Here is a 57,671-nt window from a genome sequence, read left to right on the forward strand (position 1 = left end):
CAAAACCTGGGCGGATTCCATCCGTGTCAGGGAAACCTTGTCTTCTGCTTTCGGCGCTGTCTGCCGCATGGTGACCTATATCGACCTTTAATTGCAGGATTTACGCAGGGTAGAGCCGCGCCAAAGGCGTGACAAGACCGCATGCTTTGTGGCCGGAAAGGCGGCATGTGCCGACAATTTCAGGAGCATTTTCCGGGTTTCAATTCCGACGCAATTTTCGTAGTCCGCGTCGGGATTTCATCATACGGAAATTATGCTACGTGGCAGTATGGTGTGACGCGTTTCTCGGCGACTGGAAATTGGTGGAGGTATCATGGATTTTGTGACGGAACCGGCCCGTCGGGTCGACGTCGTGCATCGAACGGATGTGCTGGTGGTGGGGTCCGGACCGGGTGGGCTGGCGGCGGCGCTGGCGGCGGCACGCAGCGGCGTCGACGTTTGCCTTGTCGAACGGTTCGGCTGCTTCGGCGGCAACATCACCGTGGTCGGGGTCGAAGGTTTCGCATGGTACCGCCATGAACAGACGATTGAGGCGGGCGGCGTCGGCCGCGAATTCGAGGATCGGGCGAAGGCCATGGGCGCGGCGGTACCGGAAAGCCAGTCGCTGTCCTATGAAATCGACAGCGAGGGGTTCAAGCTGGTGGCCGACCACCTGGTTCAGGAGGCGGGCCTGCACCCGATGCTGCATCGCCAGTTCGTCGCACCGGTTATGGATGGCGACCGGATTACCGGCATCATTGTGGAATCGAAGGCGGGGCGGGAGGCGATCCTGGCCAAGGTCGTGATCGATGCGACCGGCGATGCCGATGTCGCCCATCGCGCCGGGGCCGCGACGCGCAAGACGCCGCCGGAAGAAATGCAGGCCGCCAGCGTCATGTTTCATCTGGCCGGGGTCGATAAGCAGGCCTTCATGCGCGACGTGCAGGAAAACCCGCAGACCTATAAGGATTGGTCGTCGGGCGAATGGTCGGTGGAAACGGACGGCAAGGAAGACGACATGTTTTCCCCCTTCCTGCGCAAACCGTTCGAAAAGGCGATTGCCGATGGGCTGATCCCCGCGCAGTTGAACACAATCGCCGGAACGTGGGGCGCGCTGCATGAAACGGGTGAACTGACCTATATGAACCTTGTCCATCTGGCGGCGGTGGACGGCACCGATCCGGACAGCATGACACGCGGGGAGATCGAAGGGCGCCGTCAGGCCATGCTGGCGATTGAGGCGCTGCGCCGTTACATGCCGGGCTGCAAGAATGTGCGGCTTCGGAATTTCGGCATGACCATCGGTATCCGCGACACGCGCAAGATCGACGCCGCCTACAACATGACCGAAACCGATGTGCGTCAGCAGGCGCGGTTCGACGATTCCATCGGCATCTATCCGGAATTCATCGACGGCTACGGCGTGCTCATCATCCCGACGACGGGGCGGTATATGCATATCCCCTATCGCTGCATGCTGCCCAAGGGGGTGAAGGGGATGCTGGTCACCGGCCGGGCCATCGGCGGGGACAAGATCGCTCATGCGGCGACCCGGAACATGGCGTGCTGCGCCGTCGCGGGCCAGGGCGCGGGCGTCGCCGCCGCGCTGGCCGTGCGGGATGGCAAGGAATTGGATGCCGTGGATATCGCGGCGGTTCAGGCGGAATTGAAACGCCAGGACGTGCGCATTCACTGACACCTATGTTGATGGCAACAAATCTCGTGACTTTACACGGGGGAAGGGCAGCGTAAAATACACGGATCAAGTGTGCGCAACCTCAAATAAGGCAGGATAGATAGTGGGCGGATTAAAAGAGTTATGTCAGGAGGATCGCGACGAGTTGATTTCCGCCGTTTATGGCAGGCGTTACTTCTTTTGGATTGGATCAGGGTTTTCGTCGAACTTCGGATATCCATCCTGGGGGGCGGTGCTTAAAAACACCAAGAAGAACATCGGATATGATGGCCAACTTCCGGACAACTATCTATATGCTGCCGAAATCTTGCATTCTTATTTCGAAAGTACTGAGCAAGGAGACGAAATTGCCTTCAACCAAGCCATCATCAACGCGCTAGACGAATCTTATGAAGAGGAAGTAGATCCAAAATGGGTTCACTTGTTCAAAAAGTTCGCATCGGGAACGGTGGTTACGACGAACTGGGATGACGTTCTCGAGAAGGTATTTGACTTCCTGACTTCAGTCGTCGTTCGTGGTGACAAAAAACTAAAAATATCTGACGATAAGAATATTTTAAAAATTCATGGGGACCGAAAAAAGCCGGAAAGTATTGTTGTGACACAGAGTCAGTATACGAAATTTCAAAGGGAGGACACATATCTAAAAAGTAAAATATTTACAATGTTTGCCGAAAAAGTTCCTATATTTCTTGGGTACAGCTTGGCTGATCCAAATGTTTATTACATTTATGATGAGGTTGTTTCCCATATGGGTAATGACCGACCGCCAGCATTTATGGTGGTCCATCCTGATAAAGACCCCGAAAAAGACAAAGAAAAGTTCGAACAATTTCAGCACTTGTTTGCGAAGAAAAATATTTGTTTGATTAAAGCAGATATAGGAACCTTTCTCAAAGAACTCGATAGTTATCGTGAGAAATTTGCCAATCGTGTGGAAGCATACGATGAAGACTATGCCAGCGTTATGGATCGCCTAAATCCGTTAATTGAACAAGCCGTCGCCGGCGACCTTGCAAAGAAAACGGATATTTTGGAATTCGCTAGCGACGAAGCTAGAAGGATTGCCATCAAGGCATTGGTCAGGCTTATCGATAATCCGGAAATATTTAAGAAAAAAGGTGGAACTCTAAACAATCCTGGCGGAACGATATCCGATAAGCAGGCGCATAGTCTTTTTCAATCTATAATAAAAATTGGGAATAAAATTGAGGGCGAATCTGTTGATTCTAAAGATAGAAAAATTATAGGACGTGTTATATACGATACTTGCGTGAACAATCCTTTCCTCTGGGATTTTAATAGAGCGGAAATACCTTTTACAGACTTGATGTCATTTCATATTCATGAAACGGATGAGTACTATGAAAAGCGTTTGGACTTGATAAAAGAACTTCTCGATTTTGGTGGCAAGAAGCCAATTCTAGGTAAGTGTTGGGCTATCTACGACGAATTTAGCAAACGAATTGATTGGCTTAGACCAAACGAAGTATCAGGTTTAATAGATAGAGTTGAAGCCGATTTCGATGATGGTGACGGCTACATCGAGAGTAGTAAGTGGTGGCTCAAGAAGTTGATGGGTTCCGGGACGCTAACTAAGTTACAGAGCGGAAAGGTTAAGAAAATTCTTAGTTAGAACTAGTTTTGCAGAGAAATTGTAATTTAAAAATATTGCTATTTTCTAGCTTGTAGAGTCTGAGGCGAATTTCGTACAAGAGACGCCTTCAGGAGAAAAAAGGGCGCCGGAAATCAGCGCCCTTTTTCGGTGCGCTTTGCGGATCAGGAATGTTCCCGGCGATCCACGCGAACGGGTTTCAATTCGTGACGGCGGTCGACTTCCTTGGTGGAATTGCGGACCACTTTGGTCACCGTGGTTTTAAGCCCTTCGACCTGACCGGACACGGAAACCGAAATTTCCCGCACCTTGTTCGACAGGTCGCCGACATTGTCTGCCTCGCGGGCGACATCCACCACGCGGGTCGTGACCTCCCGGGAACCGGCTGCGGATTCCTGAACGTTACGGGCGATTTCGTTGGTGGCGGCGTTCTGTTCTTCCACGGCTGCGGCGATGGATTGGCTGCCGTCGTTCATTTCCTGAATGATGCCGATGATGCGGTTGATGGCTTCCACCGATTGACTGGTGCTGCTCTGGATTTCGCCGATCTGGTCGCTGATCTGGTTGGTTGCCTGGGCTGTCTGGCTGGCCAGGGATTTCACCTCGTTGGCGACGACGGCAAAGCCCTTCCCGGCCTCGCCCGCCCGTGCGGCCTCAATCGTGGCGTTGAGCGCCAACAGGTTGGTTTGGCCCGCGATGTCGGAAATCAGATCCACGACCTGCCCTATCTTGCCTGCCGCTTCCGACAGGCCGTTCACGACTGCGCGGGTGGAATTCGCTTCGGTCGAGGCCTGTTCCGCCGTTTTCGTCGCGCTGGTTACCTGATTGGCGATTTCGCTGATCGATGCGGACAGTTCTTCCGCCGCACCGGCGACGGCTTCGGCATTGGCCAGGGCTTCTTCTGCCGCCGCGGACACGGCGGAGGAGTCGGACTGCATGCGCCGCACCGCATCCTGCATATTGTCCGCCATGGCCTTCAACTCGTCGGCGCTGCGCGCCACGTTGTCAACGGCATTGGTGGCTTCTTTCTCCACTGTGTCGGCCATGCTGCGCAGGGATTTTTCCTGCTGCCGGCGCGCGGCTTCTTCCTTGTCCTTGATCTGTGCCTGAAGTTCGGCGTTTTCATTGGCGCGCTGTTTGAAGATCGTCATGGCCTGGGCCATGTCGCCGATTTCGTCGTTGCGGCTTTCGTGATGTACCTCGGCATCCAGATGACCCTCGGCCAGCTCTCGCATGCCGCCCGACAATTCGACCAACGGCCTAGAAATTTGGCGGCCCAGGACAATTCCGACGATTAGGAAAACCGCACTAACAATTACCGTCGCAATGATCAGGACGTGGAAGGTTTGGTTAAGCCCCGCATCCGCTTCGGCTTCATCCAAAATGGCGACAAGGGCATAATCGACGCCCAGCAGCGGCAAGGGTTGGTAGGCTTCGATCTTGTCTCCAACCGTCTCTACACCGGTTTCTCCGGCCAAAGCCGCGGTCACACCATGATTGTCGATGGTGCGTTTCAGAATTTCACCTTCGGTAAAACGGGTGTCGTTGCGCGCGAGTTTATCGCCGCCGACGAGGATCGCCTCGCCCGTTTTACCAAGTCCGGCGGGGTGGCTCATAATGTCGTTGAACCGGTCAATCGGCATTTGCATCGCAACGACGCCGATTGTCTTGCCGTTTTCTACGATAGGCGCCGAAACGAAGCTGGCGGGCGCATCATTGGACGGTGCGTAGGGGCGGAAGTCGAAGTAAGATACCTGTGTCGGATCGGATGACGAGATTGCCGCCCTGAATGCGTTGCCCAGATCGGTATCTTTCCACTGACCTGTTTGCAGGTTGGTGGCGTAGTCCAACTCCTTAAATACGGTGTAGACGAGGTTCCCTTTCGGATCGAACAGGAAGATGTCGTAGTAGCCACCTTCGATCAGGAAACTGCGGAAGGTCCGGTGGAAATTGGCATGTGCTACTGAATAGGAAGACCCGTCATCGGCGTCATATAGTTTGTCCTTTTCGCCGATCGCATTTGGATTGTCCGTAATATAAAGCGACTGCAATTTTTTGGTGGGGTCGTCGCCCAGTTCGCCCCATGCGGCGGAAAACGCCTTAAAGGCCCGCGTTGTTTCCGGTGCGCTTGCCAGGAATCTCAGGTCGCTCTGAATCCCCGCCATATATCCTTCGATCTGGGACCCGCGAGAGTCCAGAACGGCGGCCAATTCATGGTGGACGGCTTTGTTTAAAGCGTTTGTTGTCGTCACCAGACTGGAAACACCCAGTGCGACGGCAGCAACCACGGAGGGCAGCACGATGAACAGCGGAATTTTCAGGGAGAGACGCATATCGGTTCCTTATGAACAGCACATTCTGCATCGGTGCGCACGACCGTTGCGGAAACTCCGCTATCCCCACCCGTAAGGGGAGAATAAGGTTTGTTCCGGTAGTGCACAAAGCGATTTATGACAGAAGGGCTTTTAAGAAACGTTAATGTGCGGCCCTATCCCCAAAAGCGGGTAATTTTATCGTGAATGCAGACGGCCCGCCTGATGGGCAGGCGGGCCGTTCGTAAAGAAGATTGCCGTTCCGCGTTATGCTGTCTTCCCGCCATGAGCCGCGGCGGTGCGGGCCTTCAGGTCGCGCAGGACCGTCAGTTCTTCTTCCGTCGGCGGCGGCGTCTCGGCCACGCTGTCCGCATATTTGATTTCCCAGCCCACGGTCTCCGCCATCTGCGCGCGGGTCACGCCGGGATGAAGGGAAGTCACGGTGAATTCCTTGGTCACCGGATCCGGTTCCCAGATCGCCAGATCGGTCATCAGGCGGCTGGGGCCCTTCGTCTTGATGCCCATGCGTTCTCGTTCGTCGCCGCCCTTGCCGAAGCCGAAGGAGGTGACGAAATCGATCTTGTCGACCATGCCGCGCGGCGTCTGTTTCAGGGTGATGAAGATTTCACCGCAGGAAACCGCGATTTCCGGCGCGCCGCCGCCGCCCGGCAGGCGGACCTTGGGCGAGTCGTAATCGCCGACGATGGTCGTGTTGATATTGCCGAACTTGTCCAACTGCGCGGCGCCCAGGAAACCGATGGTGATCCGCCCGCCTTGCAGCCAGTAACGGAACATCTCCGGCACCGAAACGGTGGTCAGGGCGGTTTCGCACAATTCCCCATCGCCGATGGACAGCGGCAGGACATTGGGCTTCGTATTGATCGTGCCGCTTTCGTAGATCAGCGTGATATCCGGCGCATGGGTCAGCCGCGCCAGATTGCAGGCCGCCGACGGCGCGCCGATGCCGACGAAGCAGACATCGGAGTTCTTGAGCGCACGGGCCGCCGCGACGGTCATCATTTCATCGGGTTTATAATCCATCTTACAGACCCTCCACGCGGGACGCGAAAATCTCCGGCCCGACCTTCAGGACGTTTTCTTCCATCCAGGCAAGGAAGGCATCGCGGTCCGCCGCGATCGGGTCCCAGTCGATATAGTATTTGTTGTCGCGCGGATAATAACCCTGGGCATAGCTGGGATGCGCTCCGCCTGTTACCTGGGCGATGCTGGTCACCGTCCAATGCGGCAGGACGCAGGCATTGGGATGCGGGTTCAGGTCGTCGACGATTTCCTCCACCGTCACGATGGACCGCTTGCTGGCCAGGATGCATTCCTTCTGCACACCGACGATGCCTTCGATCAGAACGTTGCCCTGACGGTCCGCCTTTTGCGCGTGGATGACGCCGACATCCGGATTCATGGCCGGGACCGCCGCCAGTTCCTCGCCCGTGAAGGGGCAGGTGACGGATTTGATGTTCGGGTTCACCCGTTTCAGCTCCGCGCCCAGATAACCTCGGAAGATGGCGCAGGGCAGTCCCGCCGCCCCGGCCTCATAGGCATTGGCCATGGCGGCGTGGGAATGTTCCTCGATCTCGATCTTGTGCGGCCAGCCGTTTTCCACGGAATCGCGCAGACGGCGCAGCAATCCCACGCCCGGATTTCCGGCGAAGGAGAAGATCAGTTTCCGCGCGCAGCCCATGCCGATCAACTGGTCGTAGATCAGGTCGGGCGTCATGCGGACAAGCGTCAGGTCGCGGCGTTTCTGCCGGATCGTTTCATGCGCCGCCGCATGCGGGATCAGATGCGTGAAGCCTTCATAGGCCACGGTGTCGCCGTCGCGGATATTCTCCGCAACGGCGTCGTGAAGGGATTGGAACTTGGCCATGTTACCTCAAACGTCGAAAAACACGGTTTCCTTGTCGCCCTGCATGCGGATATCGAACCGATAGACCGTGCCGGACGGGGTTTCTTCCCGTTGAGCGATCAGCGTATCCCGGCGGTCGGCCGGAACGGCGCTCAGGACCGGGTCCTTCGCATTCGCGTCGCGTTCATCGGAAAAATACAAACGGGTATAGGCGTGTAGCAGCATCCCGCGCATGAAGACCAGGACCGCGATATGCGGCGCGTGGCCGTCTTCCACCGCACCCGGCTTGATCGTGTCGAACCGGAACCGGTTCATCGGATCCGGGCCGGTGCCGCAACGGCCGAAACCCTGGAACGGGCTGTTGCTGCCGCGCGGATCGGACGGATGGGCGTATCGGCCTTCCGCGTCCGCCTGCCAGATTTCGATCATGGCATCGTCGACGGGCTTGCCGGCGCCGTCCAGGACCTGACCGATGACGGTGATGCGTTCGCCCGGCGTGTCTTCTTCCGGCGTTGCCGGGGCGACAAGACTGTCCAATTGGGAATAGCCATATTGGGTCGGTGTCAGCCCATAGGCGAAATACGGACCGACGGTTTGCGACGGGGTCTGTTTCAGCATGTTGTTTCCGGCCATGGATCAGTCCTCCATCGGCGTGGCATTGGGGCCGCGCAGCACGATATCGAATACATAACCCAGGGCGTATCCTTCCTCGGTCACGTCCAGGGAGAATTTGGAAATCAGGCGTTCCAGCGGTTCGCCCGGCGTCGCCTGCGCGATCGGGTCCAACGGAATCAGCGGATCGCCCGGGAAATACATCTGGGTGACCAGACGGCTGGCAATCCCCGCGCCGAACAGCGAGAAATGGATGTGATTGGGACGCCACGCATTGAAGTGATTGCCCCAGGGATAGGCGCCGGGCTTGATCGTCTTGAAGCGATAAACGCCGTTTTCATCCGTCGCACAGCGGCCCGCGCCATAGAAATTCGGGTCCAGCGGGGCATCGTGCTGGTCGACCTTATGGACATAGCGGCCGGTGGAATTCGCCTGCCAGACTTCGACCAGACTGTTGCGGACCGGGCGGCCCATTTCGTCCAGCACGCGGCCGGTCACGATAATGCGTTCGCCCAGCGGTTCGCCGTTGACCCGACCGTTGCGCGTCAGATCCGCGTCCAGATCGGTCGCGCGCGCCGGGGTGAAGACCGGCCCGGTGACTTCGGTCAGGGTCGTCGGAATTTTCACCAGCGGCTGCGTCGGCCCGCGCAGGGTCGTCGATTTGTATCCGCTGTCGATATAGTTGGGCTGGCTGTCCCAGTCCCGCGACGTGAATGGGGTGATGTCGTTCATTTGCTTTCCTCCTGTTTCGCCCCGGTACTCTCCACGCCATCCGTGCCCGCTTCCGCCATTTCGGCGAGGACGGTCTTCGCCGTCTTCAGGGCTGAATTCGCCGCCGGAACCCCGGCGTACACCGCGACATGCATCAAGGCCTCGCGGATATCGGACGGGGTCGCGCCGGTATTGCGCGTCGCCCGGATATGCATTGCCAATTCCTCGTCATGGCCCAGCGCCGCCAACAGCGCGATCGTAATCATGCTGCGTTCACGGTGGGTCAGGTCGGGCCGGGACCAGACGGAGCCCCAGGCCCCTTCGGTGATGAAGGTCTGGAAGGGCTGGTCGAATTCCGTCGCGGCGGCGCTGGCCCGGTCGACATGGGCATTGCCCAGGACCTTGCGGCGCACCATCATGCCGTCGGTATAGCGGGGGGAGGGCGATCTAGCATCCATGGCCGATCTCCTTCAGAAAAGATGTGAGTTCGGATACCGTCCGATCCGGTGCCTCGACGCAGGGCAGATGCGCGACGCCGTCGATTTCGACGAAGCGCGCATTGGCGATCAGGTCGGCCATTTCGCGAACCAGCGGCGGCGGGGTCGATCCGTCGCGCGATCCGGCGATGCACAGGGTCGGCAGCGTCAGTGTCGACGTCGTGGCGGTCATATCCTCCATCTTGATCGCGCGGCAGACGGCGGCATAGCCGACCGCATCGGTGCGGGTCAGCATGGCACGCCATCCGGCGAGATCGACGGGACGGGATTTGCGGAATTCTTCGGACAGCCAGCGTTCCATCACGGCATCGGCGATCGGTTCGATACCGCCGTTCAGCACGGCGTCGATCCGCGCCTGCCAGACATCGTCGGTGCCGATCTTGTGACCGGTATTGCTCAGCACCAGACCTTTCACCAGATCGGGGCGCTGGGCCGCGAGTTTTTGGGCAATCATGCCGCCGACTGAAAGACCGGCGAATACCGCATTTTTAATCCCCAGCGCATCCATCAGGCCCGCAGCGTCGTCCGCCAGGTCGCCGATGGTCAATTCGTCCAGAGGACCGCTGGACAAGCCGTGTCCGCGCTTGTCCATCAGAAGAATGCGGTGGGTTCCCGCGAATGCATCCGCAACCGCGCGCCACACCCGGAAATCGGTTCCCAGGGAGTTCGAAAACACCAGGGCGGGGCCATCAGCCTTTCCGGTATCGCAATAATGCAGAACGCTGGATCCGACGGATCGGAACGCGGGATAGCTCACGGTAATCCTCCCTGATTTTCGTTGTCGGGATAGTTTCAGAAACGAACGGTTATGTGAAATGATATTTTGTCGGTTATATATAACCAAATGCTATGGATAAGAGGGCGGGTATGCGTATTCGATACAGGCATCTTCACACCTTCTCCCGCGTCTCCCGGATCGGGTCGATTTTGCGTGCGGCGGAGGATTTGGGCGTCACCCAACCGGCGGTGTCCAAGACCTTGCGGGAATTGGAGGAGGAACTGGGCGCGTCGTTGCTGCAACGGTCCCGGCGCGGTGTGTCGCTGACGCCCTATGGCGAGATATTCCTGGGCTATGCGGAGGCGAGCCTGGGCGCGTTGCGGCAGGGTGTGGATTCGGTTAGCCGCGCCCGGCGGGAAGGGGATGGACTGGTGCGCCTGGGAATCCTGCCGACCGTGTCCGGGGATTTGATCCCGCGTGCCGTCCGCGCCTTCAAGGAAACCGGGCATCTGGATCGGGTGCGGGTGACGACCGGCGAAAATACCGTGCTGATCGATCAATTGCGGCAAGGCGATCTGGATGTGGTCGTGGGACGTCTCGGCGATCCGGGACAGATGGTCGGCCTGACCTTCGAACACCTTTATTCGGAACGGGTCGTCTTTACCGTGCGCAAGGACCATCCGTTGGCGGCCGGAAGGGATTTTTCGTTGGCCGCGATCTCCGATTATACGGTTCTGTTCCCGCCGGATACGGCGGTCATCCGACCCTGGGTGGATCGATTGCTCGTAACCCATCAGGTGGCACGCCCTGTCGATGTGGTGGAAACGGTTTCGACCGCCTTCGGCAAGGCTTACACCCTGGCCAACGACGCGGTCTGGATTATCTCGCACGGGGTGGTGGCCCAGGATGTCGCCGCGGGTGATCTGGTCATCCTACCGGTCGATACGAACGAAACGGTTGGTCCGGTGGGGATCACGTTGCGGGTATCCGACCCGCCGTCCGCCGCCGTGTCCCAGATGATTGCCGTCATCCGCGAGGCGGCGGAAACGCAAACGACTTAAACGGCTTCCGTCGTGACTGCGGCGCGCGGCCCTTCCGCGGTCGGTACGGGCAGCATCACGTGCACCGTCGTACCGACCCCGACCTCGCTTTCGATCCGCAAAGAACCTTGCATCCGTTCCGATAGGCGTTTGGAAATCGCCAGTCCCAATCCGGTGCCGGGGGCGGAGGCGGTCATCGGATCTTCGGCGCGGCTGAACGGTTTCGCCAGGGTCGGGATGACGTCCGCCGGAATGCCGGGGCCGTTGTCGGTGATGGAAAAGCGCACGAAACCGGGTCCGGCGTCACCGACGTCAATATGCACCTGCCCATCGCCATCCGGGGAAAACTTGACCGCGTTTGACATCAGGTTCAGCAGGATTTGCTTGATCGCCCGGTTGTCGGCGACCACGCTGCCGACATCCGGCGATACGTAATGGGAAACCGAAATACGGCGCGCTTTCGCGGTGATATCGACTGTTTCGGCAACGTCTTTGACGACCGGTTGAACCTCGACCGCCTCCAGTTTCAAGGTGAATTTGCCCGCCTCGATCTTTGACAGATCCAACAGGTCGTCGATCAGCGAATGCAGCAACTGGCCGCTGCGATGGATCGCGTCGTAATACTCGAAAATCGCCTCTTCCGACTTCCCCCGGGCCATGCCGGATTTCAGCACGTCCGAAAACCCGATAATGGCGTTCAACGGCGTTCGCAGCTCATGGCTGACCATGGCCAGGAATCGGGTCTTGGACGCGTTCGCTTGCTCCACTTCCTGGATTCGGATGATCAGCTCGTCGGTCAGCTTTTCCACATTCTGGCGTTGGGTTTCGACCACGGTCATGTCGCGAAGGATGGCAACGATGCGCGTGCCTTCCGTATCCGTGGTACGCGACAAGGTCACCATGACGGGGAAAGTGCTGCCGTCCTTGCGACGGCCTTGGACGGTTCGCCAATCCGCCATGCCGTAGGGTTCCGACCCGTCCCGGCGCGTGAACGCCGCCACATTTTGCGTATGCGCTTCCCGGTGCTTGTCGGGAACCAGGGCTTCGATACGGTGGCCGATGATTTCGTCGGCAGACCATTGGAACAGCTTTTCGGCGGCGGGGTTGAAGCTCAGAATTATCCCGTCGGACGACACGGAAACGATACCGTCCGGGGCCGCCTTGATGATGGAGTCCAATTGCACGGAAACCGTCGTCAGTTCCGCATTCGCCCGCTTCAGGTCGGAAATGTCGATATGCACGCCGAACAGGCGGTCGGGTTTCCCCTGATCGTTGTGGTGGTCGGCGGCCCGACCGACCATTCTGATCCAGACCCAATGCCCCTTCTTGTGCCGCATCCGGATTTCGCAATTGTATCGATTGATCCGTCCGTCCAGAACATCTTGTTCCAATGCGTTGACGATTGGCAGATCGTCCGGATGTACCAAACTATCCCAGGTTTCCAGCGTGACAGGGGTCAATTCCGCCACCGTATAGCCCAGCAGCTTCGCCCATTCGGTGTTGATCGTCGTCAGGCCGCTTTCCAGGTCGGCGGACCAAATACCGATCCGCGCGCCTTCGATCACAAGATCCAAACGGTCTTTCTGTTCCGTGATGGTCTGGGCCTGCTGCCATTCCCGAGTCACATCCCGGATCGCACAGACGATATGACGGTTCAGCCCGGCCATGGGGGCAAGGCTGAGCGACAGAACAAGGTCGCGCCCGTCCGGAGAAGTGTATCTTATGGGAATATTGCGTTCCGCGACCCGTGTCTCCAACACCCTTCGGATCGGGGAATTTTTGCGCGTGAACGGCTTTCCCGACAAATCACGGCCCCGTACCGATCGATCGAACACCGACACTTCGCGAAACTCTTTGTCGGACACGCCCAGCAGGGATAGGGCTGCTTGATTGGAATAGATGACATGTCCTTGGGGCCCCAGCACGCAAATCGCCTCGGCCCCCGCGCTCAGAATATCGTCGGGGAACTGGGACCCCTTCAATCGTTGCAGCAGCGGGTAGAGTCCCAGGTCGACGGCGATGACACCGACAACACTGACGAATGCCGCGCCGGTCCAAGTAGGATTCGCATTGCTTTCCGACAGAACGACAAGGCCGATCAGGAAGGGCGCAGCCGCAGCGACGGTGACGATGGCAAAGCATCCCGGCGTGTCGGCCAGGGTGCCGTTGGAAAAGTGTCGCCTGAAAACATACCAGCCGGCGCCGCTGGACAATATCGAGGACAGCAGGAAAGCAGCGGAAATGTTGGGAGATAGGCCAAGAAGGACAACCCCCAGACAAACGATCAGCGGCGGCACACCGACATAGGCGCCGCCGACCATGAAGGACAGGCCCGCGATTGCCGGGGCCAGAGCGTAAAGGGGGAAGGATACCCATAGAGTGGATGCAAGGCACAGAACCGCGAAACCGGCATTTGCAGCGCCGGCCATAATTCTTCTGAACCGCCTCAGCCTGTTCGGTATCGTCGTGACCAAGGCGATGCCAGCAACGTATAACGCAACAAACTGAACCAAGTTCCAGATATCCTGGAGGTTCTCCATACAACCATCCGCAACGACTATCCCGATCGGAATGCGCGGGCGGGCTGCTTAATTCTCTCCGCTCTCACATCACTCCGAATGTCAGTGTTGCAAATAATGGTTAACAAAGCATGAGTGATCGGACGCGATACTACTCGCGATATTGGCTTTGCCTGAGTGTGTTGAATGCGTCCTGTTGGCTCAGGAATACCTTGCCGGTCAGGTCGTGCAGGAAGTGGGTGTCTTTTAGCTTGTCCATGACAGGTCCCTTCACTTCCGACAGATGGAAGAAAATCCCGGCGGTCTTCAACCGCTCGACCAGGGCTTCCAGGCTTTCCAGGGCGCTGGCGTCGATTGCGTTCACGGCGGAACACATCAGCACGACATGTTTGATCTTGGTATCCGCGACCGCCATGTCGTACAGCTTTTCTTCCAGCCAACGGGCATTGGCGAAATAAAGGCTTTCGTCCACACGCACACTCAAGACGTTGTCCAGGGTCGTGACCTGGTGCCGCTTGATGTTCCGAAAGTGCTCCGTTCCCGGTACTTGGCCGACGACGGCCATATGCGGGCGGGCGGACCGGACCAGGAACAGGATGAGCGACAGCGATACGCCCAGGATGATCCCGGCTTCCACGCCGACGCCCAGAACGGCGACGATCGTGGCGGCCATGGCGATGAAGTCGGACTTGGAATAGGCCCAGATCCGCTTCAACGCGCCGAGGTCGACCAGCGACAGCACGGCGACGATAATCGTTGCCGCCAGGGTTGCCTTTGGCAGATTCTGGAACAGGGGCGTCAGGAACAGCGCGGTGAAACCGATCCCGACAGCGGTCAGAACCCCGGCCAGCGGCGTGCGTGCCCCGGCATCGAAGTTCACGACCGATCGGGCGAAGCCGCCGGTCACGGGGTAACCGCCGCCGAAGGCCGCCGCGATATTGGCCGCGCCGAGGCCGAGCAGCTCCCGGTCGGCGGACACGCGTTCACGGCGCTTCGCGGCCAGGGTTTGGGCGACGGACACGGATTCCACGAATCCGACGATGGAAATCAGAATGGCGGAGGGCAGCAGATCGAGCCACAAATCCAGATCGACCGGCGGCATTGTCAGCGGCGGGATGCCTTGCGGAATGTCCCCGACGATCTTGACCCCATCCTGATCCAACCCGAACCCGTCGACCAGCAGGATCGTCACGATCACGGCGGCGACCGGTCCCGCCTTGGCAATGGAATCGGCCAACAGCGGACCCAACCCCATCTTGCGTAGCAGCGGTTTCAACTTCTTTCGGACCCAGAAAAGGAAGGCGGTGGCACCGATCCCGATCAGCAGCGTTGGCAGGTTCGTCTGGTCGATCCCGGCGACCAGCGACCCTACGATTTCGGGCATGGTATGACCCGACGCGCTAATTCCCAGAATGTGTTTCATCTGGCTGGCCGCGATCAGCAGGCCCGACGCCGTGATGAAGCCGGAAATCACGGGGTGGCTGAGGAGACTGGCGAGGAAGCCCAATCGCAGTAACCCCAGAACGATCAGGAACAGACCGGACAGGAAGGCAAGGGCGATGGCCGCGGCGGCATATTCCGGCGATCCCGTGGCTGCGAACTCGCCGACGGCGGCGGCGGTCATCAGGGACACGACGGCGACCGGGCCGACCGCCAGGGCGTTGGACGATCCGAACAGCGCGTAACCGACAAGGGGCAGCATGCTTGCATACAGGCCGACTTCGGGCGGCAACCCCGCCAACAATGCATAGGCGAGGCTTTGCGGGATCAGCATGATCGTGACGATCACGGCGGCCAGCAGGTCGCCCTGGAATGCTTCACGGTCGTAGCGGCGTAACCAGCCGGTACAGGGCAGGATTTTTTCGAGCATCTGACTATCCAACGATTGGCTACGCGAATAAGGGGGGAGCGCCCACGGAACAGTGTCCGCGGACGCTCCGAAGGGGACCTCAGTTAACGATTTCCGGCTTTACGACTTTCGGCTCGACCAGCCATTCGCGGCCGCGCAGCATGCCTTTCCAATACAACGGCGGCAGCAGTTTTTCCTTCAACAGCCACGCGAAGCGGCTGGGCTTTCTGCCGTCGTTCAGCCAATTCGGGAAGCTGGGCAGCAGCTTGCCGCCATAGCCGAATTCGGCCAGAACGATTTTGCCGCGTTCGACCGTCAGCGGGCAGGACCCGTAACCGTCGTAATGCGCGACACCGGCCCCCCGGCCCATATCGGCGAGGACGTTATTCGCGACGATCGGGGCCTGCTTGCGGGCCGCCGCCGCGGTTTTGGCGTTGGGGGCGTTCATGACGTCGCCCAGGCTCCAGACATTTTCGAAACTCTTGTGCCGCAGTGTATTCTGGTCGACATCGACCCATCCGGCCTCGTCCGCCAGGGGGCTGACACGAATGAAATCCGGTGCACGTTGCGGCGGGCAGACATGGATCATGTCGAAACCGCGTTCGACGATCTTCACCGTGCCGTCTTCCGTCTTCGTTTGGAAGAACGCCTTTTTCGCCGGGCCGTCGATACCGACCAGATTGTGATTGAACTGCAAGTCGGCGTCGTATTTTTCGACATATTTCATCAGGGCGGGGACATAGTCCTTAACCCCGAATAGAACCGCGCCCGCATTGTAAAAGGATATGTCGATATTCGGCAGGGCCCCGGTGCGGTACCAATGGTCCGCCGATAGATACATGGCCTTTTGCGGCGCCCCGGCGCATTTGATCGGCATCGGCGGCTGGGTGAACAGTGCGGTGCCTTCTTTCATGCCGCGCACCAGTTCCCAGGTATAGGGCGCGAGGTCGAAACGGTAGTTCGACGTCACGCCGTTCTTGCCCAGCGTATCGACGAGACCGTCCACCGCATGCCAGTCCAGTTTCAGGCCCGGACAGACGATCAGGCGCTTGTATTCGATCTGACGGCAGCCTTCCAACAGCACGCGATTGTTCGTCGGTTCGAAGGCGGCGACCGCCGTTTTCAGCCAATGGACGCCTTGCGGCAGGACCGAAGACAGTGTCCGGACGGTTTCGTCGGCCTGGAACACGCCGCCGCCGACCAAGGTCCAGCCCGGCTGGTAGTAGTGGATATCCGCTGGGTCGATGATGGCGATTTCCAGATCCGGCGCGCGGGTCATCAGGGATGCCGCGACGGCGATCCCGGCAGAGCCGGCGCCGACGATCACGATGTCGAACGTGCCGTCCGTCGCATCGGACGGGGTGCGCCCGTCATTCAGGATGCGGCGGGCGACGCCGGACATGTCGTAACCGGCGGCCTTTGTCCGGGTTAGGATATCGTGCAGCGGAACACGCCCGGCGCGGCTGAGGGACCACAGCGTCGCGGACCGCGTACCGCTGCGGCAATAGGCCAGGACGGGCTTCGGTGCGGATTCCAGAATTTCCCGAAATTTCTCCGCGTCTTCGTCCTGTACCTTGCCGCTGACGACGGGTTGGTAATATGCCTGCATACCGGCCTTTTCCGCCGCTTCGCTGATTTCCTTGAAGCTGGGCTGATCGTTGCCTTCGCCGTCCGGTCGATTGCAGATGACGGTGCGGAAACCGGCCTTGGCAATATCGGCTATTTCCGCGACGGTGATTTGCGGGGCGACGCTGATCTGCCCGTCGATCTTCCTGATATCCATGAACCCTTCCTCCCGATTATTCGAACAGGTTGTTTTCTTTGTTGAGGGGCGATCCGATCGCCGGTCGCGCCTTACCCGGTCTCGCCTTACAGGGCGTCGACCGGGATCTTGAGGTATCGCGTGCCGTTGGCTTCCGGCGGCGGCAATTCACCGGCCCGCATATTCACCTGCACGGACGGTAGGATCAGCACGGGCATGTCCAATTGTTTGTCGCGTTCCGTGCGCATCTTGACGAAATCGTCTTCGCTGATGCCGTCACGCACGTGGATGTTTTCCGCTTTTTCCGCCGCGACGGTGGTCTCCCAAATATACTCCCGCCCGTTGGGGGCATAGTCGTGGCACAGGAAGATTCGCGTTTCCGGCGGCAGGGCCAAAATCTTCTGGATCGACTTGTACAGGACGCGCGCGTCTCCGCCCGGGAAGTCGCACCGTGCCGTTCCGAAATCGGGCATGAACAATGTGTCGCCGACAAAGGCCGCATCCCCGATGACATAGGTGGAACAGGCGGGCGTATGTCCCGGCGTGTGGATGACAGTGGCATCGATACTGCCCAGTTTGAAACTGGCCGCGTCGTCCAATAGTAGATCGAATTGGCGACCGTCGGTTGCGAAGTCCTCTTCGGCATTGAAGATGCGCTTGAACACGCCTTGGACGATATCGATCCGGGCGCCGATGGCGATTTTCCCGCCCAGCTTTTCCTTTAGATAGGGGGCGGCGCTTAAATGGTCGGCATGGACATGGGTTTCCAGAATCCATTCGACGGTCAGGCCCTTGTCTTTGACGAAGGCAATGACTTCATCCGCCGATCGCGTGGCGGTGCGGCCGGATTTTGGATCGTAATCCTTGACCGAATCCACGATCGCCGCCGCCTTGGTTTCCGGGTCCATCACGACATGCGTCGCCGTGAACGTGTCCTTGTCGAAAAAGGTCTTTACCTCGGGCTTCCTCATTTCAATCTCCTTCGTTGTCCGGGAAGGACGCTTATTCTTTTTTCGCGGTGCGGATGCCGAACAGGCTGTAGGCAGGGCAATAGCCGATAAGGGCGGTGCCGAGCGGCACCAATCCGATGAGGCCCCAAAGAGTCTTGGGTCCGACGAATATCAACGACAGCAGGACCAGTCCGACGACGATGCGCAGTACGCGATCAATACCACCAACATTGCGAGTCATAGCGATCTCCGTGATAGGGTTGCCGGGCGTTGCTGGCTTGGCCGACCGACCGACATATGTTTCATCTTTCGGTAGGGTACGCTTGCTCGCCAACACCGTCTGTGACTAAGTCACATTCAATGAATATTATACAATGTCCCGTGTTCCGAGGAGCGGATTGAGCTGATGGCTGACGCGAAAGACACCGCCTGGATAGAGTCTTTTCCGGCGCTGAAGGACCTTCCGGAAACGGAAAGGCGACTGCTGGTGGAACGCGGGTCCGTGATCGACATTCCGGCGGGAACGACGGTTTTCGCGCCCGGGGTGGCTGCGGAAAATTTCCTGCTTGTGATAGACGGGACGGTCCGGGTGCAGCAAGTATCCGCCGGCGGTCGTGAAATCGTCCTGTATCGCGTGTCCGGCGGGGAGACCTGCATCATGACGACAAGCTGTCTGATGGCGGAGGAAGCCTATACTGCTGAAGGTATTACTGAGACAGATGTGCGTGCGGTCGCCATTCCGAAGACGGTTTTCGAGGAACTTCTAGTCCTGTCGCCGGGCTTCCGGCGTATCGTGTTTTCCGCCTATGCCAACCGCATTTCCGATGTCATGCATGTCGTGGAAGACGTTGCCTTCGAACGGTTGGACAAGCGACTCGCCCAGCGGTTGCTGGACCGGGCGGGCAGTGACGATATCGTCCGGGCGACACAGCAGGAATTGGCGGCGGAGCTGGGCACGGCGCGGGAGGTCGCGAGCCGCCTTTTGAAGGAATTCGAACGCCGTGGATGGGTTGCCCTGACGCGCGGTCAGGTCGCCCTGCGCGACCGCGATGCCTTGCATCGGGCGGCGACGGCGGAATGATCCGTCCGGGTTGGGCCGAGTTGGGTCGGGCCGGTTGAATTGGCCGGGTCGGCGCCCTATTGTCTGTCGTAGAATGAAGCCGCGGACCGCAGGCGCGGTCGCAGCAAAGGATACAGATTTTGACAAGTTCGACTGTCACGACGGACGCCTCCCAGATGGATGCCCCCTTGATCGACCCGTTCGGTCGGGCGATCCATTATTTGCGCGTTTCCGTGACGGATCGCTGTGACTTCCGTTGTGTTTATTGCATGTCGGAGGACATGAGCTTCCTTCCCAAGAAGGAAATTCTGACGCTGGAGGAATTGGACCGTGTTTCCTCCGCCTTCATCCGGACCGGCGTGCGGAAGCTGCGGATCACCGGCGGCGAACCGCTGGTGCGCCGGGATATCATGACCCTGTTCAAATCGCTGGGCCGTCACCTGGACAGCGGCGCGCTAGACGAATTGACCGTGACGACGAACGGCAGCCAGTTGGCGAAATACGCGGCGGATCTTTATGCCTGCGGTGTGCGCCGGGTAAACGTTTCCCTCGACACGCTGGATTCCGACAAGTTCGCGGCGATCACGCGCTGGGGGCGGCTCAATCAGGTCATGGACGGTCTGGACGCGGCGAAAAAGGCCGGGCTGCAGATCAAGATCAACGCCGTGGCGCTGAAGGGCGTGAACGATGTTGAAATCCACGACATGGTCGCTTGGTGTGGCGACAACGGGTTCGATCTGACCCTGATCGAAGTCATGCCGATGGGCGATATCGGTAACGAGGCGCGTCTGGATCAGTATTGGCCGCTCAGCATGGTTCGATCCGAACTCGAATCCCGCTGGACGCTGGAAGACAGTGACTACGCAACCGGCGGACCGGCGCGTTATGTGCGTGTCAAGGAAACCGGCGGGCGGATCGGCTTCATCACGCCGTTGACGCATAATTTCTGTGAAAGCTGCAACCGGGTTCGGTTGGACTGCACCGGCATGCTGTATATGTGCCTGGGGCAGGACGACTCGGCGGACCTGCGTGCCGCAGTGCGCGCGTCTGAATCGGACCATGTCCTGGACGACGCGATCCGCGAAGCGATTTCCCGCAAGCCGAAGGGCCACGATTTCATTATCGACCGACGGCGGGGCGCGAAAAGCGTCGCCCGTCATATGAGCGCGACCGGCGGCTGATCCGCCAAACCCAGCTCAACTGTTCGCGAAACCAGCGATGCGGCGGCAGATTTCCGCAAAACTATCCCTGGCACGGCGGCTTGAATGTCGGGCACGCAGATAGGCATGGACCAATTGCGGTTCGTTCCGATAGACCGCGTCGACCCCGGCGGCGGTCAGCCTGTCCGCGAACAGTTTTCCGTCGTCCCGGATCGGGTCGATATCCGCCGTAACGATGAAGGCGGATGGCAGACCGGTATAGTCCTGCGCGGTCAGTGGCACGGCCTCCGGGTCGTTCTGCAATTGCGCCAAATCGCCGCCGACATAATGATGCAGATATTGCGCGACCTCGTCGGTGCGCAACATCGGCGCTTCCGCATTGTCGATATAGGACGGCAGAGTCGGGTCTATCCCCAGACCTGGATAGATCAGTACTTGCCCGGCGGGCATGGGACCGTTCAACCGGCGCATCCGGAAACACAGGGCGGCGGCCAGGGTTCCCCCGGCGCTGTCGCCGATCACGATCCCGGGTCGGGTTTCGGCGATTGAGCGCCAGACGATTTCCACATCGTCCAATTGGGCCGGATAACGGTGTTCCGGCGACAATCGATAGGCGACAGCGATGGTCTCCAACCCGGTTTCGGCGCAGATGTCGGCGCAAATGTCGTCATGGCTGTCCAACCCGCCAACAACGAAGCCGCCGCCATGCAGATACAGGGCGACGGCGTTTCCCGTCGGGTCGGCAGGTTTATAGCGGCGGATCGGGACTGGGCCGATCCGCGAATCTTCCACCGAAACGCCGGCCGGTCGGTCCGCCTTGAACCCCCGGCACAGCGCGTCATAAACGCGGCGGATTTCTTCCGTACTCGCCGGGTCGGTATCCGGTGGATAGAGTTTCCCGGTCTTACGAATGAATGCCAGGATTTCGGGGTCGTTGACCATGGTCATGATTTCATTGCCTTTCCGACCCCGATTTCCCGTCGGTCATATGCGACCGTAATGTCGGGCCCTTAAATTGTTCGGATCGGGCGCCCGGCGAATTCCGGTGTGCCGATGCCGCCATGCGCGCGCGCGATGGTTTCCACCCGGTCGGTGACCGGCGATTCCATCGGGCAGGCGCGGGCTTCTTCGGTATTCACGTGCAACAGCATGTGTTCGCCGGTGCAAACCACGTCGCCCGCCTCGTTCAGAACTTCATGCAGGATGCGCAGACGCTTTTCGTCCTTGCCCAGCAAGCGAGTGTAGAGCGTCAGCTTTTCACCGGCTTTGCATTCCCGGACATGGCGGATGTGGGTTTCGACCGTATAGATCGACAGACCGCGCTTGCGATAGGTTTCGTCCATGCCGATGAAGATCAGGAAAGCATCGGTACCGTCGGCCAGAACTTGCAGATAACGGAATTCGGTCATGTGACCGTTATAGTCGACCCAATCGCCCCGTACCTGCGTCGAATACAATTGCAGCGGCTTGCCGTCTTCGATCTCCGTCTTCGCGGAACCGGCATGGGCTTTGGCATAGAAACGGTTTTCCATTTCCTTCAGCGATTGACCGGCGCCCCAGTCATTTGCCTTCAATGCCTGCAGGATTCCGACAAGGTTGTCGTCGCGGATACGTTCCAATTCACGGATCGTGTATTTTCCGGATTGCTCGTCGGACTGGGTCGCGATCATCTCAACTAGTTCGTCGGTCAGTTCCGGCACATCCATCAGTTTCGTCCAGGGCCAGGACAGGCACGGGCCGAACTGGGCGATGAAGTGGCGCATGCCCGCTTCCCCACCGGCGACGCGATAGGTTTCGAACAGACCCATCTGCGCCCAGCGCAGACCGAAACCGAAGCGGATGGCGTCGTCGATTTCCTCGGTCGTCGCGATCCCGTCCTTGATCAGCCATAGGCCCTCGCGCCAGACGGCTTCCAGGAAACGGTCGGCGATATGGGCGTCGATTTCCTTACGGACATGCAGCGGCTTCATGCCGACTTCGGTCAAGAAGGCGGCGGCGCGGTCCAGGGCTTTCGGATCATTCTTTTCCGTGCGGACCAGTTCCACCAGCGGCAGCAGATAAACCGGGTTGAACGGATGGGCGACGAAAATGCGTTCCGGATGTTTCGCCCCGTCCTGCAGTTCCGACGGTTTGTAGCCGGATGTCGACGACCCGATGAGGGCGCCCTTTTTGGCCGTAGCCTCGATTTCCGCGAAGACCTTGTGTTTGATGTCCAGGCGTTCGGGAACGCTCTCCTGGATGTAGTCGGCATCCTTCACCGCGTCCGCGATCGTATCGTGGAAGGTCAGCGTGCCCATTTCGCCCAGCGGCGGCAGCAGCATTTTCGCATAGGCGCGTTCGGCATTCGCCAGGATCTCGCTCATGATCCGCTTGGCTTCGGGATGGGGGTCGTACACCGCCACGTCGATCCCGTTCAGAAGGAACCGCGCGACCCAGCCACCGCCGATAACACCGCCGCCGATTGCGGCCGCCTTTTTTACTCCATGCGCCATTTTATGCTCTTTCGATACCGTGACAGCCGGAATTCGATGGTCCGGCATTCCATATTGCCGGTGGATGGATAAAGCGCCCTGTCCGGCATTTCAATCCAGCCCCCGAATTTCAAAACCCTTCGTATTTCCCTTCAGACAGCGCTCCACCATCGTTCGACGAGCTTCCAGCCGTCCAGGAACCGATCCGATGCGACCGGGCCATGCGCGACCTTGTCGTTTCGGGCGTCGATATAGTTCAGGAACATCGGCACGATGGTGCCGCCGTCGTCGCGACACAGGATCTGCATCTCGCGATACATTTCCCGCCGCAGGTCTTCGTTCAGTTCCGTGCGGGCCGCCGACAGCAACGTATCGAACCGATCATTGCGCCAATGGCTTTCATTCCATTCGGAGTCACCGGCATACACCGTGGAGAACATCAAATCCTCCGTCGGGCGTCCGTTCCAATAACTCAGGACGAATGGCTTTTTCAGCCAGACATTGGTCCAGTACCCGTCATCCGGCTCGTGCAGCAGGTCGATTTCGATACCGACCGCCGCGGCATGTTCCCGGAACAGCACGGCAAGATCGACGGAGCCGGTTCCGGCGGCGTCGGCGGCGGACAAGGTCAGTTCCAGCCGGGTATGCCCCGCCTTTTTCAAGTGGTACCGCGCCTTGTCCGGATCGTAAGTTCGTTGTTCCAAATCCGCGGCGTGAAAGCGATTGGCCGGGGCGATCGGATGATCGTTGCCCAGGGCGCCATGGCCGAGCAGGATTTTTTCCAACAATTCCGTACGGCCGATCGCGTGTTTCAGGGCCAGCCGCACATTCACGTCGTCGAAGGGCGGTGTGTCGCAGAACATCGGGATCGCGCTATGCGCCGTGCCGGTCACTTCGACCAAACTCAAATTCGGCTGGCTTTCCAGCAGGTGTAAGACATGACGGTCGACACTGTTGATGACGTCGACTTCGCCGGTCAGCAGCGCGCTCTGCCGCGCCGTCAAGTCGTTGATGGTCAGCAATTCCGCCGTATCGAACCAGGCGCGGCCCGCCTTCCAATAGTCGTCGCGCCTCTTCAGGCGGACGATGACGCCGGGATCGTGTTCTTCCAGCGTATAGCCGCCGGTGCCCAGACCGGATTGCCAATTCAGGCTGCCGTCCGGATTGGCCGGCATAACGACCAGATGATAGTCGGCGGCGATGAAGGGAAAGTCGGCATTGCCGCTTTCCAGTTCGAACACGACCGTGTTCGGCCCATCCGCTCGGATATCCGTGATCTGGGCCAGCAGCGACTTGACGCCGGACGTACTGTCCGCGCCGCGATGATGGTTGAAGGAGGCAATAACATCCGACGCGGTGAGAGCCCGCCCGTCGCCGAAACGTGCTTCGCTGCGGAGCGGGACGGTCCACACCCGCGCATCCGCGCTGGGATTGAAGCTTTCCGCCAATTCCGGGACCGCGTTCCCGTCCGCGTCGATTTCCGCAAGATTGTTGCAGACGGCCAGCATCGCCGTGACGATCGGACCGGACGCAAAACTCGCGGGATCCAGCGAATCCGATACCGCCCCGCCGGATTGCCCGATACGGATCGTGCCGCCGTGTTTTGGGGACGCCGCCCGGACAGGCCGCGCGAAGGGCAGGGACGAACCGGCGCCAAGAAGTCCCGCCGTGCCGACGCTGTATGCGCCGGTTTGCAGGAAATCGCGACGGTTCATCCCGTGCCGCATCATCAGGTCCACCGTTTAAGGCGACCGTTCCGTTAGCCGCGCTTTTTCAAGTTTAGTTTCGCGCGAACTTCCGCCGGGGTCAAAATGTTGACGTTCATGGCCGACAGGATCGTGTTGGCGCGGGCCACCAGATCCCCGTTGGACGCCTTCACGCCCTTTTCCAGCCAGATATTGTCTTCCAGACCGACGCGGACGTTGCCGCCGGTCAGAACCGCCTGCGCGACATAGGGCAGTTGCATCCGACCGATGGTGAACATGGAGAAGACCCAATCCTTCGGAATGTTGTTCACCATGGCCATCAGGGAATTCGGGTCGTTCGGCGCGCCGTAGGGAATACCCATGCACAACTGCACCAGAACCGGGTCGTTCAGGATCAGGCCTTCGTCGACCAATTCCTTGCACAGCCACAGGTGACCGGTGTCGAACACCTCGACCTCCGGCTTCACGCCGCAATCGCGGATGCGCGCGGCCATGGCACGCAGCATGCCGGGCGTGTTCGTCATGACATAGTCGGCTTCGGCGAAGTTCATCGTGCCGCAGTCCAGCGTGCAGATTTCCGGCAGCAATTCTTCGACATGCGCGACGCGTTCCGTGGCGCCGGCCATGTCCGTGCCGTTACCCAGCGGTAGCGGGGATTCGACATTACCCAGGATCAGGTCGCCGCCCATGCCCGCCGTCAGGTTCAGAATGACATCGGTGTCGGACGACCGGACGCGATCGACGACTTCCTTATACAGGGCGACATCGCGCGCGGGCGCGCCGGTTTCGGGATCTCGCACATGGATATGGGCGATCGCCGCGCCTTCCTTGGCGGCTTCGATACAGGCTTCCGCGATTTGTTTCGGCGTTACCGGAACTTTGTCGCTTTTTTTGTGGCTCTGTCCCGATCCGGTCACGGCGCAGGTAATAAAGGCATCGAAGTTCACGGTGTTTCCCCATGGTTGAACGTAAAACGATGGCAGAGCATAGGGGAAAGACCCGAGAATTGATTTGCGTAATTCGCCAATGACTTTGCGGAATCCGACAAGTCCCGATCACGCGAAAGGCAGGGTCGATAGCACTATCTTGCGCCGTCCTTCCGCCAGATCGACGAACAGGTCGGATGCGGTGTCGGCCAATTCGACTTGCGCCAGACCGACTCCTATATTCTTGCCCAGCCGCCGGGAATGCGCGACCTCGCTGACGATGCCGACCTGTTCGGCTTGGTCCGATGTACCTTGCATCAGGGGAAGGGGATGTTCGTTGCCGGAGATCGGTGTTCCGTCGATGACAACGCCCACCCGGCGGCGACGCGGGCCGCGATCCCGGATCGATTTGAGCGCATCTTTCCCGATGAAATCGTGTGAACCGTCCAGGTCGATCATGGCGTCGAAACCCATTTCGAACGGATCGGTCGGCAGCGTCTGTCGCCGGATATCCGCACCATAGGAAATCAACCCGCTTTCCAACCGTTCGATATCGTTCGGGGCACCGGGGCCGATGCCGAAGGATGCCCCCACCCGTTTGACCTTGTCCCAGAGCGCACTGCCCCGGCTACCATCCATCAGATACAGTTCATATCCACCCTGTTTCGACCAGCCGGATCGCGCGACGACCAGCGGGATACCGTCCAATTCGGTTTCCCGGAACCAGAAATAGCGCAGGTCGCGGATCCAATCGCCGATCAGGGCGGCGGTGACGTCGGCGGCTTTCGGTCCTTGAATGGCCAACGGGGAGACGTCGGGTTCCGACACGGTGACGTCCAGGCCGCGTTCTTTCGCGATGGCGCCTGCCCAAAGGACTAGGTCGCTGTCGGCAATGGACAGCCAATAGCGGTCTTCCGAGAGCTTCAGTAGCACCGGATCGTTGATCAGCATGCCGTCGTGATCGCAGATCGGCACGTAGCGGCCTTGACCGACCTTGGTGGCGTTCAGGTTGCGCGGCGTCAACAACTGCGCCAGCCGTCCGGCATCCGGTCCGGCCATTTCGACTTGCCGTTGGGCTGCCACGTCCCACATCGCGACCCCGTTCAGCAATCGGTCGTATTCCGCATCCGGATCGCCGAAATTTCCGGGGATGAACATGTGGTTATAGACGGAAAAGGACCGGACGCCGTCCGCGACGGTCGCGTCGAAATAGGGCGATTTGCGGATATTGGGGCCGATATGGATTTGGTAGCTCACGAACGGTTCCTTTGCGGCAGAAGGCGGGTCGGATTCAGGTCGGTTAGCATTTAGGCAAAAAAAATTGCCCGGACAAGAAGTCCGGGCAAGTTGAACAGGGAGGCTTCACGTCTGGGAGACGTAGGGCCGGGCCGATGGGGACATCGCCCGGCGGTCGCTGCAATGCAGCAACTGAAGCGCCCTCTACATAAGGGTGCCGGCCCGGCTCGCCTAGAGTCAAAACGGCACGGCGGGTATGCATTTTCCGCATGGCTTTTCGGCGGCACATTACAGATTTGCGACACCTGCCTGGAAAGTATTCAAATTCAGATATTTAACGATATGAAACGGCAAACAGGGCGCGATCAGCCCTGTTGCCGGAAAGTCACTGTCTGTCGGGTTCTCGCCGCCGGACGGCGATAGCTAGTCAGACGAAGGTATAGCGGGCGCGCGCGCCGCGTTCGATCCCGGTGCAGATCAAGCGGTCGAGTTCCAGGCTTTGGCGGATCATCTGCAACAGGTTCAGTTCCTCATCCGTCGCTTTCAGGTCCGATGCCGCGACCTCCACGGCCAGGGCATAGGCGGTCTCACGCAAGCTGACGGGAAGCCCGGCTTTCATTTCGCGCAGGATGCGCTCCAGCCCGTCCTCATCGTCCAGCTTCGCGAGGCAGGTCTCTGCGATACGGGGAAGGCGGGCGAGGTCGAAATCCTGAAACACGGGCAGCGTCGTGACGATCTTGCCGATCGCTTCCAGTTCCGTGTCGGCGACGGAGGCATCCGCGGCGGCCATGGTCACCATCCCGTGGATCAACGCCTCATGCATGTCGAGCATAAAAGATATTCCCTTTCTACTTGTATCGTCGCTAAGCGTGGAAGTCACAATCCTACATGAATTGCGGCTCCGACATGTAGTGCGGTTTCCGGCATCGTTAAAGGTTATATTAATCCTTCTGCACTACATTGTAGCATCCGCAAGCCCCCACTATTCTTTACAGACGGCTTGCGGATTTCATGAGTGACCGGGCCAATGCTTGGGATTGCTCGTCCAAGATACGGAATGAACGATACGATCATGCGCATGGCTTTGTCCATTGCTGCGCTCGGTCTTGCGATGCTTGTCACGTTGACGGTGTTGCCGCGACAGGGCGCAGGTCAACTCGCGGTCGTCATACCGCCGTGGAAGCCGTTGGAAGAGACCATGGCGGCCTTGATCGATATGGATCTTCGTCTGGTGCGTCCAGGTTTGGGCGACCGTATCGTTATTGTCGATACCCGTGGGGATTCCGATCTGCGCGCGGGGATCAGCGATCTCGGATTGATTTTGATCGATCCGAAGGTCATCGGCGCTTGCGCCGCATTGGTGAATTCTAGCCAGGTCGGCCTTGATCGGCCCAAAACCAAGTGAGGGTGATATGAGTACACAGGTCGCGGTACTGACATTGTCGGGTATTCGGAAGAAGGCGACCGGCTTCGCCGTTCTTTATCTCTGGGCGCATGTGCCGCTGATTGCGGCGCTCGCATGGTGGAACGACTCCGATACCATCCCGTTGACCGTGGCGATGGCCCTGTTCGCCCTGCTGGTAACGATCGACCGCCGCCGGGATCCGGTGGGTGAAAGTGTGCAGCTTGCCGCCGCCGCTGCAATGGCCGTAACGGTCGGCATGATCGTCTATATCCTTGCCGGTCATCTGTGGCAGATTGACATGCATATGTACTTTTTCGCGGCCTTCGCCCTGACGGCGGTATTCTGCAATTGGAAGGTCATCCTGGTCTATGCAGGGGTCGTGGCGGTACATCATCTTGCGCTGAATTTCCTGCTGCCAGTTGCGGTTTTCCCGGAAGGCGCGGATTTCTGGCGGGTTGTGCTGCATGCCGTCATCGTTGTGGTTCAGGCGGTCGCACTGGTCTGGCTGGTCGTGACGTTGGAACGCGCCTTCGCGGCTTCCGAAAAAGCGCTGGACGCCGTTCGCGCGGCGAACGAGGATTCCCGGCGCATGTCGGAAGAAAATCAACGGGCGGAACAAAAAGCCCAGGAACAACAGCAGGCGGAACGCCTGCGCCTGGCGCAGACATTCGAAGCGGATGTCAGCACCGCCATCGCGCAGTTGAACGAGGCGATGGAAACCGCGCGCAAGGGGATCGCGGAGGCATTGACCTACAACGAAACCCTGGACCGCTCCGCTTCGACGGTTGGGGACACGGCGCAAAGCCTGAACGGGAATATCCAACTTGTTGCGACGGCGACGGAAGAGCTGACCGCCAGCGCGTCGGAGGTTGGCCAGCGCATGGCGGAAACCCTGACTATGGCACGCGACGCCGGGGCGGCCAGCAAACTGTCCGAGGAAAAGGGGCAAGCCCTCGCCGACGCGTCCAACCGGATCGAGGAAGTCATAGGCCTGATCGCCGAGATTGCGGACCAGACCAACCTGCTGGCACTGAACGCGACCATTGAGGCAGCGCGGGCCGGGGATGCGGGCAAGGGGTTCGCTGTCGTGGCGACGGAGGTCAAGAATCTGGCCGAACAGACCGCGCGGGCGACGGAAGATGTCCGCAACGAGGTCAACGCCATCGTATCCGCAATTGGAGAGGTGAATTCGGCCCTGAAAGCAGTGACCGACAAGAACCGGGAGATGTCTGGTGTGTTCGAGTCGGTTTCCTCGGCGGTCGAGGAGCAACTGTCATCAACGCGCGAAATCGCGGTCAACACGCAACGCGCGGCGGCGGAAACGTCTGAAATGACCGACGCCATGGCCGGGATGCAAAAGACGACAGAAGATGCCAGCCAGACCATGTCGACGGTTCAGGACGTGACCGGCCATCTGGAAAGCGTGGTGCGGACAGTCGACGAGCGATCGCGGGCTTTCCTGACAGCGGTTCGAACTTAAGCGCGGAATTTAGGCGGGCTTTGCTGGCCCGCCCGGATTTTCTGTTTTGACGCACGGCGGACTCGACAAGGTGGCCGTCCGACCGTAAGCGTAGGCGATGCAGGCAATTCTCGACGTTTCCATTCCCGTTTTCGCCATCATCCTGACCGGCTTTCTGGCCGGACGCTTCAAGCTGTTGGGACAGGATTCGACGGCGGCGCTGAACGGATTCGTCTATTTCATCGCCTTGCCCGCGCTGTTCGTGTCTTCGACCGCGACATCGCCGGTGCGCGAGGTTCTGGATTGGTCGCTGTTCGGGGTCGTGATCGGCGGATATGTCGCGACGGCCATTCCGGTCGCGATCATCGCGCGGATGTTCTTTTCCAAACGCATCGGGGAAGTCACCCTGCATACCGGGTCATCGGTTTTCGCGAATAACGGCTATATGGGGATTCCCCTGGCACTCGCGGCTTTCGGCGACGGCGCGATGACGGCCATCGTCGCCTCGGTCATCGCGAATATCGTGCTCGTGCTCGGCGTTGCCAGCGCGTTGATGGAGGTCGATCGGACCGGCGCCACGGGGCCGCGCATGATCGTCGATGCCTTCCGGGGGCTCGTGCGCAGCCCGCTTCTTTGGGCCTTCGCGATCGGCATGGTGATTTCGGCGGCGGGCCTGACCATTCCCAGCCCGGCCTTGCGTTTCATGGAAATGCTGGGCAGTGCCGCAAGCCCCTGCGCGCTGTTCGCCATGGGCTTGTTCCTGGTCGGGCAGGCGGTGCACAAGGGCGCGGGGGAGGTCGTTTGGATTTCCGCGATCAAACTGTTCGTCCATCCGGCGGCGACCTGGCTGATCGCGCAATATCTGATCGATGTGAATGCGGTTCAGGAAGGCGTGTCCGTTCTGATGGCGTCCCTGCCGACGGGCGGTCTGATCTTCGTCCTGGCGCAGCGCTACGGCGTCTATGTCCAGCGGGCGACGGCGGTGATCCTGGTATCGACGATCGTGTCCGTCGTTACCGTATCCTATGTGCTGCAATACTATGTCCCGATCGTCAGGGCGTATCTGGGCTGAGGAATCCGGCAACGGTTTCCACCGCCTGTTTCAAGCCGATCCGTTCTACAGCGACCCCGTCCGGGAAGGCGCCCAGCAGGCGCGACGGCATGCGGGAATCCAGCAAGACGAACACACCGCGATCCGTCGCCCGGCGGATCAGACGACCGAAGGCCTGTTTCAACTTCAACCGTGTCAGGGCGTCGTCATACTCCTTGCCGCCGAAATGCGCACGCCGCGCCTTATGCAGGATCGTCGGGCGCGGCCAGGGCACACGGTCGAAGACGATGAGGCGCAGACTGTCGCCCGGTACATCGACCCCGTCACGGATCGCGTCGGTCCCCAATAGGCAGCTATGCGGCTCCGCCCGAAACATGTCGATCAAGGTCGGCAGGTTCAACGCGTCCACATGCTGCGCCAGCAGGTCGATGCCTTCGCTTTCCAAATCTTCCGCGATCCGGCTATAGACGGCGCGTAGCCGGGCAATTGCCGTAAACAGTCCTAACGCCCCGCCGCCGGATGCCTGGAACAGCGCGCGATAGGCGGCGGCGACCTGGGCGACGTCGTTGCGGTTCACATCGGTGACGATCAGCACCTTGGTGTTCGCCGGATAGTCGAACGGTGAGGGTACCCGCGCGCGGATCGGCGCGGCGGGCAGGAAATCCGTGCCGGCGCGGCGTTCCGCCGATTTCCAATCCGCCTCCGCATCGCCGGACCCGTCGGTCAGCGTCGCGGAGGTCAGCAGGGTTCCGTGACTGTTGACCAGAACCGTTTCCGCGAAGGGGAAGGTCGGGTCGATCCAATGGCGGCGCATGCCGACATCGAGATCGCGCCCGTCGATGCGGTCGACATCGAACCAGTCGACGAAACTGTCCGGCGTCGCGCCGTCCAGCGACTTGGTCATATTCACCGCCGCCGCGGCGTAATCGATCACGCGATGTTGCAGGGACCGGCAAATCTGGTCGATGCGCGCCTTTTCCGCGCTTTCCAATTCCTCCGCTTCCTCGCTCAACCGCGCCAGCATACCGTTGCGCAGGTCGGTGGCGGCTTTCCCCAGGGATTGGAAAAGGGTTCCCGCAGCCTCCGCCGCGGCGACCAGGTCCGGGGCCGGATCGTTGGTTTCGACTTCCAGACCGAACGGTCCCTTCGCATCCAGGGACCGGGCATAGACTTGCCCGCGCACGGCGGCGAGGAATTGTTCGACCGGTCCCGTGCCGCGCCCGTCGGCAAGGCGGGTATGCCAGCCGTCGCCCGGCAATCCGGCGGCGGCGTACAGGAGCGCGTCCAGATGGCGGCGATTGTCTTCCTCTCCCAGCAGGTCTTCGCAACGGGCTTTCAGGCCGCGGGCGCGATTGCGTCCCGATCCTTCGCTGCCGCGCAGCCAACGGCGAAGCTCCGCCGTTTCCATGCCGGAAAGATGGGCGGAAAAGGCGCTGTCAGCGGCGTCGAAGACATGGTGTCCTTCATCGAAGACCAGCCGTGTCGTCCGTCCGCCGAGGTCGAGCGCCCCGCGTGCCGCCTGGACCATGACAAGGGCATGGTTGGCGACGACAAGGTCCGCCCGTCTGGCACGGCGGGTCGAATGTTCGATGAAGCAGCGCGAATAATGGGCGCAGGCTGTATAGATGCATTCGCCGCGCCGGTCGGTCAGGCCCGCGATGCGCCGCCCGCCGGTCAGATCGACCAGCCAGGCCGGGAAGTCGCCGCCGGTCATATCGCCGTCCCGCGTCGCCCCGACCCAGCGCGCCAACAGGCCCAAAGGCACCGCGTCGGCGGCACTGACCGCAACGCCGCGCGCCGTTTCTTCCATATTCAACAGGCATAGATAGTTTTCGCGGCCTTTGCGCAGGACGACCCGCTTTTCCTTTTCCTGTGCATTGGGGAACAGGCGGTCCAGTTCCGCGTCGATCTGATGCTGAAGGTTCCGTGTATAGGTCGACAGCCAGACCGGCCCTTCGTTCTTTTCCGCCCAGACGCTGGCCGGTGCGATATAGCCCAGTGTCTTGCCGACGCCGGTGCCTGCTTCGGCCAGCACGACGGTGGGGGCGCCTTCCTCCCGTCGGGGCTGGAACACCGCGCTGACGGCGGAGGCATAGTCGGATTGAGAGGGCCGCGCCTCCGCTCCTTCGCCCAGAAGCTGGGACAGGCGCATGCGGGCTTCCGCCTCGTCGACGCCCCGGTCGCCGGGCGGTGGGGGCGGGGCCTCGTCCTGCCATTCGGGCAGGTCTTTCCAAACGTCCAGGCCGGATACCGGCGCACGCAGCGCCGCTTCCTCGCTATCCTCGCCCAGGGCGGCCAGAACCGCCGGACCCCAGGTCCAGCCACCGCGCACCATGGCGAAGGCCGTGCGCCGCGCTTTCGGGTCGCGGTCGGCGGTCGCCATCAGATGTTTCAGCAGGCGCTGCGCGGCGCGGGGCAGCAGGATGGCCTGATCTTCCAGGCTTTGCGGGATCGGCAGTTGCAAGGCTTCCGCCAGTCCGCGCGGCGTCGGAACGCAGAATCGGGCGGGGGCGGCGAAGGCGAAGAGTTCCAGCAGATCGAAGGCGCGGGACGGCTTGCCGCCGCCGATCCGGGCCGCCGTTGCCGGCGCGTGCAGCAGATAGACCGGCCCGCCGCTTTCCAGCCGCCGCGCCGCCGCGCGATGGGGCAGGCGTTCGATTTCGCCGTCTTCCGTCAGCCAGACGCAGTCATGCACCCCGGCGACCAAGGCCGGGGCCGCTTCCAGCATCAAGGTCGGGGCCGCACACATGGCTGCCATATCGCCGGATTCCGACGGGACCCTCAAGCACGGATGGAGGTTGACCCCCGCGATGATCTCTTTACCGACCGGCGTAGACGATCAAGAACCGGTTTGACCAAGGGCAGCGGCACCGTGACCAGTCCGACGATCAGCGTGATGACGGCAGGGCGCGGCCAGGGCGTCAGCATCAAATTGGCCTCCAACACCGCGCGCCAGGGGACGCCCGTCGCCGCGCCATACCACAGGGCTTCCGTCAGGGCAGCTGTCAGCGCCGCGCCGATTGCGACCATGGCCATGACGCTCGGGCTCTTTAGGGATGCGCCCATCCGATGGGCCAGACGCCATCCCATCAGCAGCAGCCAGAAACCGGTCATCAAGGCCGCTTCCGTCGCGTTGATTTTCGACTGCATGAAGAAATGCAGCAGCCCTAGGGCGACGAGGCCATAGACGATCCTGTGCAAGACCTGCCATCGCCGCCCCAGTCGCCGGATCATGGCATCGGTGGAGGTCGCGGCCAGGGCGGCGAGACCGAGTAGCGCGATGAACCCGATGGTCAGATAGGGCCGCAGAACGATTTCCGAAGCAACGTGCCCCAGCTTCCAGCCTTGATCGGGGATGAACAGCGCCAGATGCACGACGGCATAAGAGAAGGCGGTCAGACCGAGCATCCGGCGGACCGTGATAACGCGGTTCCAGCCGGTGATGCGCCGGACCGGCGTCATGGCAAGGGAGATCAACAGGAAACGCACGGCCCAATGGCCGGTACGATGAATCGTTTCCGTCAACGGCTTCGCGCCCAGGCCGCCGGTCGCGGCATCGACCGCGATCCACAGCGCCGGGGCGACAGCCAGGGTAAAGGCCGCCATGCGGAGCCAGTTGAACCGCCCGGCGCGGTCGTTCCATGGATAGTCGATCAAGGCACGTTCCTCCTGTTCGACAACAGGTAGGGGGCGGGGTAGCCGGAAACGACCCGTGTCACGCGGACGTTACCACGGTTTGATCGCCTCAAGCCCGACCCAAGAGGATGATCTTACCCCGCAAGCGACTTGGTCGCGATCTCCGTGCTGTCGCGGCTCAAGCCCTCCGTCTCGGCAAGGCGTTCCAGGGCCGTCTTCATCAACCGGGCGCGGTCCGCCGGGAGGCGACGCCACTGACCGAACGTGCCCAGAAGTCGCGCCGCGACCTGTGGGTTCAATCTGTCCAGTTCGATCAGCTTGTCGATCACGAAGTCGTAGCCGCTGCCGTCCGCCGCGTGGAACCGGATCGGATTGCCCATGGCGAAGCTGCCGATCAGGGCGCGGACCTTGTTCGGCTTCTTCATCGAAAATCGCGGATGGTCCAACAGGGCTTTCACCCGGTCCAACGTGTCGGGCAGTCCGCTCATGGCCTGGATGGCGAACCATTTGTCCATCACCTGCTCGTCGTCTTTGAAGCGGTCATGGAAATCGGCCAGCGCGGCTTCCCGTTCGGGTCCGGCGCATTCGGTCAGGACGGCCAGCGCCGCCATGCGGTCGGTCATATTGTCCGCGATATCGTACCGGGTCTTTGCCAGGGTCACGGCTTCCGGCGTTTCCGCCGCGCCTAAATAGATAAGCGCCGTATTGCGCAGCGCGCGGCGACCGGCGGCATCCGCGCCCGGATCGAAACGGCCGTCATCCGCCAATTCGGCATGCAGGCGGGACAGGTCGCGGGACAGGGTTTCACCGATCGCCTTGCGCAGGCGCTGTCGGGCCTCGTGAATTTCGTCCACCGCGACGGGGCGCATCTGCTCGGCCAGATAATCCTCGCTGGGCAGCGTGATCGCCAGGGACCGGAAGGCCGGGTCCAGGGAGGAATCGGTCAATATGCGACCGAAGGCGGCGATGAAGCCTTCATCCAGCACCGGTTCCCGCTTTTCCCGCAGGTCCGCCACCATGCCCAGCAGCAGCGCCGTTGCATATTGCTGCCCGGCCTCCCACCGCGCGAAGGGGTCGGGATCGTGACCCATCAGCAGGATCGACTCCGCGGCGCTGTATGGCGCCTTCAACACGATCGGCGCGGAGAAGCCACGATTCAACGACGGCACGGCGGCATTATCCACGCCCTCGAAAACGCAGGTCAGGCTGTCTTCATCCAGCATCAGGACGGTTTCCGCCCCCAAATCCTGCCCGTCGAGGATCAGATTGCAGGGTTTGCCGTCGCTGCCGACCAGCCCCATACGCATCGGGATCGGCAGGGCCTGCTTCTGCTTCTGCCCCGGCGTCGGTTCCGTTGCTTGCGTCAGGGTGAGCGTCAACGTTTTCGATGTCGCGTCATGCCGCCAGGACGCGGTTACTTTCGGGGTCCCCGCCTGCGAATACCAGGGCTTGAATCCGGTCATGTCCCGGCCGTTGGCGTCGGCCATGGCCGCGACGAAATCGTCGCAGGTGACGGCTTGCCCATCATGCCGCTCGAAATACAGCTTCATGCCCTTCTGGAAGCCGTCCTCGCCCAGCAGCGCATGCTGCATGCGAATGACCTCCGCACCCTTCTCATAGACTGTGGCCGTATAGAAGTTGTTGATTTCCATGTAGCTTTCGGGTCGTACCGGATGGGCCAGCGGTCCGGCGTCTTCCGGGAACTGGCGCGCGCGCAGCATGCGGACATCCTGAATGCGCTTCACCGCGCGGGACCGCATGTCGGCGGAAAATTCCTGATCGCGGAAGACGGTCAGGCCTTCCTTCAGGCTCAGTTGGAACCAGTCGCGGCAGGTCACGCGGTTGCCGGTCCAATTGTGGAAATATTCGTGGCCGACAATGGCTTCGATATTCGCGTAATCCGCATCGGTCGCGGTTTCCGGGTCGGCCAGGATGTATTTGGCGTTAAAGACGTTCAGGGATTTGTTTTCCATCGCGCCCATATTGAAATCGCTGACGGCGACGATGTTGAAAATGTCCAGGTCGTATTCCAGCCCGAACCGGTCCTCGTCCCATTTCATCGACCGCTTCAACGCATCCATGGCATAGGCGCAATAGGGCGCGTTGCCCGGTTCGACCCAGATTTTCAGGTCGACCTTGCGGCCGCTCATGGTCGTGAACGTGTCTTCGTAGGAATCCAGTTTTCCGGCGACGAGGGCGAACAGATAGCTGGGCTTCGGGAACGGGTCTTCCCAAACCGCCTCGTGCCGCCCGTCGCCAAGGTCGCGCTGCTCGACCAGATTGCCGTTCGACAGCAGGATCGGGCAGACGTCTTTCGACCCCCGGACGGTGACGCGATAGGTGCTCAACACATCGGGACGGTCGGGGAAATAGGTAATGCGGCGGAAACCTTCGGCCTCGCACTGGGTGCAGAAGATGCCGTTCGACTGATACAGGCCTTCCAGGCGCGTGTTTTCGACGGGATCGATCAGAACTTCCGTGGTCAGGGTGAATTTGGACGGTGCATCCGCCAAGGTCAGGCCCGTTTCCGTCACTGTATAGGCGTTATCGCCCAAGGGTTGGCCGTCGATGGTGATGCTTTTCAGGTCCAGTGCCTCGCCGTCCAGGGTGAGCGGTCCCGTCTGACCGGCGCTCCGTTCGATCTTCAGGTCCGCGCGCACTGTCGTCCCCGTGGGCGCGAGGTCGAAGCTCAGCGCCACCCCCGCGACCGCATAGGAGGGCGCGGCATATTCGGAAAGACGGATAACGGCGTGCTGTTCGGTTTTCATGGATCGCTCCGATTGAGAAAGGCTCGCGGACAGGATCGATTTTCGCGGCGGCGCGTCAAGCCGCGATTGCTTGTTCGCCGGATACCGAAACCTGTCGCACGGCTTCTTACTGCGGCCACATGAGCTCCGGCCCGGCGAAGCGTGCGGTCAGGAAATCGATGAAGGCACGGACCTTGGTCGATAGATGCCGGTTCGGCGGATACAGCGCATGGATGCCCAGCGGTTCGCCCTCGAATGCTTCCAGCGCGGGTTCCAATTCGCCGGTTTTTATCTGACAGGCGCATAAGAAGGCGGGAGACAGGACAACGCCCAATCCGTTCGCGGCGGCCTGGGCGAGCGCATTGCCGCTGTTGGAATGCAGGGTGCCGCTGACCCGTACGACGAGGTCGGATGATGGATCGTCCGGATCGCGGAACCGCCAACTGTTCGGCGCGTCGATATAGGCATAGGTCAGGCAGTTATGATCGGCCAAATCTTCCGGCCGTTTCGGCTTCCCGTGTTTTTCCCAATACGCGGGGGAGGCCAGGATCGGACGGCGGGATTGTGCAATGCGTTTGGCGATCAGGCTGGAATCCTCCAGGCGCGGGGTGATGCGGATCGCCATATCGAAACCTTCTTCGATAATGTCGACACGCCGGTCGCTGAAATCGATATCGACCAGCAATTCAGGATTGGCTGCCATGAAATCCGGTAGGGCGGCCGCCAAATGCGAAATGCCGAAGCTCAACGGTGCGGACACGCGCAACTTCCCGCGCGGGATTTCCTGCAAATGGGTGACGGCAAGCTCCGCTTCTTCCGCTTCCGCGATGATCCGACGGCAGCGTTCGTAGAAGGCCTGACCGATTTCCGTCAGATGCAGGCGGCGTGTCGTGCGGGCCAGAAGCTGCGCGCCCAGCCGCTGTTCCAGTCGCGTGACTTGCTTGCTGATCGCCGATTTCGACTGTCCCAGTTTTTCCGCCGCACCGGTGAAGCTGCCTGACTCCACAACGGCGGTGAAAACCGCAATGCCGCTGAGATCTTGCATCCTGCCCTCACGATTTGTTGAATATTGGAAACAATCTAATTCGATCTACGTCGATTGTGTTCGATTTGCAAGATATTAGGTTAAAGTCACACGACTGAAGGAGACAACAATGGGACTTCTGATCGACGGCCAATGGCATGACCAGTGGTACGATACGAAGAAAACCGGCGGTAAATTCGTTCGCACGGAATCGCAGTTTCGCAATTGGATCACGGCGGATGGATCGCCCGGCCCGACCGGGAGCGGCGGCTATGCGGCGGAACCGGGACGCTATCGTCTCTATGTCTCGCTGGCCTGTCCCTGGGCGCATCGGACCTTGATCATGCGCAGTCTGAAGGGGCTGGAAGACATGATCCCGGTTTCCATAGTGCACTGGCATATGGCGGAAAACGGCTGGACTTTCGACGACAGCGACCCGGACGTGGTGCCGGACCCGGTCTTCGGCGCGCGGTATTTGTACGAAATCTATACCGGCGTCGATCCGGACTATACCGGCCGGGTGACCGTGCCCGTGCTGCTGGATACGAAGACGCGGACCATCGTTTCCAATGAATCCGCGGAAATCCTGCGTATGTTCAATTCGGCTTTCGACGGGATCGGCGCGAAACGGGGTGACTATTATCCCACAGCCTTGCGCGGAGAAATCGACGCCTTGAACGACCGGATTTACGACACGGTGAATAACGGCGTCTACAAGGCCGGATTCGCGACGACGCAGAAAGCCTATGAAGACGCGGTCACGCCGCTGTTCGACAGCCTGGACTGGTTGGAAGGCATTTTGACGGACAGTCGCTATCTGACCGGCGATCGGATTACGGAGGCGGATTGGCGTTTGTTCACCACCCTGGTGCGCTTCGATCCCGTCTATGTCGGGCATTTCAAGTGCAATCTGTACCAGATCGCGGATTATCCGAACCTGTCGGGCTATCTGCGGGACCTGTATCAGCAGCCGGGTGTGAAGGACACGGTCAATCTGCACCATATCAAGGCGCACTACTATGGCAGTCACGACACGATCAATCCAAGCGGCGTGATCCCGGTCGGACCGGCGCAGGACTTGGATAAACCCCATGGCCGGGCGGCGCTGGCGGCCGCCTGACGCGGGTATGAATGGAGAAAAGGCAATGAGCATCGAGGTAAGACGGTTCGACGATCTGGGGCATGCCGATTTCGGCTGGCTGGATGCGCATCATCATTTCAGTTTCGGCCAGTATTTCGACCCGGATCGCATGCAGGTCGGGCCCTTGCGCGTTTGGAACGACGATACGATCCAGCCGGGGACCGGCTTTCCCGCGCATCCGCATCGTGACATGGAAATCATCACCTATGTCCGGCAGGGCGCCATTACCCATCGCGACAGCCTGGGCAATGAGGGCCGCACGGTCGCCGGGGATATCCAGGTCATGTCGGCGGGCACCGGTATCATGCATTCCGAATACAACCTCGAGGACGAACCGACGCAGATTTTCCAGATTTGGATCATCCCGCGTACCGAAGGGCGGCAGCCGCGCTGGGAAACGCGTCCCTTCCCGAAGGGGGACGATGCCGGGACGCTGCGCCCGTTGGCATCGGGACGTCGGGATGTGGTCGGTGCGGCCCCGATCGATCAGGATGCGACCCTGTTCGCCGGAACCCTGCCCGCGGGCGGGCAGGTGACACAACGCATCGGTAAGGACAGACAGGCCTATTTGGTATTGGCTCGGGGGCGGGTGTCGATAGACGGGGTCGCGGTCGGGCCGCGCGACGGGGTGATCTTGCGCGATGTCGACCTGTTGACGATGGACGTTCTGGAAGAAGCGGAAGTGATTCTGGCCGATCTGCCGTCACGGGAGTTGTGATCCGTTGTGACTATGGGTTTCACGCGCGGGGCTTGCCTTTTTGTGTAGGTAAGCCAAGATACCTGCTTGGGTGCGGTGCAACAGAAGGACCCGGCCTTGGTCGATAGAGAGACGATTAAGAACGGATTTTTCCAGGAAATGGTCCGCGCGGCGGAATCCATGGGGATCAAGGCCCTGTGTGACGAATCCCGCCGAAAATCGCGGGAAGATACCCTCGCCAAGCGTCCCGACGGGGCCGATGTCTGGGTCTTCGCCTATGGATCCCTGATGTGGAACCCCGCCTTTCATTTCGTGGAACGCCGGACGGTTCGGCTCTATGGCTATCACCGCTCCTTCTGTCTCAGCACCCCGCTGGGCCGGGGGTCTCCGGAATGTCCGGGCCTCGTGCTGGGCCTGGATCGCGGCGGCTCGGTGCAGGGCGTTGCCCTGCGCATCGACGAGGCGCTGGTGGAAGAGGAATTGGATGTGATCTGGTCGCGGGAAATGGTGACCGGATCCTACAGCCCGACCTGGGTTCGCCTGAAGGACGAAGGCGGGAATCGGATTCACGGCATCGCCTTCGTCATGCGTCGCGACTGCGACCGCTATGCCGGTCATCTGACGATGGAAGAAACGGCGGCGCGGATTTCGCGGGCGGTCGGTAGACTGGGGCCCTGTTCGGATTATCTTGAAAACACTGTCACGGCGATGGACGAAATCGGTATCGCCGACGGTTATATGCACGATCTGCGCGACCGGGTTCGGGCGCTGCAGTCAATGGAAAGCGCGGCACAATGAGCGACGGAAAGACCACGAAGACGAAGATCAACCTGACCGATGCGGATTGGCAGGAACGCCTGACGCCGGAAGAATTCGAAATTACCCGCCGTCACGGCACGGAACGGGCGTTTTCCGGCAAATATAATGCGGAAAAGCGCAAGGGCACCTATCTGTGCAAATGCTGCGGCGAACCGCTATTCCACTCGAATACCAAATACGACAGCGGATCAGGCTGGCCCAGCTTCTTCAAGCCGATCGCCGACGACGCGGTGGAAGAGCATTCCGATACCAGCCTGTTCATGCGTCGGACGGAAGTTGTCTGCGCGCGCTGCGATGCGCATCTGGGGCATGTTTTCCCGGACGGTCCGCGCCCGACGGGGCTGCGCTATTGCATCAATTCCGCCAGTCTCGACCTGGAAGAAGATATCGGCTGACGCCCCGCTTTTGCGGCGGTCTTTACCGAACCTTTGACCCAATACGCGTTCCCGCCTATACCCCATGACCATGGCACAGGCACGACGTGGAAATGGATCGGGCGGGCACGACCCGCGATTGGAACAGGCGATGGCCCTGCATCAGGCCGGACGCCTGATGGAGGCCGACGGCTATTACCGTCAGGTCCTGGACAACAATCCGAAGAATAAGGACGCGCTGCGCCTGCGGGGCGCGCTGGCCTATCAGATCGGTCGGCCCGAAGCGGCGGCGGAATTGCTGGCCGCTGCGCGCAAGGCAGACCCCAAGAACCCGGAAGTGTTGACCCTGCTGGGCCTGTCGCTGGAAGGGTCGGGCAATCCGGAAGGGGCGGAACAAGCCTACCGCAAGGCCCTGTCCCTGGCACCGAAATCGCCGGAAATCTGGAACAATCTGGGCGCGTTGCTGCGCGAAACGGATCGGTTGGAAAAGGCGGCGGAAGCCTTCGGCCGGGCCGTCGTGCTGAAACCGGATTATGTCGAGGCCTATCAGAATCTAGGCGCCACCCTTTTTCGGATGGGTAAGCTGGAGGCTGCCTTGGCCGCCTTCGAAACCGGCCTCAATGTGTCGCCCGACGATCTGGATATGCGTCTGAATTACGGGGTCGTTCTGTCGGCGGCGGGCCGCATGGACGATGCCATCGAATGCTTCGACCATATCCTGGAAAAGGCGCCGGGCGATCCCGATACACTGACCAATATGGTCGGTGCCCTGATGCGGATGGAAGAACTGGACCGTGCAGAGGAAATCGCGCGTGAGGCCCTGTCCGCCGCGCCGGAAAGCCCCGGTGCGATGGCCAATCTTGCGATGGTGTTGAGTGCCGGTCGGCATTTCGACGAGGCGGAACCGCTGTTCCAGGACGCGCTGCGGGCCGCGCCGGACTTCGCCGATGTCTGGGGCAATTATGCCAATATGCTGAATGCCGCCGACCGGCTGGAAGAAGCGGGCGTCGCCTATGAACGGGCGCGGAAGCTGGCCCCCGGCGATGCGCGGCATGCCTTCCAACTGGGGCTGTGGCATCTGAATACTGGCGATTTGGAAAAGGGCTGGCGGCTATACGAAAGCGGCTTCGATGCGGGGGAACGCGTGACCGTGCCCGCGCCGAAACTGCCGCGCTGGGACGGGTCGCCGGTTCCGGGGAAACGCATCCTGCTGGTCCCGGAACAGGGTTTGGGCGATGAAATACGTAACCTGTCCTGTCTGCCGGACGTGATCGATGTCGCGGGCGAAGGCACCCAGATTATCCTGGGCTGCGATGCGCGGTTGGAAGGTCTGGTCAACCGGTCCTTCCCATCGGTCCAAACAGTGCCGCGCGATGCCGTCGCCTCCGTCAAGGCCGATCTCGGCTGCCCCGTTGCGTCGCTGCCCGGCTTGTTCCGCAACGACCTAGCCGATTTCCCGGAAAAGGCCGGATATTTGAAAGCGGACCCGGCACGGGTCGCGGCGCTGGAAGAAGTGCTGGTGGAGCTGGGGCGCGGCATCAAGGTCGGTATCGCATGGCGCAGCGGCTTGATGCGGTTGCGCAGCCGGGACGCGCTGTCGGACATCGCACAATGGGCGCCGGTTTTCGACGTGCCGGGCGTGCAATTCGTCAATCTGCAATATGGCGATGTGGCGGCGGAATTGGCGGGGCGGCCGGTTGCGAATGTTCCGGGTCTCGACCTTCTGAACGATTTGGAAGGCGCGGCGGCGCTGACACATTCCTGCGATCTTGTGATCAATATGGGGACGTCTGTCGGGGATATGGCGGGTGCCTTGGGCGTGCCGTGCTGGACCCTGCTGCGGAAACCCGAATGGATCACGCTGGGGTCGGAAGGACATCCGTTCTATCCGCGCACCGAAGTGTTCTGGCGCATGCCCGATGAAGATTGGGCGGCGGTCCTGCACCGGGTCGCCGAACGCCTGGACGTTATCAAGCGGCGCTGGCAGGGATAGGCGCCAACCTTTTCATGTCAGCCTTTCGGCGTCACGCGGTAGGCGCAGCGCCGCGCCCCGGCCAGGATATGATCGACCCTGTCGACCTGACAGTCCGGCCCCAGGGCATCCCGAAAGACCTCCAGCTCCATCGCGCAGAGGCCGCTGCAGGACTGGGCCGCGCTGCAGATCGGGCAATGGTTCTCAATGAACAGGTACTCGCCCGCGTCGGCGGACATGGCCGCCATGTAGCCTTCGCGGTTGCGTTGTTCGGTCAGGCGTTCCAGGCGGTCCGACAGGGTTTCGGCACCGCTCATCAGGGCACGGTAATCGGCTTTCTGACGGTGCGACCGTTCCGTGATCAAGGCGTCCATCGCCTCGTCTCCCAGGCTGGTGCGGATCGCGTTGATCAGCCCGACGGCGAGGTCGGCATGGGCGTCGGGGAAGTATCGATTCGCCCGCTCGCTTAAATGCCAGAGCTTTACGGGGCGGCCGACCGGCCGCGCCTGTTCTTCCGTCCCGACAAGGCCTTCCGCCTGCAGGTCGTAGAGATGCTGACGGATCGCCATGGCGGTGACGCCGAACCGTTCCGCCATTGCCGCAGCACTGGTCGGGCCGTCCGTCTTCAATAGGGTGAGGATATCCTGTCGGGTCTTTGTCTTTTTCGTCATAATTATTTTCTAAAGAAAAAACTTGCATAAATCAAGAGGGGAGCGTTCCCTAATGAAAAGATAGCGGAAGGATAGGTGTTATGACGCGGCTAGAGTCAGTCTGGACAGACATGGGAAGCCTCTCTGATTTGGAGGAGAAAGGCCGTCTTCTGCGAAAGCGGGATGGGAAACAGATCGCCCTGTTCCTGCATGACGGCGTGGTGAAGGCCTGCGACAACCGCTGTCCGCATGAAGGGTATCCCTTGATCGAAGGCACAGTGGCGGAAGGGTCGGCGCATTGTGTCCTGACCTGCAACTGGCACAATTGGAAATTCGATCTGGACAGCGGGGAAACCCTGACCGGCGGGGACAAGCTGCGCCGATATCCGGCACGGATTACGTCGGCCGGACGGATCGAACTGGACCTTGTCGACCCGCCCGCGGATACCGTGATCGTGGAGGCGCTGGACAATCTGGCGGACTGTTTCGACCGGGTGGAATACGACCGTATGGCGCGAGAGGTTGCACGCTTGATTAAGGCGGGCGGCGACCCCTTGGACGCGTTGCGTCGTGCTATTACTGAATTGTGGGAAAAATTTGAATACGGCGCGACCCATGCGCTTCCGGCCAGCGCGGACTGGTTGAGCTTGCGCAAGGAAGACGGGACCGATCCCGTCCGTAACCTGTCCATGCTGGTCGAATGCATCGGCCATTTTGCCTGGGATACGCGGCGGGAACCGGTCTATGCCTTTGCCGCCGGTCGGGCGGATTGGGACGAAGACGGTTTCGTCGCGGCGGTCGAGCGGGAAGACGAGGCGGCAGCCTGCGCCATGGTGCGAGGGGCTTTCGCCGCCGGACTGTCCTGGGCGGATGTCGAGCGCGCCTTCGCCCGCGCCGCCCTGGCCCACTACGCCGATTTCGGCCATTCGGCGATTTATACATATAAGATGCGCGCACTGTCCGATCATCTCGGCGACCGGGACAGTGTGGAACGGCTGTGCCTCCTTCTGACCCGATCCATCATCACGGCCAGCCGGGAGGATTTGATCCCGGAGTTCCGCGCCTATGCCCCGGCTTTGACGGCATGGGATGGGATGGGGACGGAGGTGCCAGACGCTGATACCCTCAAGAAAGGATCTCTAAGGGCGATCCTGGAGAAAATTTCGGCGGGCGGTGCCGACCCGGACGCGGTGTTCGACGCCTGTATGGAGGCGGGGGCATGGCAGATGCTGCATTTCGACCTCTCCTGGCAGGACCGGACGGACAGCACCGTGTCCCAGTCGGTCGGCTGGCTGGATTTCACCCATACGCTGACCTTCGGGAATGCGGTGCGAAAGCTGTGCGAGGCTCATCCCGACCTGTGGCCCCAAGGTCTTTTGCAGATCGGCTGCTTCCTGTCGCGCAACGGCGGCTTCACCGACCCCGCGCTGGATAGCGCGAAATGGGAAACCGACGCGCCGCTCTCCGCCGTTGAGGCAGCCCTGAAAGGGGTGGAGGACCACGGTCGGTTCGAATACATCGTTGCCTGTCACCAGTTGAAACTGAGCTTTGCCCTGCGTGAGGAAATGACCGAACGACCCGATAGATCCTGGCACCGGATCGCCGCCGCCGCGTTGACCCGCTTCCTGAACAGCCCGTTGAAGCGGAAACATGTGCGACGCGTCGCCCATCAGGCCCTTGCCTTCGTCGGAGCGGCGGAATGAGCGCCGCGGGACATACGGAAGTCGGCCCGGTTTCCTGGCGCGATTTGTTGAGCGGCCCGAACGGGCGCATGTTCGCGGTGCTCAGCCTCGGCGTCTGGCTGCATGCAGCCGACAGCACCGTCGTCGCCACGTTGTTGCCGGGGGCGGTCGCCGATATCGGCGGAGCGGCCTATATTTCCTGGAACTTCGTTCTGTATGAATTGGCGTCGATCGCGGCGGCCTGCTGCGCGGCGCTGGTCGCGCGGCGCTTCGGCTTGCGCCGCTCGATGATCTGGTCGGGGCTGGCGGTCGCCGTCGGATGCGCGTTAAGCGCCGCTACACCGGTCATGGCGGGTATGCTGGTCGGGCGGACGATCCAGGGCGCGGGCGGCGGTTTGCTGGTGGCCCTGACCATGGTGGGCGTGGCGAGCCTGTTTCCGTCCAACTATACCCCACGCGCCATGGCGGCCATCGCGGCGGTATGGGGCTCGTCGTCCTTTGTCGGCCCGCTGATCGGCGGCGTATTTGCGGAAATGGGGCTGTGGCGCATGGGGTTCTGGGCTTTCGCCGCGCAGGGTCTGCTGGTAGCCGTCGCGCTGCGTTGGAATCTTCCCGCCGATGCGCGGACGGAAGATAACGGTGCCCGCATTCCCTGGCGGCGTCTGTCCGTCTTGTCGCTGGGCGTGTTGGCCATCGCGGGCGCGGGGCTGGAGGAAGGCATGACCCTTTTGACCGTCGCCATTGCCGCGTTGGGGCTGGTCGGGATGGCACTCTTCCTAAAGCTCGATGGGCAGGCCGGGGATGCGAACCGGCTGCTGCCCAAGATGACGGGGAACCTGCGATCCCCCGGCAGCGGCGGGTTTGCGGCTGTGTTCCTGTTGGCCTGCGCGACGGTCCCTTTCGCGATCTATGGCCCGATCCTGCTCGGCATCCTTCACGGCACGGGGCCGCTCGCCGCGGGTTATATGATCGCGTTGGAGTCCGTTGCCTGGACGGTAGGCGCGCTGTTGCTGGCAAAATATGTCGGGACGATCCAAATTCGCATCATCCGGTGGAGCTTTATCGGAAGTCTGATCGGCTGCGTCGGCTTGGTGTTCGTTTTTGTGCCGGGGCCGGTCTGGGCCATGCTGCCCTTCATCTTCCTGTTGGGTCTGGGGTTCGGCGCGGCCTATGGGCATATCGTGCAGCGCTGCGTCGATCTCGTCCCGGCGGAAGACAAGGATCGGGCGGCGGGCGCCATGCCGACGATCCAGACGATCGGTTACGCGGTGGGGGCGGCGGTAACCGGACTGGTTGCCAATCTCGTCGGCTTCGGCCATGCCCCCAGTCCGGCGGCCGCGGTGGAAGCCGCCCATTGGATTTTCGCGGTAATGGTGCCGGTCGGTGTGTTGGGAGTGCTGTCCGTTTATCGGATTCCGGCGGGCGATGTGGAAAAGGCGCCGGATCTTACAGCCCCTCATGCTCCCGAAGGCGGGGCATGAGTTCGACGAAATTGCAGGGGCGGAACCGATAATCCAACTGGAAATGCAGGATTTCGTCCCAGCCGTCCTTGCAGGCGCCGGTCGACCCGGGAAGGGCGAACAGATAGGTGCCCTTGGCCAGTCCGGCCATGGCGCGGCTCTGGATCGTCGACGGCCCGATCTTCTTTGCGGAAATCCAGCGGAAATATTCGCCGAAACCGGGAATGTCCTTCTCGCAGACCTTGGCCATGGCCTCCGGCGTGACATCGCGACCCGTCAGGCCGGTGCCGCCGGTACTGACGACACAATCGACCGCCGGATCGTCGATCCAGCCCGTCAGGATGGCGGCGATGGCGTCGGCGTCGTCCTTCACGATCTTCCTGTCGGCGAGGATATGACCGTCCGCCTCCAACCGTGAGACCAACGTATCGCCCGACCGGTCGTCGGCGAGGCCGCGCGTGTCGGATACCGTCAGGACGGCGATTCGTACCGGCTTGAATTCTTTGGTTTCGTCGATCGACATGGCCTTTGGCCTTATTGGGCGCTGACCGGAACGGCTGTCTGATCCGTCAGCATTGCATTGCCGTCTTGATGGACATAGATCGGCCAATCGCCGCCGATCAATTGATCCATGCTTGTCAGCGACTGGTTCAGGCGCATGCGGTATATCCAGAAATTCGACAGGACATGTTCGACATAGGCCCGCGTTTCGCGGGACGGCAGGCTTTCGATGAACAGCAGCGGATCGTTGGCGTAATCGATCTTCGCGCGCCACCGTTGCAGATTCCCCGGCCCGGCATTGTAGGCGGCCAGGGTGTAGAGAAGGTTGCCGTTGATTTCTTCCAGGTCCAGGACGTGGCGGATATATTTTTGGCCCAGCGACAGGTTCAGCGACGGTTCGTACAACGCGGCCTGTCCCGCCCCGCCGAAGCGTTCCCCGGCCATGAAGCCGGCTGTGGCGGGCATCAACTGCATCAAACCGCGCGCACCGGCTCGGCTGGTCGCCCGGGCGCGGAACTGGCTTTCCTGACGGACGATGGCGAAGACCAGCGCCCGGTCGATCTTGAACCCGTCCATCGGCTCCCATCCCGGAACCGGGTAGAGCGCGCCGTCGAGCTGGATACCCTGATGCCGTTCCATGTCCCGGCCAAGCCGGAAGGCGACATCGGCCAGACCGGATCGATCGGCCAGCGACAGCAACAGCGCCGACAGGCTGGGCGGCAGGGCGTCGACGAATTGGCGCAACTCGCCATCCGCGCGTTCTGTCTGCCCGGCCTCGATCAAGGCGATGGCGCGTTGCGCGGCGGGAATGCGGAACAGCAGTTCAACTTCGGTTTCGCCCAGGGTCGGCACGCCGAAATCGAGCGGCGGCGTCAGGCCGAGCGCCCGGATCGCCAATAACCCGTAGAAGGTCCGCGGCATTTCCGCCGCATGTTCCAGCATCACGCTGACCTTCTCGGGATGCTGCCCGATCAGATAGGCGCGCGACGCCCAGAAGCCGCCCGCGGCGCGCAGCCAGTCATCCGCCTCATTGGACACCGACAGTGCTTGGAAATGCGCCGCCGCGCGGTCCCAGTTCCGGCTCCGGAAGGCTGCGAGGCCACCCCACCAATGGGCACGGGCCGCGCCGTCCCCGGCTATTTTCTCCGCCTCGGCGGCGGCTTCCATGGCCTTGTCGTCATAGTGATAGCGGTAATATCCGCGCGCCACGACGCCCAGGCTTTCCGCCAAACTGACCGGATCGAACAGGCGTTTGTTCGATTTCGTCATCAGGCGGTCGAGCGCCAGGGTCACGTTGCCGCGCTGAACCAGGCTGCGAATTTGACGTTGGACCGACCGAATCTGCGACCGTTCGCTACGGCTCTTACCTTCAAATTTGCGGCTGACATTGTCGTCGGCTTCGGTTTCCGTACCGCCGACGGCCTCTTCGAAGGCTTCCACCGTGTCGAGGCTGGGCAGTTCGACCGCGCGCGGCCGCTGCGGGTGTTTGTAATTCGCCGGACGGCGTTTCAGCGCCAGATCATAAATGCGGCCCGCGCCCGGGTGATCGGCATAGGCGTCCATCCAGTCCTTCAGTTCCAGATAGGCCGACCGGTATTTTGTCGGATGCATATAGCGCTGGAACAGGACATGCCCCATCAGAATCGGGTCGTGCAATTGTGCGATCAGGCGGTCCGCCTGCTTCCAGTCGCCATCCCGCTGCACATCGAAGATTTCGCGATATAGCGCCGCATCCTGTTGCGACAAAACCGCCGGGAGTGCGGTCGCCTGACCCGGGCGGGCGGTGCCGCTGGGGGCCATGGCCGCGGTTTCGGATTGCTGCGCATACGCCGGAAGGGCGGCCCCCGCCATCAGGCAGATACCCGTCAAAACACCGGCAAACCGGCGCAAGGTCAGTCGTTGCAGGGAAATGGCCCCGTCCCCCCGAATAGCGGCCCCGCCACGCGAACTTCAAGAAACCGAGCGTTCGGCCTGATTTCCAATGCAGGTCGAATGCTGGCGAACCTGAAGGATTTTCTAAAATCTCTGGATAGTTTAGCTACGGTATTCGGCGCATTTTTGCAAGCGTGACGGTGGTGTTTCGCCTGCGACGAAAGGGACGGGTTTCAGGATGACTGTTGATTTTCCAACCGCGCTTTTACTGGCTTTCGGGCTGGTTCTGGTGATCGAAGGCTTGCTTTATGCGCTGTTTCCGGACGCGATGTTGCGGATGATGAAGGTGATTGTGACGATGTCCGCCGGGAGCCTACGCATCGCCGGGCTGGTCGCCGTGTCAGTAGGTGTTGCGGCGGTCTGGACGATACGGCTGTTGACCCTATAGTCAGAGCACGATGGCGAAAACGAAAGCGGCAGATACGGCGACCGAGGCCGACCGGGGTTTGAAACCGGCGGAGCCACAGGGATTCCTGATGGGCGACGCGCCGAAATACGACCGTGCGCTGACGGAAGGCGGAAAGCGATTCGTCATTCAATCCGATTTCGCGCCCGCCGGGGACCAGCCAAAGGCGATTGCCGATCTCATTTCGGGGATTCGCGACGCGGAACGCGATCAGGTTCTGTTGGGCGTGACCGGATCCGGCAAGACCTTCACCATCGCGCACACGATTCAGGAGGTGCAGCGTCCGACCCTGATTCTGGCCCCGAACAAGACCCTGGCGGCGCAGCTGTATGGGGAGATGAAGAGCTTCTTCCCGGACAATGCGGTCGAATATTTCGTCTCCTACTACGACTATTACCAGCCGGAAGCCTATGTTCCGCGGTCGGATACCTATATCGAGAAGGAAAGCTCGATCAACGAACAGATCGACCGGATGCGGCACGCCGCGACCCGCGCCCTGTTCGAACGTGACGACGTCATCATCGTCGCGTCGGTGTCCTGCATCTACGGTATCGGGTCGCCGGAGACCTACAGCCAGATGATCATTCCGATCGAGGCGGGGAAGCGTTTGGATGTTCGCGACCTGATGCGCGATCTGGTGGCGTTGCAGTACAAGCGGAACGATGCCGGATTCTCACGCGGGAATTTCCGGGTGCGCGGTGATACGGTCGAAATCTTTCCGGCGCACCTGGAAGACCGCGCGTGGCGGGTTTCCTTCTTCGGCGACGAGGTCGATGCAATCCACGAATTCGACCCACTGACTGGGGAGAAGACGGCGGCGCTGGAAGCCGTGCGCGTTTATGCCGGTAGCCACTATGTGACGCCGCGTCCGACGCTGCAGCAGGCCATCCAGCGCATCAAGGTGGAACTGAAACAGCGCCTGTCCGAATTCGAAGCCGCCGGGAAGCTGCTGGAACTGCAGCGGATCGAACAGCGCACGACCTTCGACATCGAAATGATGGAGGCCACGGGCGCCTGCAACGGGATCGAAAACTATTCCCGTTATCTGACGGGCCGCAATCCCGGAGAGCCGCCGCCGACCCTGTTCGAATACCTACCGGACGATGCGCTGTTGGTTCTGGATGAAAGCCATGTGACCGTGCCGCAGATCGGCGGCATGTTCCGGGGGGACTTTGCGCGGAAATCGACTCTGGCGGAATTCGGTTTCCGGCTGCCGTCCTGCGTCGACAACCGCCCGCTGAAATTCGAGGAATGGGACGCGATGCGTCCGCAAACGATCTATGTCTCCGCGACGCCCGGCAATTGGGAGCTGGAGCGCACCGGCGGGGTTGTCATCGAACAATTGGTCCGGCCGACGGGACTGATCGACCCGGTCTGTATCATCCGGCCGACCGCGCATCAGGTCGACGACCTGCTGGATGAATGCCGTAGCTGTACGGAAAAGGGGCAGCGTGTCTTGGTCACGACCCTGACCAAGCGCATGGCGGAAGACCTGACCGACTATATGACCGAAACCGGATTGAAGGTTCGATACCTGCATTCCGACGTGGATACGCTGGAGCGGATCGAGATCATCCGCGACCTGCGGTTGGGCGCATTCGACATCCTGATCGGCATCAACCTGCTGCGTGAGGGCTTGGATATCCCGGAATGCGCGCTGGTGGCGATCCTGGATGCGGACAAGGAAGGCTATCTGCGATCCAAGACATCCCTGGTTCAGACGATCGGGCGTGCGGCGCGAAACGTCGAGGGGCGCGTCATCCTCTATGCCGATCGGATGACGGACAGCCTGACCTACGCCATTGAGGAAACGAATCGCCGACGCGAGAGGCAGCAGGCCTATAACGAAGCGCATGGCATCACGCCGGAAAGCGTGAAGAAATCCATCGGCGACGTTCTCAATTCCGTCTACGAGCGTGACCGGTTGACGGTTTCCACCGGCGATGCGGAACAGGGCAATCTGGTCGGGATCGATCTGAAGACCTACATCCGCGACCTTGAAGAACGCATGAAGGCGGCGGCGGCGGATTTGGAATTCGAAACGGCGGCAAAACTGCGCGACGAAATCAAACGGTTGGAAGCCTACGATCTGGAAATGCCGATCGACACCCTGCCTATCGACCCGGCCATCGCGGCGAGCCTGATCACGAAAACACCGGAAGCGGTGCCGAGAGGGCGAGGCAAGGGACGCAAATCCGCCAAGGGCAGAAGGCGCTGACCCGATGACGGAGACTATCGAAACCACGCCACCGATCGCCATCGTGACCGGCGGGGCACGGCGGATCGGCCGCGCCGTGTCGCTGGCCTTGGCGGCGGCAGGCTATGGCGTCTGCATCCATTATCAGCGGTCCCAGATCGATGCGCGGGAATTGGCGGATCGGATCGCGGCAATGGGCTTGCCCGTCACCACCGCCCAGGCGGAATTGAGCGAACCGGGCGCTGCGGAGCACATCGTGTCCGTCGCACGGGGGCTGGGCCAGTTGGACCTGCTGGTCAACAACGCCTCCAGCTTCGATTATGACAGCGCGGAAGACTGGACCCGCGACGGCTTCGAAACCCAGATGGCGACCAACTTGCTGGCCCCGCTGGATCTCGCGCGGCATTTCCATGCCGCCTTGCGCGACCAGGGAACGACCGGATCCATCGTCAATCTGCTGGATCAAAAGCTGTTCAATATCAATCCGGACTTCTTTTCCTACACGATATCCAAATTCGCCCTATCGGATTCGACGGCCTTGCTGGCGATGCAGCTCGCGCCGATCTGCCGGGTGAATGCCGTCGCGCCGGGCCTGACCCTGGTCAGCGGCGACCAGACGCCGGAACAATTCGACGCCGTGCATCCGCAAACGCCCCTGCGCAGGGGGACGACGCCGAACGATGTGGCGCAGGCGATCCTGTTCCTGGCGCGGGCCCCGGCGATTACGGGGGCGGTTCTGCCGGTGGATTGCGGGCAACGCTTCGCCCCGTCGCAGCGGGACGTCATGTTTCAAGATACCCATATCCGCGGGCCGGAGGACAAATGACCCAAATTTCCAATTCCGGCGACCACTGGACCATCGAAATGCGCGGCATGGAGGTCCAGGCGTCGATCGGTGTCCACGACCACGAACGCCTTGGTCCGCAACGGTTGGTCCTGGATGTCGACCTTGTTCTATCGGAAGCGTTGACGGATGGGGCTGACCGGATCGAATCCGTAACCGACTACGATTTTTTGCGGACGGCAATTCTGGACCGGATCGCCCAGGGCCATATCGAAACGCAGGAAAAGCTGATCTCCGATATTGCGGATCGATGCCTGGACGTGTTGACCGTCATTTCCGTTACCGTCGCGTCCCGCAAGACGGATGTCTATCCGGATTGCGCCTCGATCGGGGTGCGGTTGACCCGGACTCGGAAATGTTAAGGCCTGCCGAATGCCCTCTGATACCGTTTTGTCATGGTAGTATAATCTTTTCCGGTACGCTTCGAAGGAAGATTTCAGGACTCATCGTAAATCTCTAAAATTTCGGAGAAATTTCGACTATCGGACGTTAGTTTTGCACAAGTCGTTAACGCGTCGTTTTTGCTACCTGTTAAGGAGTCTCTCGGCGTCGGATTTTTTGGACCTTAACCGTTCTTTCACACTTGACAGTTCAAAAAGCCTTTAAAAACAATGGGGTGATGTTTTGTGGTCAAAATTTGGGCAAAGCGATGGAGTCCCACGGGAAATAAGGCGGGGACGGTCTGGATCACATCTTTCCCACAAACTTATCCACAGCTGTGGTGGATTTCTATCAGGGGGGTGTTTTAACCGCGCCCCGCCCCGGTTGAGACTCGGAAAAGGTTATCGCGCAGTCTTGGAGAGTGGTGCTTGGCAAAAGATCGTACCCACGCTTGACCGAATCTCCGGCAACATCGACGTTTAGACCATGGCTGGAAAGAACCAAACACCGACGGATGCGTTGGATTCCATTCCTGCGATGCCGGATAGAGACAGTGTCAGCATGGACGGCGACGATGCGGCGGGCGGTTCGGAACGACGCCTGACGCGCGGCGCCGCCGTGGTGAAGTCCTATCTGGGGCATCTGGGCAGCGATCCCGGCGTCTATCGCATGATCTCGGCGGACGGCGAACCCCTTTATGTCGGTAAGGCGCATAATCTGAAGCGCCGGGTCACGACCTATTCGCGTCCGGAACGCCTGCCGATCCGTCTGCAGCGCATGGTCGCCGAAACCGCCACGATGGAATTCGTCACCTGCGCCAACGAGGTCGAGGCGCTGCTGCTGGAGAACAACCTGATCAAGCGGCTAATGCCGCGTTACAATGTTCTTCTGCGCGACGACAAGACCTTCCCGGATATCCTGATCCGCGGCGATCATCCCTATCCGCAGATTGTGAAGCATCGCGGCGCGCGGGATGTGAAGGGCGACTACTTCGGCCCCTTCGCGTCGGCGGGATCGGTGAACCGCACCTTGAACGTGCTGCAACGGGCCTTCTTGCTGCGCAACTGTTCCGACGGGGTGTTCCGGGGGCGCAGCCGCCCCTGCCTGCAATATCAAATCAAGCGGTGTAGCGCCCCCTGCGTCGGCTACATTTCCGAAACCGACTATGCCGCGACGGTCGAACAGGCGAAGGCCTTTCTGTCCGGTCGGTCCCAGGAAGTGAAGGATGCCCTGGCGACTGGCATGCAGAAGGCGTCGGAATCGCTGGATTTCGAACAGGCGGCGAAGCTGCGCGACCGGTTGCGTGCCATGGCCCAGGTTCAGTCGAGTCAGGATATCAATATCGAGGGGGTCGGCGACGCCGATGTCGTCGCGCTGGAACAACGCGGCGGGCAAAGCTGTATCCAGGTCTTCTTCTATCGCGGCGGTCGAAATAACGGGAACCGGGCCTATTTCCCCAGCCACGACAAGCAGATGGAAGCCGGGACGGTGCTGGCAGGCTTCCTGGGGCAATTTTATGAGAACCGCCCGCCGCCGAAAGACGTGATCGTGAATCTGGCTCCGGCGCAGATGGATCTGCTGGTGGAGGCGCTGTCGGTGAAGGCCGGTCGTCGCGTCGCTCTGGCGGTGCCGCAGCGCGGGGGACGACGCAAGGCCGTCGAACATGCCGCCGAAAATGCGCGCGAGGCACTGGACCGGCGTCTCGCGGAATCGTCCAGCCAGCGGCGTCTGCTCGCGAGTCTGGCGGAACTGGCGGGGCTGGATGCGCCGCCGGAACGGGTCGAGGTCTATGACAACAGTCATATCTCCGGCCGTCAGGCCATCGGCGGCATGATCGTCGCCGGGCCGGAGGGCTTCACCAAGGGTCAGTATCGGAAGTTCAACATTCGCGGCGAGGCAACGACGGCGGCCAGCGCGCCGGTCGGTCTGTCCGACGCGGCGGCGCCTTATGTGCCGTCCGGCGGGGACGATTATGCGATGACCCGTGAGGTCATCCAGCGTCGCTTCGCCCGTGCCTTGAAGGAAGATCCGGAACGGACCAGCGGCGTCTGGCCGGATCTGGTGATCCTGGACGGCGGCAAGGGGCAGTTGAGTGCGGCGCTGGAGGCGCTGGAGGAATTGGGCCTGGCGGACGAAGTTCCGGTCATGGCCGTCGCCAAGGGGCCGGAGCGGGAAGCCGGGCGCGAACGCGTCATCCTGCCGGGGACGGAGGAGCCGATCCTGCTGCCGCCGCGCGACCCGGTCCTGTATTTCATCCAGCGCCTGCGGGATGAAGCGCACCGCTTCGCCATTGGATCGCACCGCAAGCGGCGGGCGAAGGAACAGGCCGCCAACCCGCTGGACGAAATTCCGGGGATCGGCGCAAAGCGCAAGAAGGCGCTTATGCTGTATTTCGGATCGGCGAAGGGCGTGTCACGGGCGTCGATCGCGGATTTGGAGAAGGTCGACGGGATATCGAATGCGGTCGCCCGGAAAATCTTCGGGCATTTTCACCCGACTGGATAGGCCAACTGGATAGGTTGTGCAGGTTATTCCGCGCGGGTACCGAAACGGGCGCGATCCTCATCGCTGCTCATGATCCCCAGCATGACCTCGCGGAACCCCTCAACGGCTTCCGGTCCGACGGCGCGGAAGGCGCGGGCAATCAGTTTGCGCTGCGTTTCGGTCAACAGGCGTTCCAGTTCCTGCCCTTTGTCTGTCAGGGTCAGTAGCCGCTGACGTCGGTCGACCGTGCCTTGATCCTGGCGGATATAGCCTTCGGTGACCAACTGACTCAGCACGCGGCTGAGGCTTTGCTTTGTGATCTTCAGGATATTCAGCAGGTCCGATACGGACATGCCGGGATACCGACCGACGAAATAGATCACCCGGTGATGGGCACGGCCCAGTCCTCGGTCCGCCAGAATACGGTCCGGTTCCCCCGTGAAATCGCGATAGGCATAGAAAAGCATTTCAATGGCTTGGCGCAATTCCTCTTCGCGTAGGAACAGCGGGTTGCCGGTCTTGAGCGGTCGGCCGCGGTCGCGGCCGGACCCGGAGAGGGGGCCGGTGGCGGCAGTCGTCGGCGACAGAGGTTTCGGTCTGTTTATGTCAGTCATATTGACATATATGCCTCACGATGTTACTTGCCGCAACGATCAAGCATAAACGATCATATCGTTTGGCCGGTTGTTTGGGTAATAAAATTTCTCAATTCTCCTGGAAAGGCCGGAGAATTCCTGAAATGTATAAGCCTGATCAATAGCTTGCGGGAGAAACGGGGCGTCGGACGCAAAAATCGACGAAGGCCCCCAGACATTGGAGTGATGGAAATGGCGTTGGTTCCCTTCGACGATCGCGACGGTACAATCTGGATGGACGGCAAATTGGTGCCCTGGCGGGATGCGAAACTGCATGTCCTGACCCACGGTCTGCACTATGCGTCCGGCGTCTTTGAGGGGGAGCGTGTTTATGGCGGCGAGATTTTCAAGCTGACCGAACATACCGAACGCCTGCACAAATCCGCCGATATTCTGGGTTTCAAAATTCCCTTTTCGGTCGAAGAAATCGACGCGGCCTGCAACGAGCTGATCCGCGATAACGGCATCGTCGACGGCTATGTCCGCCCGATCGCCTGGCGCGGGTCGGAAATGATGGGCGTGTCGGCGCAGAACAATACGATCCATCTGGCCATCGCCGCCTGGGAATGGCCCGCCTATTTCAGCCCGGAAGCGCGCATGGCGGGCCTGAAGATGCGGATTTCGGACTGGGCGCGCCCGGACCCGAAAACCGCGCCGGTGATCAGCAAGGCGGCGGGCCTCTACATGATTTGCACCCTGTCCAAGCACAAGGCGGAAGCCGAAGGCTATCACGATGCCCTGATGCTGGATTGGCGCGGCTATGTCGCGGAAGCGACCGGCGCGAACATCTTTTTCCTGATGGAAGACGGGAAGCTGCACACGCCGAAGCCGGATTGCTTCCTGGACGGCATCACGCGCCGCACGGTGAAGGCGCTGGCCGAAAAGATGGGTTACGAGGTTGTCGAGCGTCACATCATGCCGGAAGAAATGGCGAAGGCGAGCGAGGCCTTCCTGACCGGCACCGCCGTCGAGGTGACGCCGGTCGCGTCCATCGGCGATTATCATTTCAATCCGGGCCGGACCTGCGAAAGCCTGATGAAGGCTTATGACGAGGAAGTCCGGCGCGGGTCCGACAAGGCCGCTCTGATCAGCGGCTCCGCTGCCTGATTACGGTTCCGTTGCCGCCGAAGACAAGGGCGATATTGAACGTGCCATTCGGGGTCGGGCGTGATAAGCCCGACCCCGTTCGCTTTCCGAAGCGCCCGTTATCGACGAATGAACCTGCGGTCCCATGACGAACCCTACGCAAATCAATGTCAGCGTCGTCGTTCCCGTCTGCGACGAGGAAGACAATGTCGCCCCATTGATCGCCGAAATCGCGGCGGCCTTTCCGGACCGGGACCGGTGCGAGATTATCTATGTCGATGACGGTAGCCGCGACGGAACGCCCGCGTCCCTGACGCAGGCAAAGGCGGATCATCCCAATTTGCGCGTCCTGACGCATCGCACCCGATCGGGGCAGAGCCGTGCCATCCGAACCGGCGTGCTGGC

49 protein-coding genes (2 of these 49 running past the window's edge) are annotated in these 57,671 nt (G+C 60.8%); 22 read left to right on the top strand and 27 right to left on the bottom strand.

Features of this window, described 5'->3' with window-relative positions; all coding sequences use genetic code 11:
* On the bottom strand, positions 1–69 hold the beginning of the coding sequence (locus HH303_RS13365; RefSeq protein WP_169625875.1) for a MarR family winged helix-turn-helix transcriptional regulator. Its footprint begins 462 nt before the window's first position; 69 of the gene's 531 nt are visible here — the first part of the coding sequence; the start codon lies at positions 67–69; its stop codon lies beyond the left edge, outside the window.
* Between the two features lie 244 nt (positions 70–313).
* Between HH303_RS13365 and HH303_RS13370 the strand changes: the two genes are divergently transcribed.
* Both HH303_RS13370 and HH303_RS13375 read left to right on the top strand, forming a co-directional pair.
* Entirely contained in the window at positions 314–1,675 is a 1,362-nt protein-coding gene (locus HH303_RS13370; protein WP_227421822.1) for an FAD-dependent oxidoreductase, read from the top strand.
* Between the two features lie 103 nt (positions 1,676–1,778).
* Complete coding sequence (locus tag HH303_RS13375; RefSeq protein ID WP_169625876.1) at positions 1,779–3,311, top strand: SIR2 family protein; 1,533 nt, start codon at positions 1,779–1,781, stop codon at positions 3,309–3,311.
* A gap of 143 nt (positions 3,312–3,454) precedes the next feature.
* On the opposite strand, the gene HH303_RS13380 is transcribed toward HH303_RS13375, so the two are convergent.
* The 7 genes from HH303_RS13380 to pcaD form a co-directional block, all read right to left on the bottom strand.
* The gene (locus HH303_RS13380) at positions 3,455–5,623 is read right to left on the bottom strand and encodes a methyl-accepting chemotaxis protein (protein WP_169625877.1); all 2,169 of its coding nucleotides are present in this window, start codon (positions 5,621–5,623) and stop codon (positions 3,455–3,457) included.
* Positions 5,624–5,869: 246 nt separating this feature from the next.
* On the bottom strand, positions 5,870–6,643 hold the full coding sequence (locus HH303_RS13385; protein ID WP_169625878.1) for a CoA-transferase subunit beta: 774 nt from the start codon (positions 6,641–6,643) through the stop codon (positions 5,870–5,872).
* 1 nt (position 6,644) lies between these two features.
* Positions 6,645–7,487, bottom strand: a complete 843-nt coding sequence (locus HH303_RS13390; protein WP_169625879.1) for a CoA transferase subunit A — start codon at positions 7,485–7,487, stop codon at positions 6,645–6,647.
* 6 nt (positions 7,488–7,493) lie between these two features.
* Positions 7,494–8,099, bottom strand: coding sequence for a protocatechuate 3,4-dioxygenase subunit alpha (gene pcaG, locus HH303_RS13395; protein ID WP_169625880.1), 606 nt, complete (start codon positions 8,097–8,099; stop codon positions 7,494–7,496).
* Between the two features lie 3 nt (positions 8,100–8,102).
* Positions 8,103–8,810 (bottom strand): protocatechuate 3,4-dioxygenase subunit beta, encoded by a 708-nt coding sequence (gene pcaH, locus HH303_RS13400; RefSeq protein ID WP_169625881.1) that lies wholly within the window; start codon positions 8,808–8,810, stop codon positions 8,103–8,105.
* Positions 8,807–9,247, bottom strand: coding sequence for a 4-carboxymuconolactone decarboxylase (gene pcaC, locus HH303_RS13405; RefSeq protein WP_169625882.1), 441 nt, complete (start codon positions 9,245–9,247; stop codon positions 8,807–8,809). The genes pcaH and pcaC overlap by 4 nt, the downstream gene beginning before the upstream one ends.
* Positions 9,237–10,043: a 3-oxoadipate enol-lactonase gene (pcaD, locus tag HH303_RS13410; protein ID WP_169625883.1), complete on the bottom strand. Its 807-nt coding sequence runs from the start codon at positions 10,041–10,043 to the stop codon at positions 9,237–9,239. The genes pcaC and pcaD overlap by 11 nt, the downstream gene beginning before the upstream one ends.
* A gap of 110 nt (positions 10,044–10,153) precedes the next feature.
* On the opposite strand from pcaD, the gene pcaQ reads away from it, so the two are divergent.
* Positions 10,154–11,065 (top strand): pca operon transcription factor PcaQ, encoded by a 912-nt coding sequence (gene pcaQ, locus HH303_RS13415; RefSeq protein WP_169625884.1) that lies wholly within the window; start codon positions 10,154–10,156, stop codon positions 11,063–11,065.
* On the opposite strand, the gene HH303_RS13420 is transcribed toward pcaQ, so the two are convergent.
* The 5 genes from HH303_RS13420 to HH303_RS13440 form a co-directional block, all read right to left on the bottom strand.
* Positions 11,062–13,473, bottom strand: coding sequence for a PAS domain-containing sensor histidine kinase (locus HH303_RS13420; protein ID WP_169625885.1), 2,412 nt, complete (start codon positions 13,471–13,473; stop codon positions 11,062–11,064). The two genes, pcaQ and HH303_RS13420, sit on opposite strands and share 4 nt — an antisense overlap.
* A 241-nt stretch (positions 13,474–13,714) precedes the next feature.
* Positions 13,715–15,433 (bottom strand): SulP family inorganic anion transporter, encoded by a 1,719-nt coding sequence (locus HH303_RS13425; protein WP_169625886.1) that lies wholly within the window; start codon positions 15,431–15,433, stop codon positions 13,715–13,717.
* Positions 15,434–15,512: 79 nt separating this feature from the next.
* Positions 15,513–17,195: a bifunctional protein tyrosine phosphatase family protein/NAD(P)/FAD-dependent oxidoreductase gene (locus tag HH303_RS13430; protein ID WP_169625887.1), complete on the bottom strand. Its 1,683-nt coding sequence runs from the start codon at positions 17,193–17,195 to the stop codon at positions 15,513–15,515.
* An 86-nt stretch (positions 17,196–17,281) separates the two neighbouring features.
* A complete protein-coding gene (locus tag HH303_RS13435) occupies positions 17,282–18,145 on the bottom strand; it encodes an MBL fold metallo-hydrolase (RefSeq protein WP_169625888.1) in 864 nt (287 codons plus the stop codon).
* 31 nt (positions 18,146–18,176) lie between these two features.
* A complete protein-coding gene (locus HH303_RS13440; RefSeq protein ID WP_169625889.1) occupies positions 18,177–18,365 on the bottom strand; it encodes a YgaP family membrane protein in 189 nt (62 codons plus the stop codon).
* A 165-nt stretch (positions 18,366–18,530) separates the two neighbouring features.
* On the opposite strand from HH303_RS13440, the gene HH303_RS13445 reads away from it, so the two are divergent.
* Together HH303_RS13445 and moaA are read left to right on the top strand one after the other, a co-directional pair.
* Positions 18,531–19,205, top strand: a complete 675-nt coding sequence (locus HH303_RS13445; RefSeq protein WP_169625890.1) for a Crp/Fnr family transcriptional regulator — start codon at positions 18,531–18,533, stop codon at positions 19,203–19,205.
* Between the two features lie 155 nt (positions 19,206–19,360).
* The gene (gene moaA / locus HH303_RS13450; RefSeq protein ID WP_169626327.1) at positions 19,361–20,365 is read left to right on the top strand and encodes a GTP 3',8-cyclase MoaA; all 1,005 of its coding nucleotides are present in this window, start codon (positions 19,361–19,363) and stop codon (positions 20,363–20,365) included.
* 15 nt (positions 20,366–20,380) lie between these two features.
* Here moaA and HH303_RS13455 read toward each other — a convergent pair whose 3' ends face one another.
* From HH303_RS13455 to HH303_RS13480, 6 genes are all read right to left on the bottom strand, one after another.
* Entirely contained in the window at positions 20,381–21,292 is a 912-nt protein-coding gene (locus HH303_RS13455; RefSeq protein WP_227421824.1) for an alpha/beta hydrolase, read from the bottom strand.
* Between the two features lie 62 nt (positions 21,293–21,354).
* A complete protein-coding gene (locus tag HH303_RS13460) occupies positions 21,355–22,836 on the bottom strand; it encodes a carnitine 3-dehydrogenase (protein ID WP_169625891.1) in 1,482 nt (493 codons plus the stop codon).
* A 131-nt stretch (positions 22,837–22,967) separates the two neighbouring features.
* A complete protein-coding gene (locus HH303_RS13465) occupies positions 22,968–24,545 on the bottom strand; it encodes an ABC transporter substrate-binding protein (protein WP_227421825.1) in 1,578 nt (525 codons plus the stop codon).
* A 29-nt stretch (positions 24,546–24,574) separates the two neighbouring features.
* Positions 24,575–25,468 (bottom strand): BKACE family enzyme, encoded by an 894-nt coding sequence (locus HH303_RS13470; protein ID WP_169625892.1) that lies wholly within the window; start codon positions 25,466–25,468, stop codon positions 24,575–24,577.
* Positions 25,469–25,576: 108 nt separating this feature from the next.
* Entirely contained in the window at positions 25,577–26,704 is a 1,128-nt protein-coding gene (locus HH303_RS13475) for a glycine cleavage T C-terminal barrel domain-containing protein (RefSeq protein WP_169625893.1), read from the bottom strand.
* Between the two features lie 406 nt (positions 26,705–27,110).
* Positions 27,111–27,515 (bottom strand): tellurite resistance TerB family protein, encoded by a 405-nt coding sequence (locus tag HH303_RS13480; RefSeq protein ID WP_169625894.1) that lies wholly within the window; start codon positions 27,513–27,515, stop codon positions 27,111–27,113.
* Positions 27,516–27,740: 225 nt separating this feature from the next.
* Here HH303_RS13480 and HH303_RS13485 point away from each other — a divergent pair, with 225 nt between their 5' ends.
* From HH303_RS13485 to HH303_RS13495, 3 genes are all read left to right on the top strand, one after another.
* Positions 27,741–28,088, top strand: coding sequence for a hypothetical protein (locus tag HH303_RS13485; protein ID WP_169625895.1), 348 nt, complete (start codon positions 27,741–27,743; stop codon positions 28,086–28,088).
* Positions 28,089–28,095: 7 nt separating this feature from the next.
* A complete protein-coding gene (locus HH303_RS13490; RefSeq protein ID WP_169625896.1) occupies positions 28,096–29,568 on the top strand; it encodes a methyl-accepting chemotaxis protein in 1,473 nt (490 codons plus the stop codon).
* A gap of 97 nt (positions 29,569–29,665) precedes the next feature.
* Entirely contained in the window at positions 29,666–30,619 is a 954-nt protein-coding gene (locus HH303_RS13495; protein WP_169625897.1) for an AEC family transporter, read from the top strand.
* Here the strand turns inward: HH303_RS13495 and HH303_RS13500 are convergent.
* The 4 genes from HH303_RS13500 to HH303_RS13515 all read right to left on the bottom strand — a co-directional run bounded on the left by HH303_RS13500 (position 30,600) and on the right by HH303_RS13515 (position 38,026).
* On the bottom strand, positions 30,600–33,356 hold the full coding sequence (locus tag HH303_RS13500; RefSeq protein ID WP_319637413.1) for an ATP-dependent DNA helicase: 2,757 nt from the start codon (positions 33,354–33,356) through the stop codon (positions 30,600–30,602). The two genes, HH303_RS13495 and HH303_RS13500, sit on opposite strands and share 20 nt — an antisense overlap.
* A 23-nt stretch (positions 33,357–33,379) precedes the next feature.
* Positions 33,380–34,255 carry a protein-methionine-sulfoxide reductase heme-binding subunit MsrQ gene (locus HH303_RS13505; protein ID WP_227421826.1) on the bottom strand — a complete coding sequence of 292 codons (876 nt, stop codon included), beginning with the start codon at positions 34,253–34,255 and terminating at the stop codon, positions 33,380–33,382.
* A 113-nt stretch (positions 34,256–34,368) separates the two neighbouring features.
* Positions 34,369–37,002: an aminopeptidase N gene (gene pepN / locus HH303_RS13510; RefSeq protein ID WP_169625898.1), complete on the bottom strand. Its 2,634-nt coding sequence runs from the start codon at positions 37,000–37,002 to the stop codon at positions 34,369–34,371.
* Between the two features lie 106 nt (positions 37,003–37,108).
* On the bottom strand, positions 37,109–38,026 hold the full coding sequence (locus HH303_RS13515; RefSeq protein WP_169625899.1) for a LysR family transcriptional regulator: 918 nt from the start codon (positions 38,024–38,026) through the stop codon (positions 37,109–37,111).
* Positions 38,027–38,135: 109 nt separating this feature from the next.
* Between HH303_RS13515 and HH303_RS13520 the strand changes: the two genes are divergently transcribed.
* From HH303_RS13520 to HH303_RS13540, 5 genes are all read left to right on the top strand, one after another.
* Positions 38,136–39,125 (top strand): glutathione S-transferase family protein, encoded by a 990-nt coding sequence (locus HH303_RS13520; protein ID WP_169625900.1) that lies wholly within the window; start codon positions 38,136–38,138, stop codon positions 39,123–39,125.
* A 25-nt stretch (positions 39,126–39,150) separates the two neighbouring features.
* The gene (locus HH303_RS13525; RefSeq protein WP_169625901.1) at positions 39,151–39,864 is read left to right on the top strand and encodes a pirin family protein; all 714 of its coding nucleotides are present in this window, start codon (positions 39,151–39,153) and stop codon (positions 39,862–39,864) included.
* Positions 39,865–39,939: 75 nt separating this feature from the next.
* Positions 39,940–40,641 (top strand): gamma-glutamylcyclotransferase, encoded by a 702-nt coding sequence (locus HH303_RS13530; protein ID WP_319637429.1) that lies wholly within the window; start codon positions 39,940–39,942, stop codon positions 40,639–40,641.
* The gene (msrB, locus tag HH303_RS13535; protein WP_169625902.1) at positions 40,638–41,057 is read left to right on the top strand and encodes a peptide-methionine (R)-S-oxide reductase MsrB; all 420 of its coding nucleotides are present in this window, start codon (positions 40,638–40,640) and stop codon (positions 41,055–41,057) included. Before HH303_RS13530 ends, msrB begins: the two co-directional genes overlap by 4 nt.
* A 130-nt stretch (positions 41,058–41,187) precedes the next feature.
* A complete protein-coding gene (locus HH303_RS13540; RefSeq protein ID WP_169625903.1) occupies positions 41,188–43,029 on the top strand; it encodes a tetratricopeptide repeat protein in 1,842 nt (613 codons plus the stop codon).
* A gap of 17 nt (positions 43,030–43,046) precedes the next feature.
* Here the strand turns inward: HH303_RS13540 and HH303_RS13545 are convergent, their stop codons facing one another.
* A complete protein-coding gene (locus tag HH303_RS13545; protein WP_169625904.1) occupies positions 43,047–43,679 on the bottom strand; it encodes a helix-turn-helix transcriptional regulator in 633 nt (210 codons plus the stop codon).
* A gap of 80 nt (positions 43,680–43,759) precedes the next feature.
* Between HH303_RS13545 and HH303_RS13550 the strand changes: the two genes are divergently transcribed.
* The gene (locus HH303_RS13550) at positions 43,760–45,361 is read left to right on the top strand and encodes a Rieske (2Fe-2S) protein (RefSeq protein WP_169625905.1); all 1,602 of its coding nucleotides are present in this window, start codon (positions 43,760–43,762) and stop codon (positions 45,359–45,361) included.
* Positions 45,358–46,821 carry an MFS transporter gene (locus tag HH303_RS13555; RefSeq protein WP_169625906.1) on the top strand — a complete coding sequence of 488 codons (1,464 nt, stop codon included), beginning with the start codon at positions 45,358–45,360 and terminating at the stop codon, positions 46,819–46,821. The genes HH303_RS13550 and HH303_RS13555 overlap by 4 nt, the downstream gene beginning before the upstream one ends.
* Here the strand turns inward: HH303_RS13555 and moaB are convergent.
* Both moaB and HH303_RS13565 read right to left on the bottom strand, forming a co-directional pair.
* Positions 46,787–47,323: a molybdenum cofactor biosynthesis protein B gene (gene moaB / locus HH303_RS13560; protein ID WP_169625907.1), complete on the bottom strand. Its 537-nt coding sequence runs from the start codon at positions 47,321–47,323 to the stop codon at positions 46,787–46,789. The two genes, HH303_RS13555 and moaB, sit on opposite strands and share 35 nt — an antisense overlap.
* Positions 47,324–47,334: 11 nt before the next feature.
* Positions 47,335–49,152, bottom strand: a complete 1,818-nt coding sequence (locus HH303_RS13565) for a lytic transglycosylase domain-containing protein (protein WP_169625908.1) — start codon at positions 49,150–49,152, stop codon at positions 47,335–47,337.
* A gap of 259 nt (positions 49,153–49,411) precedes the next feature.
* Between HH303_RS13565 and HH303_RS13570 the strand changes: the two genes are divergently transcribed.
* From HH303_RS13570 to uvrC, 5 genes are all read left to right on the top strand, one after another.
* Positions 49,412–49,621: a DUF2065 domain-containing protein gene (locus HH303_RS13570; protein ID WP_169625909.1), complete on the top strand. Its 210-nt coding sequence runs from the start codon at positions 49,412–49,414 to the stop codon at positions 49,619–49,621.
* A gap of 88 nt (positions 49,622–49,709) precedes the next feature.
* Complete coding sequence (gene uvrB, locus HH303_RS13575) at positions 49,710–51,857, top strand: excinuclease ABC subunit UvrB (protein ID WP_169626333.1); 2,148 nt, start codon at positions 49,710–49,712, stop codon at positions 51,855–51,857.
* 4 nt (positions 51,858–51,861) lie between these two features.
* A complete protein-coding gene (locus HH303_RS13580; protein WP_169625910.1) occupies positions 51,862–52,662 on the top strand; it encodes an SDR family oxidoreductase in 801 nt (266 codons plus the stop codon).
* Positions 52,659–53,042: a dihydroneopterin aldolase gene (locus HH303_RS13585; protein WP_169625911.1), complete on the top strand. Its 384-nt coding sequence runs from the start codon at positions 52,659–52,661 to the stop codon at positions 53,040–53,042. Before HH303_RS13580 ends, HH303_RS13585 begins: the two co-directional genes overlap by 4 nt.
* 556 nt (positions 53,043–53,598) lie before the next feature.
* A complete protein-coding gene (gene uvrC / locus HH303_RS13590; protein WP_406611411.1) occupies positions 53,599–55,566 on the top strand; it encodes an excinuclease ABC subunit UvrC in 1,968 nt (655 codons plus the stop codon).
* A gap of 23 nt (positions 55,567–55,589) precedes the next feature.
* Here uvrC and HH303_RS13595 read toward each other — a convergent pair whose 3' ends face one another.
* Positions 55,590–56,012, bottom strand: coding sequence for a MarR family winged helix-turn-helix transcriptional regulator (locus tag HH303_RS13595; RefSeq protein WP_227421856.1), 423 nt, complete (start codon positions 56,010–56,012; stop codon positions 55,590–55,592).
* A gap of 360 nt (positions 56,013–56,372) precedes the next feature.
* On the opposite strand from HH303_RS13595, the gene HH303_RS13600 reads away from it, so the two are divergent.
* Positions 56,373–57,287, top strand: a complete 915-nt coding sequence (locus HH303_RS13600; protein ID WP_169625914.1) for a branched-chain amino acid aminotransferase — start codon at positions 56,373–56,375, stop codon at positions 57,285–57,287.
* Positions 57,288–57,411: 124 nt separating this feature from the next.
* On the top strand, positions 57,412–57,671 hold the 5' portion of the coding sequence (locus HH303_RS13605; RefSeq protein WP_169625915.1) for a glycosyltransferase family 2 protein. 481 nt of this gene lie beyond the right edge of the window; 260 of the gene's 741 nt are visible here — the first part of the coding sequence; its start codon is at positions 57,412–57,414; the stop codon falls past the right edge of the window.

The sequence above is a fragment of the Pacificispira spongiicola genome (assembly GCF_012926505.1).
GTDB lineage: Bacteria > Pseudomonadota > Alphaproteobacteria > UBA8366 > Aestuariispiraceae > Pacificispira > Pacificispira spongiicola.

Bases quoted from the DNA above. Each gene is read 5' to 3' on its own strand.
- HH303_RS13370 (WP_227421822.1), top strand. From the start codon at position 314: ATGGATTTTGTGACGGAACCGGCCCGTCGGGTCGACGTCGTGCATCGA.
- HH303_RS13380 (WP_169625877.1), bottom strand. From the start codon at position 5,623: ATGCGTCTCTCCCTGAAAATTCCGCTGTTCATCGTGCTGCCCTCCGTG.
- HH303_RS13385 (WP_169625878.1), bottom strand. From the start codon at position 6,643: ATGGATTATAAACCCGATGAAATGATGACCGTCGCGGCGGCCCGTGCG.
- HH303_RS13390 (WP_169625879.1), bottom strand. From the start codon at position 7,487: ATGGCCAAGTTCCAATCCCTTCACGACGCCGTTGCGGAGAATATCCGC.
- pcaG (WP_169625880.1), bottom strand. From the start codon at position 8,099: ATGGCCGGAAACAACATGCTGAAACAGACCCCGTCGCAAACCGTCGGT.
- pcaH (WP_169625881.1), bottom strand. From the start codon at position 8,810: ATGAACGACATCACCCCATTCACGTCGCGGGACTGGGACAGCCAGCCC.
- pcaC (WP_169625882.1), bottom strand. From the start codon at position 9,247: ATGGATGCTAGATCGCCCTCCCCCCGCTATACCGACGGCATGATGGTG.
- pcaQ (WP_169625884.1), top strand. From the start codon at position 10,154: ATGCGTATTCGATACAGGCATCTTCACACCTTCTCCCGCGTCTCCCGG.
- HH303_RS13420 (WP_169625885.1), bottom strand. From the start codon at position 13,473: ATGGCCGGCGCTGCAAATGCCGGTTTCGCGGTTCTGTGCCTTGCATCC.
- HH303_RS13425 (WP_169625886.1), bottom strand. From the start codon at position 15,433: ATGCTCGAAAAAATCCTGCCCTGTACCGGCTGGTTACGCCGCTACGAC.
- HH303_RS13430 (WP_169625887.1), bottom strand. From the start codon at position 17,195: ATGGATATCAGGAAGATCGACGGGCAGATCAGCGTCGCCCCGCAAATC.
- HH303_RS13435 (WP_169625888.1), bottom strand. From the start codon at position 18,145: ATGAGGAAGCCCGAGGTAAAGACCTTTTTCGACAAGGACACGTTCACG.
- HH303_RS13440 (WP_169625889.1), bottom strand. From the start codon at position 18,365: ATGACTCGCAATGTTGGTGGTATTGATCGCGTACTGCGCATCGTCGTC.
- HH303_RS13445 (WP_169625890.1), top strand. From the start codon at position 18,531: ATGGCTGACGCGAAAGACACCGCCTGGATAGAGTCTTTTCCGGCGCTG.
- moaA (WP_169626327.1), top strand. From the start codon at position 19,361: ATGGATGCCCCCTTGATCGACCCGTTCGGTCGGGCGATCCATTATTTG.
- HH303_RS13455 (WP_227421824.1), bottom strand. From the start codon at position 21,292: ATGACCATGGTCAACGACCCCGAAATCCTGGCATTCATTCGTAAGACC.
- HH303_RS13460 (WP_169625891.1), bottom strand. From the start codon at position 22,836: ATGGCGCATGGAGTAAAAAAGGCGGCCGCAATCGGCGGCGGTGTTATC.
- HH303_RS13465 (WP_227421825.1), bottom strand. From the start codon at position 24,545: ATGATGCGGCACGGGATGAACCGTCGCGATTTCCTGCAAACCGGCGCA.
- HH303_RS13480 (WP_169625894.1), bottom strand. From the start codon at position 27,515: ATGCTCGACATGCATGAGGCGTTGATCCACGGGATGGTGACCATGGCC.
- HH303_RS13485 (WP_169625895.1), top strand. From the start codon at position 27,741: ATGAACGATACGATCATGCGCATGGCTTTGTCCATTGCTGCGCTCGGT.
- HH303_RS13490 (WP_169625896.1), top strand. From the start codon at position 28,096: ATGAGTACACAGGTCGCGGTACTGACATTGTCGGGTATTCGGAAGAAG.
- HH303_RS13495 (WP_169625897.1), top strand. From the start codon at position 29,666: ATGCAGGCAATTCTCGACGTTTCCATTCCCGTTTTCGCCATCATCCTG.
- HH303_RS13500 (WP_319637413.1), bottom strand. From the start codon at position 33,356: ATGGCAGCCATGTGTGCGGCCCCGACCTTGATGCTGGAAGCGGCCCCG.
- pepN (WP_169625898.1), bottom strand. From the start codon at position 37,002: ATGAAAACCGAACAGCACGCCGTTATCCGTCTTTCCGAATATGCCGCG.
- HH303_RS13515 (WP_169625899.1), bottom strand. From the start codon at position 38,026: ATGCAAGATCTCAGCGGCATTGCGGTTTTCACCGCCGTTGTGGAGTCA.
- HH303_RS13520 (WP_169625900.1), top strand. From the start codon at position 38,136: ATGGGACTTCTGATCGACGGCCAATGGCATGACCAGTGGTACGATACG.
- HH303_RS13525 (WP_169625901.1), top strand. From the start codon at position 39,151: ATGAGCATCGAGGTAAGACGGTTCGACGATCTGGGGCATGCCGATTTC.
- msrB (WP_169625902.1), top strand. From the start codon at position 40,638: ATGAGCGACGGAAAGACCACGAAGACGAAGATCAACCTGACCGATGCG.
- HH303_RS13540 (WP_169625903.1), top strand. From the start codon at position 41,188: ATGGCCCTGCATCAGGCCGGACGCCTGATGGAGGCCGACGGCTATTAC.
- HH303_RS13545 (WP_169625904.1), bottom strand. From the start codon at position 43,679: ATGACGAAAAAGACAAAGACCCGACAGGATATCCTCACCCTATTGAAG.
- HH303_RS13550 (WP_169625905.1), top strand. From the start codon at position 43,760: ATGACGCGGCTAGAGTCAGTCTGGACAGACATGGGAAGCCTCTCTGAT.
- HH303_RS13555 (WP_169625906.1), top strand. From the start codon at position 45,358: ATGAGCGCCGCGGGACATACGGAAGTCGGCCCGGTTTCCTGGCGCGAT.
- moaB (WP_169625907.1), bottom strand. From the start codon at position 47,323: ATGTCGATCGACGAAACCAAAGAATTCAAGCCGGTACGAATCGCCGTC.
- HH303_RS13565 (WP_169625908.1), bottom strand. From the start codon at position 49,152: ATGGCGGGGGCCGCCCTTCCGGCGTATGCGCAGCAATCCGAAACCGCG.
- HH303_RS13570 (WP_169625909.1), top strand. From the start codon at position 49,412: ATGACTGTTGATTTTCCAACCGCGCTTTTACTGGCTTTCGGGCTGGTT.
- uvrB (WP_169626333.1), top strand. From the start codon at position 49,710: ATGGGCGACGCGCCGAAATACGACCGTGCGCTGACGGAAGGCGGAAAG.
- HH303_RS13580 (WP_169625910.1), top strand. From the start codon at position 51,862: ATGACGGAGACTATCGAAACCACGCCACCGATCGCCATCGTGACCGGC.
- HH303_RS13585 (WP_169625911.1), top strand. From the start codon at position 52,659: ATGACCCAAATTTCCAATTCCGGCGACCACTGGACCATCGAAATGCGC.
- uvrC (WP_406611411.1), top strand. From the start codon at position 53,599: ATGCCGGATAGAGACAGTGTCAGCATGGACGGCGACGATGCGGCGGGC.
- HH303_RS13595 (WP_227421856.1), bottom strand. From the start codon at position 56,012: ATGCTTTTCTATGCCTATCGCGATTTCACGGGGGAACCGGACCGTATT.
- HH303_RS13600 (WP_169625914.1), top strand. From the start codon at position 56,373: ATGGCGTTGGTTCCCTTCGACGATCGCGACGGTACAATCTGGATGGAC.